The organism is Methylobacterium sp. WL19, assembly GCF_008040005.1.
GTDB lineage: Bacteria > Pseudomonadota > Alphaproteobacteria > Rhizobiales > Beijerinckiaceae > Methylobacterium > Methylobacterium bullatum.
Window position 1 is genome coordinate 1 of sequence record NZ_VRVC01000008.1, and the last position, 57,477, is coordinate 57,477.

At 67.6% G+C, this 57,477-nt stretch carries 49 protein-coding genes and 1 pseudogene (1 of these 50 only partly in view); 21 read left to right on the plus strand and 29 right to left on the minus strand.

The features are described from left to right. The 4 genes and pseudogenes from FV220_RS03160 to FV220_RS03175 all read left to right on the plus strand — a co-directional run. Positions 1-194: pseudogene (locus tag FV220_RS03160) on the plus strand (oxalate/formate MFS antiporter); the annotation flags it as partial. A gap of 3 nt (positions 195-197) precedes the next feature. Next, positions 198-974: a fumarylacetoacetate hydrolase family protein gene (locus FV220_RS03165; protein WP_018045824.1), complete on the plus strand. Its 777-nt coding sequence runs from the start codon at positions 198-200 to the stop codon at positions 972-974. Positions 975-1,022: 48 nt separating this feature from the next. Next, complete coding sequence (locus FV220_RS03170) at positions 1,023-2,033, plus strand: 2-dehydropantoate 2-reductase (protein WP_056160415.1); 1,011 nt, start codon at positions 1,023-1,025, stop codon at positions 2,031-2,033. 117 nt (positions 2,034-2,150) lie between these two features. Beyond that, entirely contained in the window at positions 2,151-3,686 is a 1,536-nt protein-coding gene (locus FV220_RS03175) for an acyl--CoA ligase (protein ID WP_018045826.1), read from the plus strand. 131 nt (positions 3,687-3,817) lie between these two features. On the opposite strand, the gene FV220_RS03180 is transcribed toward FV220_RS03175, so the two are convergent. Further along, on the minus strand, positions 3,818-4,966 hold the full coding sequence (locus FV220_RS03180) for a histidine kinase dimerization/phosphoacceptor domain -containing protein (protein WP_147829615.1): 1,149 nt from the start codon (positions 4,964-4,966) through the stop codon (positions 3,818-3,820). A 336-nt stretch (positions 4,967-5,302) separates the two neighbouring features. On the opposite strand from FV220_RS03180, the gene FV220_RS03185 reads away from it, so the two are divergent. Continuing rightward, entirely contained in the window at positions 5,303-5,611 is a 309-nt protein-coding gene (locus tag FV220_RS03185) for a hypothetical protein (RefSeq protein WP_147829617.1), read from the plus strand. Here the strand turns inward: FV220_RS03185 and FV220_RS03190 are convergent, their stop codons facing one another. The 5 genes from FV220_RS03190 to FV220_RS03210 form a co-directional block, all read right to left on the minus strand. Beyond that, a complete protein-coding gene (locus tag FV220_RS03190; protein ID WP_147829643.1) occupies positions 5,612-7,471 on the minus strand; it encodes a KUP/HAK/KT family potassium transporter in 1,860 nt (619 codons plus the stop codon). A 388-nt stretch (positions 7,472-7,859) separates the two neighbouring features. Next, complete coding sequence (bioD, locus tag FV220_RS03195; protein WP_147829619.1) at positions 7,860-8,543, minus strand: dethiobiotin synthase; 684 nt, start codon at positions 8,541-8,543, stop codon at positions 7,860-7,862. Then, a complete protein-coding gene (locus tag FV220_RS03200; protein WP_056148553.1) occupies positions 8,540-9,313 on the minus strand; it encodes a ferredoxin--NADP reductase in 774 nt (257 codons plus the stop codon). Before FV220_RS03200 ends, bioD begins: the two co-directional genes overlap by 4 nt. A 345-nt stretch (positions 9,314-9,658) precedes the next feature. After that, positions 9,659-11,344: a methyl-accepting chemotaxis protein gene (locus tag FV220_RS03205; protein ID WP_187273313.1), complete on the minus strand. Its 1,686-nt coding sequence runs from the start codon at positions 11,342-11,344 to the stop codon at positions 9,659-9,661. A gap of 559 nt (positions 11,345-11,903) precedes the next feature. Then, entirely contained in the window at positions 11,904-12,839 is a 936-nt protein-coding gene (locus FV220_RS03210) for a ring-cleaving dioxygenase (RefSeq protein ID WP_147829621.1), read from the minus strand. Positions 12,840-12,993: 154 nt separating this feature from the next. Here FV220_RS03210 and FV220_RS03215 point away from each other — a divergent pair, with 154 nt between their 5' ends. After that, positions 12,994-13,617 carry an NAD(P)H-dependent oxidoreductase gene (locus FV220_RS03215; RefSeq protein WP_056148566.1) on the plus strand — a complete coding sequence of 208 codons (624 nt, stop codon included), beginning with the start codon at positions 12,994-12,996 and terminating at the stop codon, positions 13,615-13,617. Between the two features lie 10 nt (positions 13,618-13,627). Here FV220_RS03215 and FV220_RS03220 read toward each other — a convergent pair whose 3' ends face one another. From FV220_RS03220 to secB, 4 genes are all read right to left on the minus strand, one after another. After that, positions 13,628-14,224 carry a HupE/UreJ family protein gene (locus FV220_RS03220; RefSeq protein ID WP_056148570.1) on the minus strand — a complete coding sequence of 199 codons (597 nt, stop codon included), beginning with the start codon at positions 14,222-14,224 and terminating at the stop codon, positions 13,628-13,630. Positions 14,225-14,511: 287 nt separating this feature from the next. Next, positions 14,512-16,050, minus strand: a complete 1,539-nt coding sequence (gene hisS, locus FV220_RS03225) for a histidine--tRNA ligase (RefSeq protein ID WP_056148573.1) — start codon at positions 16,048-16,050, stop codon at positions 14,512-14,514. A gap of 99 nt (positions 16,051-16,149) precedes the next feature. Next, entirely contained in the window at positions 16,150-16,635 is a 486-nt protein-coding gene (locus FV220_RS03230; RefSeq protein WP_147829623.1) for a DUF3429 domain-containing protein, read from the minus strand. A 200-nt stretch (positions 16,636-16,835) separates the two neighbouring features. After that, positions 16,836-17,345, minus strand: a complete 510-nt coding sequence (gene secB / locus FV220_RS03235; RefSeq protein WP_018045838.1) for a protein-export chaperone SecB — start codon at positions 17,343-17,345, stop codon at positions 16,836-16,838. 436 nt (positions 17,346-17,781) lie between these two features. Here secB and FV220_RS03240 point away from each other — a divergent pair, with 436 nt between their 5' ends. The 4 genes from FV220_RS03240 (at position 17,782) to rho (ending at position 21,990) form a co-directional block, all read left to right on the plus strand. Then, a complete protein-coding gene (locus tag FV220_RS03240; protein WP_147829625.1) occupies positions 17,782-18,507 on the plus strand; it encodes a Tim44/TimA family putative adaptor protein in 726 nt (241 codons plus the stop codon). Positions 18,508-18,559: 52 nt separating this feature from the next. After that, on the plus strand, positions 18,560-19,714 hold the full coding sequence (locus tag FV220_RS03245) for a murein transglycosylase A (RefSeq protein ID WP_246689373.1): 1,155 nt from the start codon (positions 18,560-18,562) through the stop codon (positions 19,712-19,714). Continuing rightward, positions 19,711-20,379 (plus strand): Smr/MutS family protein, encoded by a 669-nt coding sequence (locus FV220_RS03250; protein WP_147829627.1) that lies wholly within the window; start codon positions 19,711-19,713, stop codon positions 20,377-20,379. Before FV220_RS03245 ends, FV220_RS03250 begins: the two co-directional genes overlap by 4 nt. A 267-nt stretch (positions 20,380-20,646) precedes the next feature. Then, on the plus strand, positions 20,647-21,990 hold the full coding sequence (gene rho, locus FV220_RS03255) for a transcription termination factor Rho (protein ID WP_056148583.1): 1,344 nt from the start codon (positions 20,647-20,649) through the stop codon (positions 21,988-21,990). A 135-nt stretch (positions 21,991-22,125) separates the two neighbouring features. Here the strand turns inward: rho and FV220_RS25375 are convergent, their stop codons facing one another. Beyond that, on the minus strand, positions 22,126-22,308 hold the full coding sequence (locus FV220_RS25375) for a hypothetical protein (protein WP_187273316.1): 183 nt from the start codon (positions 22,306-22,308) through the stop codon (positions 22,126-22,128). Here FV220_RS25375 and mnmE point away from each other — a divergent pair. Further along, entirely contained in the window at positions 22,238-23,545 is a 1,308-nt protein-coding gene (gene mnmE / locus FV220_RS03260) for a tRNA uridine-5-carboxymethylaminomethyl(34) synthesis GTPase MnmE (protein ID WP_187273315.1), read from the plus strand. The genes FV220_RS25375 and mnmE overlap by 71 nt on opposite strands. A 103-nt stretch (positions 23,546-23,648) precedes the next feature. Here mnmE and FV220_RS03265 read toward each other — a convergent pair whose 3' ends face one another. The 7 genes from FV220_RS03265 to leuS form a co-directional block, all read right to left on the minus strand. Beyond that, the gene (locus FV220_RS03265) at positions 23,649-24,542 is read right to left on the minus strand and encodes a ParB/RepB/Spo0J family partition protein (RefSeq protein WP_018045844.1); all 894 of its coding nucleotides are present in this window, start codon (positions 24,540-24,542) and stop codon (positions 23,649-23,651) included. Positions 24,543-24,597: 55 nt separating this feature from the next. Then, a complete protein-coding gene (locus tag FV220_RS03270; RefSeq protein ID WP_018045845.1) occupies positions 24,598-25,440 on the minus strand; it encodes a ParA family protein in 843 nt (280 codons plus the stop codon). Continuing rightward, positions 25,437-26,078 (minus strand): 16S rRNA (guanine(527)-N(7))-methyltransferase RsmG, encoded by a 642-nt coding sequence (gene rsmG / locus FV220_RS03275; protein WP_147829631.1) that lies wholly within the window; start codon positions 26,076-26,078, stop codon positions 25,437-25,439. The genes FV220_RS03270 and rsmG overlap by 4 nt, the downstream gene beginning before the upstream one ends. Continuing rightward, the gene (mnmG, locus tag FV220_RS03280) at positions 26,068-27,957 is read right to left on the minus strand and encodes a tRNA uridine-5-carboxymethylaminomethyl(34) synthesis enzyme MnmG (protein WP_147829633.1); all 1,890 of its coding nucleotides are present in this window, start codon (positions 27,955-27,957) and stop codon (positions 26,068-26,070) included. The genes rsmG and mnmG overlap by 11 nt, the downstream gene beginning before the upstream one ends. A 160-nt stretch (positions 27,958-28,117) precedes the next feature. Beyond that, complete coding sequence (gene holA, locus FV220_RS03285) at positions 28,118-29,149, minus strand: DNA polymerase III subunit delta (RefSeq protein WP_056148595.1); 1,032 nt, start codon at positions 29,147-29,149, stop codon at positions 28,118-28,120. Continuing rightward, positions 29,146-29,697 (minus strand): LPS assembly lipoprotein LptE, encoded by a 552-nt coding sequence (gene lptE, locus FV220_RS03290; RefSeq protein ID WP_056148598.1) that lies wholly within the window; start codon positions 29,695-29,697, stop codon positions 29,146-29,148. Before lptE ends, holA begins: the two co-directional genes overlap by 4 nt. Before the next feature lie 205 nt (positions 29,698-29,902). Then, complete coding sequence (gene leuS, locus FV220_RS03295) at positions 29,903-32,494, minus strand: leucine--tRNA ligase (protein ID WP_147829634.1); 2,592 nt, start codon at positions 32,492-32,494, stop codon at positions 29,903-29,905. Between the two features lie 192 nt (positions 32,495-32,686). Between leuS and FV220_RS03300 the strand changes: the two genes are divergently transcribed. After that, positions 32,687-33,406, plus strand: coding sequence for a YggS family pyridoxal phosphate-dependent enzyme (locus tag FV220_RS03300; protein ID WP_056148602.1), 720 nt, complete (start codon positions 32,687-32,689; stop codon positions 33,404-33,406). 52 nt (positions 33,407-33,458) lie between these two features. Here the strand turns inward: FV220_RS03300 and FV220_RS03305 are convergent, their stop codons facing one another. Next, entirely contained in the window at positions 33,459-36,350 is a 2,892-nt protein-coding gene (locus FV220_RS03305; protein WP_147829635.1) for a phosphoenolpyruvate carboxylase, read from the minus strand. A 502-nt stretch (positions 36,351-36,852) separates the two neighbouring features. Here FV220_RS03305 and FV220_RS03310 point away from each other — a divergent pair. Further along, positions 36,853-37,521: a hypothetical protein gene (locus FV220_RS03310; protein WP_147829636.1), complete on the plus strand. Its 669-nt coding sequence runs from the start codon at positions 36,853-36,855 to the stop codon at positions 37,519-37,521. Positions 37,522-37,546: 25 nt separating this feature from the next. Next, positions 37,547-37,975 carry a cupin domain-containing protein gene (locus tag FV220_RS03315; RefSeq protein WP_018045854.1) on the plus strand — a complete coding sequence of 143 codons (429 nt, stop codon included), beginning with the start codon at positions 37,547-37,549 and terminating at the stop codon, positions 37,973-37,975. A gap of 137 nt (positions 37,976-38,112) precedes the next feature. Here the strand turns inward: FV220_RS03315 and FV220_RS03320 are convergent, their stop codons facing one another. From FV220_RS03320 to FV220_RS03330, 3 genes are all read right to left on the minus strand, one after another. Further along, positions 38,113-39,417 (minus strand): HlyC/CorC family transporter, encoded by a 1,305-nt coding sequence (locus tag FV220_RS03320; protein WP_056160451.1) that lies wholly within the window; start codon positions 39,415-39,417, stop codon positions 38,113-38,115. Positions 39,418-39,616: 199 nt separating this feature from the next. Next, positions 39,617-40,735 carry a 3-dehydroquinate synthase gene (gene aroB / locus FV220_RS03325; RefSeq protein WP_147829637.1) on the minus strand — a complete coding sequence of 373 codons (1,119 nt, stop codon included), beginning with the start codon at positions 40,733-40,735 and terminating at the stop codon, positions 39,617-39,619. After that, positions 40,732-41,355 (minus strand): shikimate kinase, encoded by a 624-nt coding sequence (locus FV220_RS03330; RefSeq protein ID WP_018045857.1) that lies wholly within the window; start codon positions 41,353-41,355, stop codon positions 40,732-40,734. The genes aroB and FV220_RS03330 overlap by 4 nt, the downstream gene beginning before the upstream one ends. Positions 41,356-41,676: 321 nt before the next feature. Here FV220_RS03330 and FV220_RS03335 point away from each other — a divergent pair, with 321 nt between their 5' ends. Then, positions 41,677-41,829: a hypothetical protein gene (locus FV220_RS03335; protein WP_018045858.1), complete on the plus strand. Its 153-nt coding sequence runs from the start codon at positions 41,677-41,679 to the stop codon at positions 41,827-41,829. Between the two features lie 35 nt (positions 41,830-41,864). After that, positions 41,865-42,821 (plus strand): site-specific tyrosine recombinase XerD, encoded by a 957-nt coding sequence (locus tag FV220_RS03340; protein ID WP_056148620.1) that lies wholly within the window; start codon positions 41,865-41,867, stop codon positions 42,819-42,821. Positions 42,822-42,850: 29 nt separating this feature from the next. Here the strand turns inward: FV220_RS03340 and FV220_RS03345 are convergent, their stop codons facing one another. The 3 genes from FV220_RS03345 to FV220_RS03355 all read right to left on the minus strand — a co-directional run bounded on the left by FV220_RS03345 (position 42,851) and on the right by FV220_RS03355 (position 46,045). Further along, complete coding sequence (locus FV220_RS03345) at positions 42,851-43,882, minus strand: helix-turn-helix transcriptional regulator (RefSeq protein WP_056148622.1); 1,032 nt, start codon at positions 43,880-43,882, stop codon at positions 42,851-42,853. A gap of 368 nt (positions 43,883-44,250) precedes the next feature. Then, on the minus strand, positions 44,251-45,417 hold the full coding sequence (locus FV220_RS03350; protein ID WP_147829638.1) for an AI-2E family transporter: 1,167 nt from the start codon (positions 45,415-45,417) through the stop codon (positions 44,251-44,253). A 136-nt stretch (positions 45,418-45,553) separates the two neighbouring features. Continuing rightward, positions 45,554-46,045, minus strand: coding sequence for a molybdenum cofactor biosynthesis protein MoaE (locus FV220_RS03355; RefSeq protein WP_018045862.1), 492 nt, complete (start codon positions 46,043-46,045; stop codon positions 45,554-45,556). Positions 46,046-46,269: 224 nt separating this feature from the next. Between FV220_RS03355 and FV220_RS03360 the strand changes: the two genes are divergently transcribed. Both FV220_RS03360 and FV220_RS03365 read left to right on the plus strand, forming a co-directional pair. Beyond that, positions 46,270-47,289, plus strand: a complete 1,020-nt coding sequence (locus FV220_RS03360) for a gamma carbonic anhydrase family protein (protein WP_056148632.1) — start codon at positions 46,270-46,272, stop codon at positions 47,287-47,289. Between the two features lie 124 nt (positions 47,290-47,413). After that, the gene (locus tag FV220_RS03365; RefSeq protein WP_147829639.1) at positions 47,414-48,286 is read left to right on the plus strand and encodes a DUF3108 domain-containing protein; all 873 of its coding nucleotides are present in this window, start codon (positions 47,414-47,416) and stop codon (positions 48,284-48,286) included. A gap of 10 nt (positions 48,287-48,296) precedes the next feature. Here the strand turns inward: FV220_RS03365 and FV220_RS03370 are convergent, their stop codons facing one another. Next, complete coding sequence (locus tag FV220_RS03370) at positions 48,297-48,854, minus strand: pyridoxamine 5'-phosphate oxidase family protein (RefSeq protein ID WP_147829640.1); 558 nt, start codon at positions 48,852-48,854, stop codon at positions 48,297-48,299. Between the two features lie 102 nt (positions 48,855-48,956). Next, the gene (locus FV220_RS03375) at positions 48,957-49,571 is read right to left on the minus strand and encodes a TetR-like C-terminal domain-containing protein (protein WP_056423157.1); all 615 of its coding nucleotides are present in this window, start codon (positions 49,569-49,571) and stop codon (positions 48,957-48,959) included. A gap of 184 nt (positions 49,572-49,755) precedes the next feature. Between FV220_RS03375 and FV220_RS03380 the strand changes: the two genes are divergently transcribed. Further along, entirely contained in the window at positions 49,756-53,181 is a 3,426-nt protein-coding gene (locus FV220_RS03380) for an acyl-[ACP]--phospholipid O-acyltransferase (protein WP_147829641.1), read from the plus strand. Here the strand turns inward: FV220_RS03380 and FV220_RS03385 are convergent. Together FV220_RS03385 and FV220_RS03390 are read right to left on the minus strand one after the other, a co-directional pair. Next, entirely contained in the window at positions 53,118-54,353 is a 1,236-nt protein-coding gene (locus FV220_RS03385) for an aminotransferase class I/II-fold pyridoxal phosphate-dependent enzyme (RefSeq protein ID WP_147829642.1), read from the minus strand. The two genes, FV220_RS03380 and FV220_RS03385, sit on opposite strands and share 64 nt — an antisense overlap. A 50-nt stretch (positions 54,354-54,403) precedes the next feature. After that, on the minus strand, positions 54,404-55,969 hold the full coding sequence (locus tag FV220_RS03390; RefSeq protein WP_238253837.1) for a hypothetical protein: 1,566 nt from the start codon (positions 55,967-55,969) through the stop codon (positions 54,404-54,406). Between the two features lie 145 nt (positions 55,970-56,114). Here FV220_RS03390 and FV220_RS03395 point away from each other — a divergent pair, with 145 nt between their 5' ends. Both FV220_RS03395 and FV220_RS03400 read left to right on the plus strand, forming a co-directional pair. After that, positions 56,115-57,383, plus strand: a complete 1,269-nt coding sequence (locus tag FV220_RS03395) for an adenosylmethionine--8-amino-7-oxononanoate transaminase (RefSeq protein WP_056148666.1) — start codon at positions 56,115-56,117, stop codon at positions 57,381-57,383. Positions 57,384-57,464: 81 nt separating this feature from the next. Beyond that, a protein-coding gene (locus tag FV220_RS03400; protein ID WP_056148853.1) for a response regulator crosses the window boundary here: on the plus strand, positions 57,465-57,477 show its beginning. 377 nt of this gene lie beyond the right edge of the window; the window shows 13 of its 390 coding nt (coding positions 1-13); the start codon lies at positions 57,465-57,467; the stop codon falls past the right edge of the window.

Below are 57,477 nucleotides of genomic sequence, written 5' to 3' on the forward strand. Positions count from 1 at the left end.
CCAATGCCGGCCTGCTCTACACCGCCAAGGGCACCGCCGCGCTTCTCGTGCCCGTGGCCAACTACCTCCAGCAGGCCACAAACAGCTGGGACGGCGTCTTCCTCGTCGCCGCAGGCGCCAACATCCTCGCTTCCCTCCTCGCCATCGTGCTGCTGAAGCCCTGGCGTGCCCGTATCGTTGCCCGGAGCATCTGAACCATGGCCCGCTGGATCGGATACACCCACGACGGACGCGCCGGTTTCGGCCGCCTCGACGGAGAGCAGGTCACTGTCCACGAGGGCGACCTGTTCGACGCGCCCCGGGCGACGGGAGAGATCCTGCCCCTCGCCGAGGTGGTCCTCGACCTGCCCTGCCGGCCGAGCAAGGTCATCGCGCTGTGGAACAACTTCTCCGCCATGGCCGAGAAGCAGGGGCTGACCCCGCCCGTCGCCCCGCTGTTCCTCTTGAAGCCGGCCAATACCTATCGCCCGAGCGGCGCCGAGATCGCGGTGCCGGATTGCGCCGGTCGTATCCTGTTCGAGGGCGAGCTCGGCATCGTCATCGGCAAGGTGGCGGGCCGGAGCGCGCGCGACCTCACACCGGACGAGGCGGCCGGCCACATCTTCGGTTACACCTGCGTCAACGACGTGACCGCGCTGGAGATCCTGAAGGCCGATCCGAGCTTCGCCCAATGGACGCGCTCCAAGGGACTGGACGGGTTCGGTCCCTTCGGCCCGGCCATCGCCACCGATCTCGACCCCGAGGCGCTCTCGGTGAAGGTGCGGGTGAACGGGCGCGAGCGCCAGACCTATCCCCTCTCGGACATGATCTTCCGCCCGCACGAGATCGTCGCCATGATCTCGCGGGGCATGACGCTGGAGCCCGGCGACGTCATCGCCTGCGGCACCTCCAACGGTTCCGGCCCGATCCCGAAGGGCGCCACCGTCGAGGTGGAGATCGAGGGGATCGGAATCCTGTCGAACCGCTTCTCCTGAGCCGTACAGACCAGACCGACACGACATCCGGACAATGAGGATACCAGCATGAGCATCGCGATCGTCGGCGCAGGCGCCATCGGCGGATTTCTGGGGGTTCGCCTCGCGAATATCGGCGAGGACGTCACCTTCATCGCACGCGGGGCCAATCTCGATGCCATCCGCTCCAACGGCATGCGCCTGATCGAGGAGAACGGCTCCGAGATCCACGTGAAGAACCTCACGGCCACCAAGTCCATGGAGGAGGCCGGCGTCCACGACGTGGTGCTTCTCACCGTGAAGGCGCATCAGGTCGGGCCGATCGCGGCCGACCTGCACCACCTCATCGGCCCCGACACCATCGTCGTGACCATGCAGAACGGCATCCCGTGGTGGTATTTTTCGGGTGGCCATGGCGGCGAACTCGCCGGGACGCACCTGGAAACCGCCGATCCGGGCCGGCTCATCGCGGAGTATCTGGACCCGAAGCATGTGATCGGCTCGGTGGTCTATCCGGCGGCCGTCCTCACCGAACCCGGCGTGGTCCAGGTGATCGAGGGCCACCGTTTCGGTCTCGGCGAACTCGACGGCTCCATGAGCCCGCGGGTCCAGGCCCTGGCGCAGCTCCTGATCAAGGCGGGCTTCCGCGCGCCCGTCACCAGCGACATCCGCGCGGAGATCTGGCTCAAGCTCTGGGGCAACCTCAGCTTCAACCCGATCTCGGCGCTCTCGCACGCCACCCTGGTGGATATCTGCCAGTTCCCGGAGACGCGGGCGCTCGCCACCGACATGATGCGCGAGGCGGAGACCATCGCGAACAAGCTCGGCATCACCTTCAAGCTCGGGATCGAGCGGCGCATCGCCGGGGCCGAGAAGGTCGGCGCGCACAAGACCTCGATGCTGCAAGACGTGGAGGCCGGGCGGCCGATCGAACTCGAAGCCCTCGTCGGCTCGATCATCGAACTCGGTCGCCTCACCGACACCCCGACCCCGCATATCGGCACCGTCTATGCTCTGATGCGGCTGCTGTCCCAGAGCCTCGAACGGGCGCAGGGGCGCCTGTCCATCGCGACGGCCTGACCACCGTTTCCCCGGCGGTCGCCCGCGACCGCCGGTCCGCATGAACATGTGCCGCTCCCCATGCGGCGGACCGCCTTCTCCTCCCCGAAGGCAACTGACGATGAGGACACAGCTACCATGGCCGAGACCGCAACCACCCTGCACGCCCTAATCCAGGCGGGCGCCGACGAGGCCACCGCCCTGTCGAGCCCCGGCGGCGTTCCCCTGACCTTCGGGGCCCTGCGGGCGCTCACGGAGAGCACCATCGCTTCCCTCAACGCGCAGGGCATCGGCCGTGGCGACCGGGTCGCCATCGTGCTCGACAACGGCCCGGAAATGGCCGCCGCCTTCATCGCCATCGCGGCGGGCACCACCTCGGCGCCGCTGAACCCCGCCTACAAGGCAGACGAGTTCGAGTTCTACCTGACCGATCTCAACGCCAAGCTGCTGGTGGCGGCGGAAGGCTCGCAGAGCCCGGCGGTGGCGGTGGCCGAGAAGCTCGGCGTGCCAGTGGTGCGCCTGACCCCGACGCCCGAGCAGGGCGCGGGCAGCTTCACCCTCGCCTTTTCCGCATCCGACGCCACGCCGGCAAGCCAGGGTGGCCCGGCTCATCCCGACGATATCGGCCTCGTTCTCCACACGTCGGGCACCACGTCGCGTCCGAAGATCGTCCCGCTGAAACAGTCGAACGTCTGCGCCTCGGCCCGCAACATCCGCACCACCCTCGCCTTCACGGCCGAGGATCGCGGCCTCAACATCATGCCGCTGTTCCACATCCACGGCCTGATCGCCGGCATCCTGGCGCCGCTCTCGGCGGGCGGGCAGGTCTGCTGCACGCCGGGCTTCAACGCCCTGAAGTTCTTCGGCTGGATGAGTGAGGTCCGCCCGACCTGGTACACGGCGGTGCCGACCATGCACCAGGCGATCCTGGGCCGCGCCGCCCGCAACAAGGAGGTCATCGCCGCCAACCCGCTGCGCTTCATCCGCTCGTCCTCCTCCTCCATGCCGCCGCAGGTGATGAAGGAGATCGAGGAGGTGTTCGGCGCGCCGCTGCTGGAAGCCTACGGCATGACCGAGGCCGCCCACCAGATGGCCTCGAACCCGCTGCCGCCCCGGCCGCATTACGCCGGCTCGGTGGGCCTCGCCGCCGGCCCCGAGATCGCCATCGTCGACCATGACGGCGAGCCCCTGCCCGCCGGCGAGACCGGTGAGATCGTGATCCGCGGCGACAACGTGATGACCGGCTACGAGAACAACGAGAAGGCCAATGCCGAAGCCTTCACCAAGCAGGGCTGGTTCCGCACCGGCGACCAGGGCACGCTGACCCCGGAGGGCTACCTTTCGATCACCGGGCGCCTGAAGGAGATCATCAACCGCGGCGGCGAGAAGATCTCCCCGCGCGAGGTGGACGAGATCCTGATGGATCACCCGGCCGTGTCCCAGTGCATCACCTTCGCGATGCCGCACGACAAACTCGGCGAGGACGTGGTGGCGGCCATCGTCCTGCGCGAGGGCCACGACGCCCTGTCGGAGAAGGAGCTGCGCGGCTTCGCCTCGGAGCGCCTCGCACCCTTCAAGGTGCCGGCCAAGATCATCTTCCTCGAGGAGATCCCGAAGGGCGCCACCGGCAAGCTCCAGCGCATCGGCCTCGCCCAGAAACTCGGCCTGGCGTGACAGCGGGGGCATTCGCGCCCGCACTGGGAAAGACGTCCTCGGAAGCAGATCCGGGGACGGCCTTGCCTCACATGGCCCGTTTCCATCGATCGTAACGGCGCTTCGAGTGGACGGGCGTCGTTCGCGTTCCGCTATGAGGGCAGGAGCATCCTCAGCGAGAAATGCGCGCCCTTCACGTCGGGCGCCACGGTGAGCGGGCCGCCGAGCTGGCGGCCGAGATTGTTGATGATGCGCATGCCGAGGCTTGTACTCCGGGCCTGGGTCGGGTCGAACCCGTCCGGCAGGCCTGCGCCATCGTCGGCGACGCCGATGACGAGGCCCCCCTCCTCATGCGGACAGGCGGTGACCCGGATTTCACCCTCGCCGTCGGGATAGGCGTATTTGATCGCGTTGGTGACGAGCTCGTTGACGAAGAGGCCGAGCGGAATCGCGAGATCGGCCGGAATGTCGAGACGGACCGCCTCGCAGCGAATGACGTTGCGCCGGGCGCTCTCCTGAAGTTTGCCGCAGAGCGCTTCCAGGAAGCCCGAGATATCGATGGCACCGAGGGTCGGCTGGCGCCAGAGCTGATCGTGGACCGCGGCCACGGCCTCGACGCGGGTGCGCGCATCGACCAGGGCCTCCCTCACCTTCTCGTCGTCAGAGCCGCGAGCCTGGAGGGCCAGGAACCCGGCGACCACCGCGAGGCTGTTCTTGACCCGGTGGCTCATCTCGCGGGAGAGGAGGTCCTGCCGTTCCAGCGCCGCCTTCAGCCGCGCCTCGCCGCGCTGACGCTCGATGGCGCCGCCGAGGAGATTGGCGAAGCCCTGCATGAAGGCAATGTCCGCCTCCTCGAACTTGCCCTCGCGGGTGTCGTCCACTTCGAGCACGCCGTAATGCCCGTCGCGGTTGGCGATGAGCACGTTGATGGCCCGCTTGATGCCGTGGTCGGCCATGATCTGCGGCGTGCGAAACCGGGTTTCCACCTGAAGGTGATTGGAGATCACCGGCTGGCCGGTCTTGAGGGCAAAGCCCGCCGGGGACGCGAGATCGGCCCCTATGATGGCCTTGCCGACGACATCGTCCTTCCAGCCCACACCGGCGCAGATCAGTAGGCAATCCTGCTCTCTGGAATATTCCAGCGCCTTGCAGAACTGAGCCTTCATTCCTTCCGCGCAGAGCTCGACGGCACGATGCAGCAGGGGCAGCAGCTCGGTGGCACGCAGGGCCTCGACGCCGAAATCCGAGAGCAGGGCCTGCTGACGCAGACGCAAGGCCAGGGCGGGTGAGACGTCGGTCATGGAAAATGGTCCTGCGACCGGCTGGATAGATGAGAAGGACGCCGTCTGCGTCTGTGCGGTGCCGGGAGGCCGGATGCAAGGGTGACGAGCGCAACGTGCCTGAGGACGGCGCGGGGCGGACCGGATCGGCGGCGACGCTCCAGCAACAGCCCACGCGGGAGGAGAATATCAGGGGCGGACGATAGATTACATAATAAGTACTTATAATGAAAAACGCTACAAAACGCGTCAGTGACTTGAGATTATTGCCTGAACGAGAAGATTTCACTATTCCCCGGAAAGCCGGTGTCGAAGGAACGGCGGATCAGCCGGCGTGATCGGGGGGGAGGATACGAGATGATCGACCAGAGAGCTGCCCGTGCCGTCCTCGTGGCGACGACGCTCCTGGCATCCGCCCCGGCACAGGCCCTGTCGATGAACGACCCGCTCACGGAATGGACCAAGGGCACGGCCATGGACCGCATGCAGATCGCCTCGCGTCTCGGCAAGTCGTTCAACAGCCTTAGCGAGAGTTTCACCGCCGGCTACTTCCTGAAATGCATCGATGACGTCGCCGCCTACGGCAACGCCAAGGCCGCCAGGATCGAGGACGCCATGCGCGAATGCGTGGCCGCGCGGATACCGCGCAGCCCGGACGCCGAATAGTCAGATCTCGATCTCGGTGCCGACCTCCACGAGCTGGCGAGTGGGGATGCAGAATTGCGCGCCGGTGGTCTCGGCGTTGCGTAGGAGGAAGGCGAAGATGGTCTCACGCCATGTCGCCATGCCCCGGTCGTCGCTCTTCGGGATGATGGTCTCGTGGCCGATGAAGATCGTCAGGTCGTCGAGGAACTCCTTCGGCAGGGTCCCGCATTCGACGGCGCATCGCAGTCCGTCGGGAATCGAGGCGTCCTCCATGAAGCCGTAATGCAGGACGAGGCGGAAGATGTCCGGGGTGATCTCGGTCACCTCGGCGCGCTCGGTCCGAGGCACGCTCGGCGCCTCCTCGTAGAGCGCGGTGACGAGCAGGATGCGCTTGTGCAGGGCACGGCTGCGCTCGACGAAACGCGACAGGTGGAGCGGAATGCCGCTCGTGGCCGAGGACAGGAAGGCCGCGTTGCCCGGCAGGGTGATCGGCGGCGCGCGGCGCAGTTGCTCGATGAACTCCGCCTCGGGCTGCCGCAACGACGCGCGGGCCTCCTCCACCAGGAGGTTGCCCTTGCGCCAGGTGAGCATCAGGAAGGCGACGAAGCCGGCCAGCACCAGGGGAAACCAGCCGCCCTCGAACAGCTTCACGCTGTTGGCGCCGAGGAAGACGAGATCGATGGCGAGGAAGAAGCCGTTGACCGCGAAGACCGCGACGGGGTTGTAGCCCCATTTCAACGCCACCAGGGCGGCGAGCAGGGTGGTGATCGCCATGAGCGACGACACGGCGATGCCATAGGCGCCGGCCAGCTTGTCGGAGGAACCGAAGGTGAGGACGGCCGTGAGAGTCGCGGCCGCCATCAGCCAGTTGATCACCGGCACGTAGATCTGCCCACGCTCCTCGCGCGCCGTGTGGATCACCCGCATGGGCGGCAGGAAGCCGAGCTGGATCGATTGCTGGGTGAGCGAGAACACGCCCGACACGATGGCCTGAGAGGCGATGACGGTGGCCAGCGTCGCGAGAGCGATCAGCGGGTAATAGGCCCAGTCCGGGCTGAGGCGGTAGAACGGGTTCTCGATCGCGTCGGGCTCCACCAGCAGCAGGCCGCCCTGGCCGAAATAGTGGATGACGAGGGCCGGCAGGACGAGGCCGAACCAGGCGAGGCGGATGGGTCTGTCGCCGAAATGGCCGAGATCGGCATACATCGCCTCGCCCCCGGTGACCGCGAGGAAGGCCGCGCCCAGCATGGCGAAGCTCACGTGCCAGCCGGCATGGACCAGGAAATCCACCGCGCGCCAGGGGTTGAGGGCACCCAGGATCTGAGGCGCGTGCCAGATGCCACCGAGGCCAAGGAGCGCCAGGACGACGAACCACACCACCATCACCGGGCCGAAGATGCGGCCGATGAAGGCGACACCCTTGCTCTGCACCAGAAACAGCCCGACCAGGATGGCGATGGTGATGGGCAGGACGGCATGGTCGAGGCCGGGGGCCGCCACCTTGAGCCCCTCCACCGCGCTCAAAACCGAGATCGCCGGGGTGATCGCGCCGTCGCCGTAGAGCAGGGCCGCGCCGACGAGGCCGACCACGAGGAGCGCGGCCTGACGCGTGCCGGGCCTGGCATGACGGGCGCCGAGCAGTGCCAGCATGGCGACGATGCCGCCCTCGCCCCTGTTGTCGGCACGCAGGATCAGCACCGCGTATTTCAGCGAGACGATGAGGATCAGGGCCCAGAAGATCAGCGACACCGCACCGACCACGGCGATGGCCTGGGGCGGGCCGCCGCCGGAGGCCGCCCGCACGGCTTCCTTGAAGGCGTAGAGCGGGCTGGTGCCGATATCGCCATAGACGATGCCGAGCGCCCCGAGGAGAAGAGGCAGGCCGGCGCGCGGAGGATCCGCGCGCTCCGCCGAAGCCCCATGGGCGGATACGAGTTGGGCCAAAGGGGCGTTTCCTTCCACGGGCAGCCCGGATGCGCTCGGGTCACCGCCTGACCGAACCTAGCGGTGGTGGCTCCACCGTCCAGGGAGGGATTTCATGAGTCACGGAGAGGTGAGGAAGCCTTGCCCCCTCGCATCGATGACGCCTGCCCGCTCGCCTGCCATATCGGCAACAGAGATCGGCAAAGGTGAGACCGAACTCCGTACGACGTCTTGGCGATGAACGCCTTGTTCGATCGTCACGATCGGCGGGAATTCCAGATTTTTAGGAGACGTCGATGGCCGGATTCGTCATCGAGGTTTCTCTCGCTGCGTCCTGTCGTAAGGCCTAGACCAGCCGCACCAAGGCCTCCGGGCATTCGCCGTCGCGGGCGATGCAGTGGACCGGAGCCGGCACATGACGGGCGATGGCGGCCGCGACCGTCTCTGGCGACGTCGGCGCGCCGAGGCTTTCGCAGACGACGACACCGAGCAGCGTCTGCCCGTGACAGCGCAGGGTCTCCGCCGCTGTGAGCGCGTGGCTGATCGCCCCGAGATAGCTGCCGGAGACGAGGATCGTCGGCAGGGCCAGGGCCCTGAGCCAGTCGAGACCGGTCGCTGCCGCCGTCACCGGGCTCATCAGGCCGCCGACGCCCTCGAAGACGAGGATCGTCTCCGGATCCGCATCCTGGATCCGGTCCTCGCACCAGCCGACGAGGTCGCAGAGGTGCAGGCTCCGCCCTTCGCGCGCGGCGGCGAGATCGGGGCCGAGCGGTGCGAGAAAGCGCCAGGGCGAGCAGGCCTCCACCGTCTCGGGCGTCACCGCCAATCCCTGGGCTTCCAGAAGGATCGCCGTGTCGCTCTCGCGAAACGACGGTTCGCCGAAAGGCGGCACACCGCTCGCCAGCGGCTTCAGGGTCGAAATGTCGTTCCCCCGGCGGCGCAGGGCGCGCGTCAGGGAAGCGGTGACGTAGGTCTTGCCGATCTCGGTCCCGGCGCCGGCGACGAAGACGGCGCGGGCACGCGTGCTCACTTCTCGACGAAGGCCTTCTCGATGACGTAGTGGCCGGCCTCGCCGTGATTACCCTCCTCGTAGCCCCCATCGGTGAGGAGCTGGCGGGTGTCGCGGATCATGTCCGGCGAGCCGCACAGCATGAAGCGGTCGTTCTCGACGGACATCGGCGGCAGACCGATATCCTCGAACAGCTTGCCGGAGGTCATCAGGTCGGTGATCCGGCCTCGGTTGCGGAAGGGCTCGCGGGTGACGGTGGGGTAATAGATCAGGCCGGCTGTGATGACCTCGCCGAGGAACTCGTGATTCGGCAGGTCCTGCGTGATCGTCTCGCCATAGGCGAGCTCGGAGACCTGGCGGCAGCCATGGACGAGGACGACCTTCTCGAAACGCTCGTAGGTCTCCGGGTCCTTGATGATCGACATGAACGGGGCCAGGCCCGTGCCGGTGCCGAGAAGGTAGAGGTTCTTGCCCGGCAGGAGGTTGTCGAGCACCAGAGTGCCGGTGGGCTTCTTGCCGACCATGATCGGATCGCCGACCTTGAGGTGCTGCAGCCGCGAGGTGAGCGGACCGTTCTCGACCTTGATCGAGAAGAACTCGAGTTCCTCCTCGTAATTGGCCGAGACCACGCTGTAGGCGCGAAGGAGGGGCCGGCCCTCGACTTCGATGCCCATCATCACGAACTCGCCGTTGCGGAAGCGGAACGCGGGATCGCGGGTCGTGCGGAAGGAGAACAGCGTGTCGGTCCAATGGTGGACGCTCAACACACGCTCCTCGTTGAACTTGCTCATCGACGGGTCCGTCTCAAACTTCGCTTGCGAATCTCGGCTTTCAGCCGGGTCTTCTCGCACCTGCGGCGCGCCCGTCAAGGCATAGCAGGCGCGCAGGCAGCGAAACCGCCAACTGTCTGGAATCGCTCTGACTTGAGGCATCGCCGCCACGGGGGATGCGACCTCGTGCCGATTCCGGCTCGTGACGATGCGACAAGACACGCAGGAAGTGGGGTTCGGCGCGCATTCCGGTGAGCGTCCGCCGGGATGGAACGGTCGGGGGCCGGACAGGGTGACGCCGCCCGCCTCAACGCGAGGCGGGCGGCGCTCATGGCTCCGGACGGGACAGGTGCGATGGGCTTCGGCTCAGGCGGCGCGGACCGTGTGGAGGAACTTCTGCACCTCCAAGCTCAGGCGTTCGGCCTGCCGTGCCAGTTCCGACGAGGCGGAGAACACCTGGCCGGCGCTGGCGCCGGTTTCCTGCGCCGCTCGGGCGACGCCGGTGATGTTGGCGCTGACCTCGCCGGTGCCGATGGAGGCTTGCGCCACCGAGCCCGCGATCTCCCGGGTCGCGGCACCCTGCTGCGAGACCGATGCGGAGATGACGGCGGCCGTCTCGTCGATCCCGTGGATCGTCGAGGAGATCCCGTCGATGGCGCTGGTCGCCTGGCGGGTCGAGGATTGGATCGCCGCGATCTTCGCGGAGATTTCCGTCGTCGCCTTGGCGGTCTGGTTGGCGAGTTCCTTCACCTCCGAGGCGACCACCGCGAAGCCCCGGCCCGCCTCTCCGGCCCGCGCCGCCTCGATCGTCGCATTGAGAGCGAGGAGGTTTGTCTGGCCGGCGAGGTTGGAGATGAGGTTCACGACGTCGCCGATGCTGGCGGCGACTTCACGGAGCTCCGCGACCGCAAGTGCGGTCTGCTCCGCCTCGCGGACGGCGGCGGCCGTCATCTCCGCCGAACGTGCGACCTGTCGGCCGATCTCCGCCACAGAGGCACCAAGCTCCTCGGCCGAACCGGCCACGGCGGTGACGTTGGCCGAGGCTTCCTCCGCGGCCGTCAGGACCGCGCTGGACTGCGCCGACGTCTCCTCGGCGGAGGCCGTCAGCTGCGAGGCCGTGGCCTGCATCTCGGTGGCCGCCGCGGACACCATGCTCACGATCCCACCGACCGCCGCCTCGAACTCGTCGGCCAGGGTATGCATGCCGACCTTGCGTTCCGTCTCCGCGGCGAGGCGCAGGCGCTCGGTTTCGATCTCGAGGGCGCGGTTGCGGATCATGCCGTCCTTGAACACCTGCACCGCGCCCGCCATGGCACCGAGTTCGTCCGTGCGTGTCCGGTCCGGGATCGAGACTTCGACATCGCCAGCGGCGAGCCGGTTCATAGCGTCCGTCATTCCGCGGATCGGACGGGCAACCGTCAGCATGGAGAAGAGGGCCGACCCGCCCTGAAGGAGGATCGCCACGGCTCCGATCACGAGGCCCAGCACGCTCGCGGTTTCCACGGCGCCCATCGACGACAGCCGAGCCTCGTCCGTGAAGCGCTGCGCATTGGACAGCGATTGTTCGATGGCGAGGAGCGCCTTCCTGCGGGCGCCATTCCGCTGTTCCCCCGCCACCGCCAGGGCCGCCTCGTCGATCCTCTTGCGACCCTGGTCGTACGTGATGGTGGCCGCCGACTTGAGGGCGAGTTCCGTGAACTGCGCCAGCCCGGCATCGATGTCCTTGAGGACGTCGGGCTTCAGGGCGATACGGATCGGTGCCTTGAGTCCCTCATGGGCTGAATCGAAGCTCGTTCGGATCCGGCCGACGGCCTCCTTGTAGGTCTCCTCCGCTTCGGACAGGCGCGCGTCGCGGACGGCGACCTGGATCTGGGACAAGGCGAGCTGCGCGTTCTTGATGCCGTCGAGGATCGTCTGCTCCCGACTGACGGCTTCGATCGATTGAGTGATCCTTTGGTTGCCCATCCACTGGTTGGCGACCAATCCAACCGCCAGTAGAATTCCGAGACCTGAGAACAATCCCAACTTCTTTGCGATCGATAACTTCGACATCGTTCAGCCTGGATTTCGATAGGACGGGAGGGTGTCGGGGGCCTGTTTACTGCTCTTGCCGACGGGAGGTTTCGCCTCCGTTGTCCATTATCACGAATACAAACTAAACATTCGTTAATTGGAGTCGATTTCGAATGAAAACTACATTCAACAGTGTAATCCGTAAGATTCAAGCTATATTATAGTCCAATTCTCTTCCTGTCCGAATCCCGGCTCCACCATCTTCAGAATCAGCCGCTATAGGGGAGTAAGATCGTATCGCTAGCATGGTGCAGTTGTCTGGGGGTGGGCACGATCACCGGCAGAGCCGGCCCGATCTACCTGCCAGGGGCTGCATGCAGACGAGGGGATCATCGCCCATCGGGGCGATGCTTTCCTTTGGAATGCAGCGGGCGCATCGAATGGCCCGTTCGCGGCTTCGTTCGAGCGACATCGCGCCGACGAGGCAGGTGATGGCGGCCCGAGCGCCCGCCTCCGGTTCCATCGGCCGCTCCGCCGCAGCCGATCCGGGTCGGCGCTCGTCATCTCGTGAAACTTGCCTGGTCCGGTGACCTTGCGATCACAGGGGCTTCAGACCCGCTTCGATCTCGGCGCGTCGACCTTCGAGGAAGGGCGGCAGGGACAAGCGCTCGCCCAAAGTCTCCAATGGCTCGTCGGCGGTGAAGCCGGGACCGTCGGTGGCGATCTCGAACAGGATGCCGTTGGGTTCGCGAAAATAGAGGCTGCGGAAGTAATAGCGGTCCACCGGCCCGCTGGAAGGCATGCGGCGCTGCTTCAGCCGGTCGGCCCAACTGCCGTAATCCGCATCGGGGATGCGGAAGGCGACGTGGTGGACCGCCCCCGCTCCCTGCCGCGCGGGCGGCAGGCCGGGTTCTTCCAAGAGGTGGAGCTCGGCCCCCGCGCCCCCCTCGCCCATCTGCCAGACGCGAACCTCGCCCTCCGGCATGTCATAGCTCCGGGCGTGGCTCATGCCGAGCACCTCGGCGAGCACGGCCTCCGTCGCCCCGATCCGCGCGAGGCTGAGGCGGATCGGTCCGAGGCCCCGGATCTGGCGCTCCACCGGCACCGGGCCGGCAGGCCAGGGATGGGCGTCGCCTGCGCCGCCGTCATCCACCAGCATCAGACGCTGGCCCTCCGCATCCTCGAAATCCAAGGTGAGGCGGCCGTCGCGCAGGATCGGCTCTTCGTGGGTCACCCCCTCGCGGGCGAGATGCTCGTGCCACCAGGCGATCGTCCCCTCGCCCGAGACGCGGAACGCCGTCCGGACGATACTGTCGGTGCCGCGGCGCTCGGGGGGCGCCGGCCAGTCGAAGAACGTCATGTCGGTGCCGGGCGCGGCGATGCCGTCGGCGTAGAACAGGTGGTAGGCCGAGACGTCGTCCTGGTTCACCGTCTTCTTCACGAGACGCAGCCCGAGAATCCGCGTGTAGAAGGCCGCGTTGTCGGCGGCGCGCGCGGTGATGGCGGTGAGGTGGTGAAGTCCGGTGAGGTGCATCGGCCTGTCCTGCGAATGACGATGTCCCGCTGACATGGGTCGTCCGTCCACGGAATGCGATGGCCCCACGCATCATCCGGGAAAGCGGCCCGCCCCTGGGCCGGAGCGGGATGCGCGATACATCCCTCCGCTCACCGCCATTGGAGCCCTGTGCATGCCCCATCTGCTCTACGTCGAAGCGTCACCGCGCAAGGAGCGCTCGGCGTCGATCGAAGTCGCCCGCGCCTTCCTGGATGCCTGGGGAGAGACACATCCGGAGGGCACGGTGGACGTACTCGACGTCTGGACCACACCGCTTCCGGATTTCGACGGGGAGGCGCTGGCCGGCAAATACGCGGCGCTGGCGGGTGACGTCCTGAGCCCGGCGCAGGAGGAGGCCTGGGTCGCCATCCGCGCCCTGGCGGCCAGGTTCCAGGCCGCCGACCTGATCCTGTTCGCGGTGCCGATGTGGAACTACACCATCCCCTACAAGCTCAAGCACCTGTTCGATCTGGTCTCCCAGAAGGACCTGCTCTTCACCTTCGACGAGCGCGGCCAGAACGGAATGCTCGAGGCGAAGGCGGTCGTCGTCAATGCGCGGGGCGTCGCCATCGGCGAGGATTTCCCCGCCGAGATCTACGATCACCAATCGACCTACATGGCGACCTGGCTGCGCATGGTCGGCATCACCGATGTCCACCAGATCGCGGTGGAGAAGGGTCTGATGGGAGCCGATCTCGACCGGGAATCCCGCGAGCAGGCCCGCGCCGAGGCCGGAGCCCTGGCGCGAACGCTGTAGGGCCCCGGCTTCAGAAAGCGCCGGCCAGGAGACCGAGGCCGGCGGCGGCGAAAGCGGCGCCGGCGACACGCAGGGCCGGACGCCCATTCCCCTCACCGAGACGCCCCATGCCGAGGCCGAGACCGAGGCCCGCGGCGTGAAGCAGGGCGGTGGCGGCCACGAAGCCGGCGCCATAGGCGAGACCGGAGGCCGCCTCCGGCATTTCGGCGCCGTGCGCATGGCCGTGGAACACCGCAAAGACACCCACGAGGGCCATGGCCGCCGCGACCGGCATCGTCAGCCGCAGGGCGACGGCGGCACCGAGCACGGCCACGGACAGGGCGATGGCGGTCTCCACATGCGGGAGCGCCACGCCGGCCGCGCCGAGAGCGCCGCCCACCATCATCATGCCGATGAACGACAGCGGGACGAGGACCATCGCCCGGCCGCCGACCTGCGCGGCGACGAGGCCCACCGCCACCATGGCGAGCATGTGGTCGAGACCGGTCAGGGGATGCAGGAACCCATGGGCGAGGCCCGACGCATCGCCCTGCCCGGTATGGGCGAGGGCAGGACCGGCCATGAGACCGAGCGCCAGACCCGGCAGAATTCGAACGCAGCGTCTCATTCCCACTCTCCCCGAAGCCCTAGAGGCCGTCACGCGCCCTGAATGCCGGACGTGACCGGTCCTGGCAACGGTCGTGCCGACGATGGCGAGGGCCTTCTTCCGCGGGTCCCGGCTCGCCTTCCGTTGTGGTCCAAGCGGCCAGGAAAGACAGAGGGCCGAGGGATGGCGAGCCCGGCACGGCCTGTCCCATCGCAGCGACGGGGCGGATGACCCCGCCCCTTTCCCGGCCACCTGCAGCGAAGCGGAAGGTCGCCGGGAACGAGCGCAAAGATCGGGCGGAGCCGTCCTCAGAAATGCCGCGCCAGCACCTCGCGGACGCGCTCGACCATCTCGTCTTCCTTCACCGAGAACTGGGCCGGGCGCGCCGCCTTCCATTCGGCGTTGCTGGCGATGGCACCCGCCGCCTTGGCGCCCTCGATCAGATCCTTGACCTGCACTTCGCCGGCCTCGCGCTCGTTGGAGCCCTGGATGATCGCGCAGGGGCTGCCGCGCCGGTCGGCGTATTTCATCTGCGCCTTCATGCCCGAGCCGCCGAGATAGAGTTCGGCGCGGATGCCGGCCTCACGCAGGCGCGCCACGAGGCGCTGGTAATCGGCGATGTTGTCGCGGTCGAGGACCAGCACCACCACCGGGCCGGGCTTCGCGGTGCCTTCGAGAAGCGGGCTTCCGGTGAGCTGTAGCGCCGAGAACAGCCGCGACACGCCGATGGAGAAGCCGGTGGCCGGCACGGGCTCGGCGCGGAAGCGCCCGACGAGGCCGTCATAGCGACCGCCGCCCGCCACCGATCCGAAGCGCACGGTCTGGCCGTCTTCGTTGGTGACCGGGAAGGTCAGCTCGGCCTCGTAGACCGGGCCGGTATAGTATTCGAGGCCGCGCACCACCGAGGGGTCGGCCCGGATGCGGTCGTGGCCATAGCCCGCCGCCGCACAGAGGCGCATGATGGCGTGCAGTTCGGCGATGCCTTCGCGGCCGGTCTCGGACGAGCCGACCACATCGCTCCAGGAGCCGAAGAACTGCTCCCAGAACGCCATCCGGTCGCCCTCTGCGTCGGGAGCGGCCTGGAACGAGACGTAGGCGAGGATTCGCTCGATGGCGTCGGGCGCGAGCCCTGCCCCCTTCGCGAAATCACCGCTCTCGTCCTTGCGCCCCTCGCCGAGGAGTTGGCGCACGCCCTCGACGCCCAGGCGGTCGAGCTTGTCGATGGCGCGCAATACGGTGAGGCGCTGCCCGGCCTTGTCCTCGCCCGAGAGGCCGATCGCCTCCATGACGCCGTCGAGCACCTTCCGGTTGTTGACCTTGATGACGTACCGGCCAGACAGGCCGAGTTTTTCGAGCGTGTCGGCCATCAGCATGCAGATCTCGGCATCCGCCGCGACGGAGCCCGCGCCGACGATGTCGGCATCGCATTGCATGAACTGGCGGAAGCGGCCCGGGCCCGGCTTCTCGTTGCGGAAGACGTAGCCGGCGCGGAAGCTGCGATAGGGTTTGGGGATCGCGTCGAAATGCTCGGCCACGTGGCGGGCGAGCGGCGCGGTGAGATCGTAGCGAAGGGACAGCCAGGATTCATCGTCGTCCTGGAACGAGAACACGCCCTCGTTGGGGCGGTCGAGATCGGGCAGGAACTTGCCGAGGGACTCGGTGTATTCGACGAAGGGGGTCTCCAGCGCCTCGAACCCGTAGAGCTCGAAGCTCTGGCGGATCGTCTCCAGCATCCGGTGCTGCGCGGCGATCTCGTCGGCGCGGCGGTCCACGAAGCCGCGCGGCAGGCGCGCCTTCAGCGTGTCGGCCTTCGTGGAATCGGCCTTCTTGGGATCGGCCTTGGCCATGGTGTCTTCGCTTTGCGTTCGGTCTGTCGGTGTCAGCCGGGCTCTATCCCGCGCGCTCCCGAGCGGCAAGCGCGTCGGGCGTGGCAAGGGATGTCGTCGTCAGAGCTTCAGGGCCAGCAGCGCACACAGGCTGAGGATGGCGACGGGGATCTGCGTCGGGCGCAGGCGTGCGAAGAAAAGCGGCGCCTCCCCGGTGCGGGCGGCGATGGGATCGAGGATCGCCACGGTGGTGAAGCCGGCAATCAGGAGGGCGATGGCCACCACCGTCAGGCCGAGGGAAGCGGAGACCAGGGCGACGAAGCCGAGGCCGAACAGTCCGAGCATGGTGGCGATCTGGATGAAGGTGGGGCCGCCCTCGGTGCGGAAGCTGACGCCGCGTCGCACGCCCGACAGGAACAGCAGGATGGCGCAGCCCCAGAGGATGGTGAGGTAGAGGATCGCATCCCCGAGATCGTCGCGCCGCCACCAAGCCAGTGCCGCGCCGATGGTAAAGGGCAGCATCGGGCCGTAACCGAAGACGATGCCGAGCCAGGGCACGGCACGGGGTTCGCTCACGGTGAACGTACGCTTGTCGTCCCGACCCATTCCGTCACCGCTTCTCGCTGTGCTTCGCCGGGCAACCCTCCCACCGGAGCGGGGTTCCGGCATGCACTGCGCATCGATCGGCGTCGGAGTCCAAGCGCGGCTGTTTTCACGTGCAACACGCAGCTCGCATCCCGAAACGGAAAACGCCCCGGCGCGCAGAGCGGCCGAGGCGTTTCCGGGATCGACGATGTCTCGCCGAATCAGGAAGCCAGCGGTCCGGTCTGCCCGGCCTGCTGGTTCTGGGCCTCGAAGGCCTTCTGGCGGTAGAGGCCGACGAAATCGATCGGGTCGATATACAGGGGCGGGAAGCCACCGTTGCGCACGGCCTCGGCGATGATCTGGCGCGCGAAGGGGAAGAGCAGGCGCGGGCACTCGATCATCACGGCCGGATGCAGCTGATCCTGCGGGATGTTGCGCATGCGGAAGATGCCGGCATAGTTCAACTCGAAGGCGAACAGCACTTCGTTGTTGATCTTGGCATCGCCTTCCAGGGTCAGCTCGACCTCGAAATCGGCCTCGGCCAACTGCTTGGCATTGACGTTGACCTGAATGTTGATCTGCGGGCCGCTTTCCTGCGGCTGGAGCGAGCGCGGCGCGTTCGGGTTCTCGAAGGAGAGATCCTTGGCGTATTGCGCCAGGGCGTTGATGGCGGGCGACTGGTCTTCGGCGGGAGCCGCGCCGTTGCCGTTCGGTGCCGGGGTGTCGGCCATGGCGTTCTCGTCCTCTTTCGCGGGGTCTTTCGGGGCACCTCGGCGATCCGCTGCGCGGCGTATCGTCTGATCGTCGCAGGGCCGGGTCCGAGCGACAGCGCGCTAACACGATGGGCCACCTCGGACAAGACGAGCGGCAGGAGCAGGCGAGGCGCGAGTGCCGGGAGTTCGGCCCGTGAAACGAAGCCGTCTCCGAACTCGGCGATCCGCACTTGACCCTGAACCCTCCGGCATGGCCACTCCTTGGCTGGATACGGCACGCGGCGAGTCCCATATGCGGGCTGAGATCGTGGGTCGCGTCCTCCTCATCCAGGGCGGGATCCTTGGATTCTCCGGCTCGATCCTTCCGCGGCGCTCCGATAAAGGGCGTAGCGGTGGGATTTTCGGGAGCTCCCTCGAACACACATATCGTGCGACGGCCACGATCGGATCGGTGATGCAGGATTCCTTCGATTTGACGACCCTGATCTTTTTGGCGCTCGCGGTGTTCGTCATCTGGCGGCTCCGGTCGGTGCTCGGGCAGAAGACCGGAACCGAGCGCTCGCCGTTCAAACCGGTGGACCGGAGCCGCAATCCGCCGCCGGCGCGGTCGGACGGCGACAACGTGGTGCGCCTGCCGGGCGCGGACCGCGGCCAGCCGCAGAGCGATTCGGCACCCGCCGCAATCGCCGAGGTCCGTGACTGGCGTGGCATCGCCGAGCCCGGCTCGGCCGTCGCCCATGGGCTCGAAGCCATCGTCCAGGCGGAGCCGAGCTTCGACCCCCGTGCCTTCGTGGAGGGCGCCAAGGGCGCCTATGAAGCCATCGTGATCGCCTTCGCCAAGGGCGACCGCAAGACCCTCCGTAGCCTGCTCTCGCGGGAGGTCTGCGAAGGGTTCGAGCGCGAGATCACCGCTCGCGAATCGCGCCGCGAGACGGTCGAGACCACCTTCGTCTCCCTCGACAAGGCGGAGATCGTCGCCGTGGACGTCCGCAACAAGGTGGCGCAGGTGACGGTGCGGTTCCTGTCACACCTCATCACCGCCACCCGCAACGCCGAAGGCCAGGTCATCGACGGCAACGCCGAGGCCGTGGCCGAAGTGCCGGACGTGTGGACCTTCGCCCGTACGCTGGGCAGCCGCGATCCGAACTGGCAGCTGGTGGCCACGGAAGCCGGCGCCTGAGGATCCAGGGTTTGTCGTGAGTGGGTTTTTCAATCGGGCGTCCGCCGTCGCCCTGGCTCTCGTCGCTGGCTGTCTCCCCGGCCCGGTCGCTGTCGCGGCCGGGCCGCTTCGCGTGGGAGAGGCGATTCTGGAGCCGGTGGACCTCGCGACGCTGCCGGGATTTCCCGGCCCCGACCCGGTCGCCTCCCTCGACGCGTTCCGCCGGACCTGCGCCGCCCCCCCGGTGGAAATCACCTCGACCGTCGCCGGCTCGGCGGAAGACCTCGCCGCCGCCTGCAGCCGTGCCGCGTTGGTCGAGCCTCAGGAGGCCGGGGCCTTCTTCACGCGGAATTTCGATGCCTATCGCATCGTCAGGCCGGGCGAGGCGGGTGGTCCGCCGCGCCGGACGGGCTTCCTCACCGGCTATTTCGAGCCTGAACTCACCGGCGCCCTCGTCGCCGGTCCCGGCTTCACCACCCCTGCCCTCGCCCGGCCGGACGATCTCGTGAGCCTCGCCCCCGGCGAGACGAAGCCCGGCCTCGACCCGGCCTTGCGGGCGGCACGGGCGACGGGGACCGGGTTCGAGCCCTATCCCGACCGGGCGTCCATCGAGGCGGGCGGGATCGGGGAGCGGGCCCGACCGCTCCTCTACCTGCGCGATCCGGTCGACCTCTTCGTGCTCCAGGTCCAGGGTTCGGGACGCGTGCGTCTTCCCGATGGGCGGGCCGTGCGCGTGCTCTATGACGGCCGCAACGGCCGTCCCTACACCTCGGTGGCCAAGCTCATCGTCCAGGCAGGACACCTGCCCCTCGAAGGCCTGACGCTGGCCCGCTGGACCGGCTGGCTCCGCGCCCATCCGGGCCTCGCCAAGCCGTTGATGCAGGCCAATGCCTCCTACATCTTCTTCCGCCTCGCCGAGGTGGAGGATGCCGGCCTCGGTCCTCCCGGAGCGGCCGGCGTACCGTTGACTCCGGGCCGCAGCCTCGCGGTCGATTCCACCCTGTGGCGCTATGGAACGCCGTTCTGGCTCGAAGGACGGATCGCGGGGGAGGATGCGCCGGGGCGTCTCGTGGTCGCCGCCGATACCGGCTCGGCCATCGTCGGTCCCGCGCGGGGCGACCTCTATCTCGGCACGGGCGAAGCGGCGGGGAGCGCCGCCGGCAACCTGCGCGATGCGGTCGGCTTCGTGGTCCTGCTGCCCAAGCCGCGTATGGCGCCCGTTCCATGAGGTTGCCGCGCAGACCCCGTGGCCTGTCGGGCGAGGATGCGTTCCTCTGGGGCGAGATCGCGCGGCTGATCACCCCGCTGCGCGGCCGTGCCGTGCCGATCGCCAAGACGCCGATTGCCAAGGCTCCGGCCACCGGGAATCCCCCTCCTCCGAGAAAAAAGCCGGAACCGCCGGGGCTCGCCGCCAAACCCGTGACGAAGCCGGTCACGGAGAGGCCAGCCTTGCCCGGCGGCGTGAAGGCCCCGGTGAAACGCATCGTGAAGCCGATCCCCGCGCCCTCCCCCGTCGCGGCCCCGGCGACCGTCGTCACGGCGCCGCCTCTGCCCGGTCTCGAACGCAAGGCGCGCCTCGCCCTGCGGCGCGGATCGCTCAAGGTCGAGGCGCGGATCGACCTTCACGGAATGTATCAGGCCGAGGCTCACGGCGCCCTGGTCGGCTTCCTCATGCGCTGCCGCTCGGCGGGCCACGCCCATGTCCTCGTCGTCACCGGCAAGGGGGGCGGATCGGGCTTTGACGAGGCGTTCTCGGAGCGCGGCGTCCTGCGCCGTCAGGTTCCCCACTGGCTGCGCTCGCCGGAACTGCGCAGCATCGTCATCGGCTTCGAGGAGGCGGCACGCCACCACGGCGGCGCGGGCGCGCTCTATGTGCGTCTGAGGCGTCGCTGAGGCGTCTGTCCCCACCGCGTCCCGCCAAGGCCACGGCCGGCTCGCCCTGCGCTCGCGCGAGTGGGACTTGAGCCGGATGCGAAAACGCGATATGCGGAAAGTCCCTCCTTTTACGCCGTGTTGCATCCGAGAGCTACAGGCTCCCTCAAGACGATGCGCGGAGCCGGTCTTTACCGACGCTTCGACATAGGTGCCGACAAGGCATCCGGCGCTTTTCCGACTGTCCCGCCCGATCAACCCTCGTCCATCGTCGGTTCTCATTCTCCCATGACGTCACAGAACGACTCCCTCATTCCCGTTGATCCGCCGGCCGAAGTCGGGTTGGTCGCGGCCGATCTCAGTCAGCATCGCGAGGTCAAGCTTCAGGATCTGAAGTCGAAGACCCCCACCGACCTGATCGCCTTCGCGGAGGAGGTCGAGGTCGAGAACGCCTCCACCATGCGCAAGCAGGAGTTGATGTTCTCCATCCTGAAGCAGCTCGCTGCCAAGGAGGTCGAGATCATCGGCGCCGGCACGGTGGAAGTGCTGCAGGATGGGTTCGGCTTCCTTCGCTCTTCGGAATCGAACTACCTGCCGGGCCCCGACGACATCTATATTTCACCCACTCAGATCCGCCGTTTCGGCCTGCGGACCGGCGATACCGTCGAGGGACCGATCCGCGGTCCCAAGGACGGTGAACGCTACTTCGCCCTGCTCAAGGTGAACACGATCAACTTCGAGAACCCGGAGAAGATCAAGCACAAGGTCCATTTCGACAATCTGACGCCGCTGTTTCCGACCCAGCGCTTCAAGCTCGAACTCGATGCGCCGCCGAAGAAGGACTTCAGCCCGCGCATCATCGACATCGTGGCCCCCATCGGTAAGGGCCAGCGCGCCCTGATCGTGGCGCCGCCGCGCACCGGCAAGACCGTGCTGATGCAGAACATCGCGCAGTCCATCACCATCAACCATCCGGAATGCTACCTCATCGTGCTGCTCATCGACGAGCGCCCCGAGGAAGTCACCGACATGATTCGCTCGGTGAAGGGCGAGGTCATCGCCTCTACCTTCGACGAGCCCGCCACCCGCCACGTTCAGGTCGCCGAAATGGTGATCGAGAAGGCCAAGCGCCTCGTGGAGCATGGCCGCGACGTGGTCATCCTGCTCGATTCGATCACCCGCCTCGGCCGCGCCTACAACACCGTGGTGCCGTCTTCCGGCAAGGTGCTCACCGGCGGTGTCGACGCCAACGCGCTCCAGCGCCCCAAGCGCTTCTTCGGCGCGGCGCGCAACATCGAGGAAGGCGGTTCGCTCTCGATCATCGCCACCGCCCTCATCGACACCGGCTCGCGCATGGACGAGGTGATCTTCGAGGAGTTCAAGGGCACCGGCAACTCCGAGATCATTCTCGACCGCAAGGTCTCGGACAAGCGGATCTTCCCGGCCATCGACATCACCCGCTCGGGCACCCGCAAGGAAGAGCTTCTGGTCCCGCCGGATTCGCTCAAGAAGACCTACGTGCTGCGCCGCATCCTCAACCCGATGGGCGTCACCGACGCCATCGAGTTCCTCATGGACAAGCTGCGCCAGACCAAGAGCAACAACGACTTCTTCGATTCCATGAACACCTGAGAACGGTCTTCCCTCCAGCTCGAACGCCCGTCGATAGACGACGGGTGTTTCCTGGCGAGGGAGGATGCTTGTTCTAGACCTCGTGTCATCTCCTGCCGGGAGCGTGGAGAGAGGTCCATCGCGGAAAATACAACATCACGGGCGGCGAATGATGCTTTCCGCCGGAAAGCACTCGATTTGCCGGCTAATGTAGTCGTCGAGTGGGGACATTCGCCCCGCTTCATCGAGACTTGGCAGCATGTCGGCCATGAGCGACGGCACCACTATCTTCGCGCCGGCAAGCGGCTTCGGCAGGGCTGCTGTTGCCGTGATCCGCATCAGTGGTCCGGCTTCCCCGTTTCTCCTTGGGGCGATGGCCGGGCGCCTGCCGCCGCCCCGACGGTTGTCGCTCCGCACGCTGCGCGACCCTGCAAGCGGTGACGTACTCGACTCCGCCCTCATCGTTTGGATGCCAGGACCCGCCACGTTCACCGGCGAGGACATGGCCGAACTCCACCTCCATGGCGGACTCGCCGTTCGGTCCGCCGTCATGGCCGTCCTCGCCGCACAGGCCGGATGCCGTCTCGCCGAACCGGGGGCCTTCAGCCGCCGTGCAGTGGAGAACGGGCGGATGGATCTCACCGCCGCCGAGGGCGCAGCAGACCTGATCGACGCGGAAACCGATTCCCAACGGCGCCAGGCCCTGCGCCAACTCGACGGCGTCCTTGGTCGCAAGGTCGCCGATTGGCGGGACCGACTGATCGATCTCCTGGCCGGAGCCGAGGCCGCTCTCGATTTCTCCGATGAAGGCGATGTCGATGAAGCGGCGCTCGACGCTGCGCTGCATGTGAAGGCCCGCGCGATCCGCGACGAGATCGACGTGACTCTTGCCGATGCCCGGCGGGGAGAGCGCCTGAGGGAAGGTTTTGTGGTGGTGCTGTCCGGCCCGCCGAATGCCGGCAAATCGACCCTGCTCAACGCCCTGAGCCGACGCGATGCCGCGATCGTCTCGGCGATTCCCGGCACGACGCGCGATCTCATCGAAATCCGCTGCGATCTCGGCGGATTGCCGGTCATCATCGTCGATACGGCGGGACTGCGTGACACCGCCGATCCCGTGGAATCCGAAGGCATTCGCCGCACCCGCAAGCGGATGGAGCAGGCCGACCTCGTCCTCGCTCTCCGCGCCGGCGACTATTCGACCGATGAAGCGCTCCCCCTACCCGATCGCTGCATTCTCGTGAGCACGAAAGCGGATCTCGGAAGCGATGGGGGCGGCGACATAGCAGTCTCGGCGCTGACCGGCCAGGGTATCGAGCGCCTGCTCGACTTCATCGAGGCACGGGCGGAGGCTGCCCTCGGCGGTGGCGATGCCCTCGTCACCCGCGAACGCCACCGCGACGGGCTGACCCGCTGCCGCGATCACCTAGACAGGGTATTGTCGGGCCCTGCCCTTCCGGAACTTCTGGCCGAGGATCTACGCCTCGCCGTTCGCGCCCTGGGCGAGGTTACCGGCCGGGTTGGCGTCGAGGACATGCTCGACCGTCTGTTCTCAGGATTCTGTATCGGCAAATAAGGATGCAGACAGACCGAGCCGGGATTCCTTTCCCGTCCGAAATCGCCTTGCGCCGATGCGTCAAGCGTTCCGCGAAGGTGTGGATGACGGTGCCGAACGAGCTTCACGCTCCATCGGATACCTCGAACCGCTTGCATAGAGCATCGAGTTCCTCCGCCGTCTCATAGCGGATTCGGATCTCGCCACTGGCCTGACCCTTGGCCTTCAGGGAGACCGAGACGCCGAGCGCGCGAGCCATGGCCTGTTCGAGGCTGCGCACCTGAATATCGCGCTCGGGCTTGCGAGGGCGTCCTGGGCGGGGTGCGTCGCCCTCCGGCACTTCCGCCGAGGCGAGGGCCTCGACCTCACGCACGGACAGGCCCTCTGTGACGATGCGCCGGGCGACCCCTTCCGGGTCCCTCACCGCGAGCAAGGCGCGGGCATGACCGGCCGTGATCTCGCCCGCGACGACCCGGTCCTGGATCGCGCTGGATAATTGCAATAGCCGCAGGGTGTTGGCGAGATGGCTGCGGCTCTTGCCGATGATCTCGGCGAGCTCCGTCTGGCTATAGCGGAATTCGCTCATCAGCCGCTCGTAACCGGCCGCCTCTTCGATGGCGTTGAGGTCGCTGCGCTGGACGTTCTCGAGAATGGCGTATTCGAGGGACGTCCGGTCGTCGATTTCGACGACGACGATGGGGGCTTCGTGCAAACCGGCGCGCTGCGCCGCGCGCCAGCGGCGCTCACCAGCGACGATCTCGAAAGTATCCGGAACGCCCGCAAGCGCCCGCACGACGATGGGTTGGATGATGCCGCGCAGCTTGATGGACGCGGCGAGTTCGTCCAGTTCGGCGTCATGGAAGCGTCGGCGCGGGTTGCGTGGGTTGGGACGGAGAAACTCGACGGCGACCTTACGCTGTGCCTGCGGCTTACCCGCATCGCCGTTGTCGTCGCCGAAGTCACCGATCAGGGCCGCCAGCCCACGCCCGAGCCGGGGCCGCGCCACATCATCCGCCATCGCCACCTGCTTCCAACTCCGACACGCTACGCATTTACAGGAAAGAACGAGAGACCTAGGCCGCGACCGGCAGCCGGCCTTCGCGCTGGATCACCTCCGAAGCCAGGCGCAGATAGGCCTGCGAGCCGGCGCATTTCAGGTCGTAGAGCAATACCGGCTTGCCATGCGACGGGGCCTCCGACACACGCACGTTCCGGGGAATCGTGGTCTCGTAGACCTTATCGCCAAGAAAGCTCCGCACGTCGGCGGCGACCTGGTTCGAAAGGTTGTTGCGCGGATCCACCATGGTCAGCACCACACCCTGGATCGTCAGCCGGGGGTTCAACGCCGTACGTACCTGCTCCACGGTACGCAGAAGCTGGCTCAACCCTTCGAGGGCGAAGAACTCGCATTGCATCGGCACGAGCACCGCATCGGCGGCCGCGAGGGCATTGATCGTCAGCAAGTTCAGCGACGGCGGGCAATCGATCAGGACATAGGTGACGCCCTCCGTCGCACCGGCCTTGCCGATATCGCTCATGGCGTTGCGGAGGCGATGGGCGCGGTCCGATGAGCTCGCCATCTCGAGTTCGAGGCCTAGCAGATCCATCGTGGAGGGGGCGAGCAGCAGGCGAGGCACGGCGGTGGGCACCACGGCCTGAGCCAGGGACGAGTCCCCTGCGAGCACATGATAGGTCGAAACCTTGCGCGAGCGACGATCGATGCCGAGTCCTGTGGAGGCGTTGCCCTGCGGATCGAGGTCGATCACCAGCACGCGTTCGCCAATGGCAGCGAGGGCGGTACCAAGGTTGATGGCCGTCGTCGTCTTGCCGACGCCGCCCTTCTGGTTGGCCAAGGCGAGGATGCGTAGCGGCCGCTCGGGCACTGCCCTGGAGGCGGAAGAGGGTTCGATGGTCATGAATCCACGCGGGAGAGGGCGGTGACGCGGACGATCCGCGCTTCCGACTCAGTACGGCTCGTCACCAGATCGTAAACGAATCTCCACCGTTGCGCTGCAGCGGTCAATTCCGCTTGTGCATCACGGCCCTTCGGAAACAGGGCGGTGGTGCCGGTTGTCAACAGCGGTTCGGTCCAGTCGAGCAGCTGGTGAAGCGGGGCCAGGGCGCGGGCGCAGACGACATCGATTCCGACGTGGTCGGCAACCGCGTCTTCGATGCGAAGGTTGCGTACCCGCGCCGGGGCTTTCGTGAGGCGCGCAGCCTCAGTGAGGAAGGCACATTTGCGCGCATTGCTCTCGATCAGATCCACCTGAAAGCCAGGCCGTTCGCGCCCCGCGATGGCGAGGATGAGGCCGGGAATGCCCGCCCCCGAACCGAGATCGAGCCATGTGGTGGCGGTCGGAGCCAGATCGAGGAGTTGTAGTGCATCGGCGATATGTCGTGTCCAGACCTCCGCGAGAGTAGCCGGTCCGACGAGATTCTTGACGTTCTGCCACCGGCGCAATTGCTCGACATAGATGTCCAACGCCGCGGCTGTTTCACGTGAAACATTTGCCTGGGCGAGCACCCGAGCCCGGTCGTCCTGCTTAACGGCCATGGACGACGGCCAGGCCGGAGCGGTCGGCACGGCGAGCATGCGCCGCGAGGAGAGTGAGGGCAGCGGGGGTCACGCCCTCGATCCGCGCCGCCTGACCGAGCGTGCCGGGACGGACCGCTTCGAGCTTGGCCTGCATCTCATTGGACAGACCGGGAATCGCCCCATAGTCGAGCTTGATCGGCAAGGCCACGGCCTCGTCCCGTCGAAAGGCAGCGATATCGGCACTCTGCCGGTCGAGATAGACGGCATAGGTCGCGTCCGTTCGCAGGCGGTCCGCCACTCGGGGGGACACGCTCAGAAGTTCGGGCCAGACCTCGGTGAGACGGTCCCAACCGATCTCGGGATAGGACAGCAATTGGTAGGCACTGCGGCGGATGCCGTCCTGATTGAGGGCGATGCCGTGCCGAGCCGCTGCCGCCGGTGTCAGACTGAGGCCGTCGAGCCGTGCTCTCGCCGCTTCGAGTTCGCCCTGGGAGCGGGCAAAATGCTCGGCCCTCACCGAGCCGACACAGCCGAGGGCAGCGCCGCGTGGGGTCAGGCGCTCGTCGGCATTGTCCACGCGGAGAGACAACCGATATTCCGAGCGCGACGTGAACATGCGGTAGGGCTCACTGACCCCATGGGTCACGAGATCGTCGATCATCACGCCGAGATACGATTCCGCCCGGTCGAAACTGGCGAGAGGCGATCCACCCGCCAGACGGGCCGCATTGATCCCGGCCACCAGCCCCTGCCCTGCCGCTTCTTCGTAACCGGTGGTGCCGTTGATCTGCCCCGCGAGAAAAAGGCCGGGCAGGCGCTTGGCTTGAAGGCCGGTGTCGAGTTCGCGCGGGTCGACGTAATCGTATTCGATGGCGTAGCCCGGACGCACGATCGTTGCATGTTCGAGGCCGGGAATCAGGGCGATCAAATCGCGCTGCACGCTCTCCGGCAAGGCGGTCGAAATCCCGTTGGGATACACCGTCGGGTCGTCGAGCCCCTCCGGCTCCAGGAAGATCTGGTGCCCCTCACGATCTCCGAAACGCACCACCTTGTCCTCGATGGAGGGACAATAGCGCGGGCCACGGCTGCTGATCCCACCGGAATACATCGGGGAGCGGTGGAGATTGGCGCGGATGAGATCGTGCACGGCACGGGTGGTGCGGGTGATTCCGCATTGGATCTGGGGCGTGGTGATCCGGTCCGTAAGTGTCGAGAACGGCACAGGATCATCATCCGCCGACTGCATCTCGAGCCCGGACCAGTCGATGGTGCGGCCATCGAGGCGGGCAGGTGTACCGGTCTTGAGCCGCCCGAGGGCAAAACCCAGGCGGTCCAGGGTCTGAGCAAGCCCGACGGACGGCCCCTCCCCTACACGCCCGGCGGGGATCTGCACCTCGCCCATATGGATCAGTCCGCGCAAGAACGTGCCGGTGGTCAATACGACCGCCGGGCAGGCCAGGATTCCGCCGTCTGCCAGGATCACGCCTGCCACTCGTGTGGCGTCGACGAGGATATCCGCGACCTCCCCCTCCACCACCACGAGATTGGCGGTCTCGGCCACCGCCTCCTGCATCGCCCGAGCGTAGAGCTTACGGTCGGCCTGTGTGCGGGGGCCTCGCACGGCGGGACCCTTGCGCCGGTTGAGCAGACGAAACTGGATACCGGCCGCATCGGCGACCCGGCCCATCAATCCGTCGAGGGCGTCGACCTCACGGACGAGATGTCCCTTACCAAGACCGCCGATGGCCGGATTGCACGACATCGCGCCGATCGTGGAGGCCGAGTGAGTGACCAGGGCGGTGCGGGCTCCGGTGCGGGCGGCGGCGGCGGCCGCTTCCACGCCGGCATGGCCGCCGCCGACCACGACCACGTCGAAAGAAGAGCTCGTCTGGGACATAGGGTGATTAGGCGCGACCGGAGCGAGTCGTCAACGAGGAGAGCGACGACCATCGACGTTCCATCGCATCCGATTTTCGCGATGGACCTCCCGAAACTCGGATCCGCCTCTGACGAGCGATGGGACATGGGCGGGCAAGCGCGCGCAGGATGGCAGATTATCAGCCGCGCCGACGGGCGGCCTCCGTGGCGATGCGCAGAAGCGTCGCCGAAGCATGAGCATGGGCGAGGTCGGGCTGGGCGCGGCGGCAGGCGAGCACGGCCTCCTGGAGCAGCTGAACCGCATGGCGGAGGGCGACGGGAGACCAGCGCCCTAGCTGGGCCTCGACGATGGCCTTGCGGCGGAAGTGCAGGCCGCGCCAATTGCCCACCATCATGCTCGGACTTTGCCCCTCCCCCGTGATCCGCGTGGAGAGGAGTGTCAGGGCGTGGCGCAGGGCCGAGCCGAGCATCATCGACGGGTCCATACCCTCGTGGCGGAAGCGGCGATAATCCCGCTCGACCTCTTCACCGCGGCCGACGAAGGCGGCATCGATCAGCGTATTGAGGACGCTGCCAGCGACGTCGCTGATCACGGCCTCCACATCGTCCAGGGTGATTTCGGTCTGGCCCCTGGCATAGAGCGCCAGTTTCTCGATCTCGGACAGGCTCGCTCGCCGGTCGCCGCCCAGACTCATCGCCAGGATATCGCGCGCCTCACGGGCGATGCGCTGGCCATTCTCCTGGAGGGTGCGGTCGATGAGCTCGGCCAAGGCCCGTTCGTCATCGGCGTAGCAGGGCAGGGCAAGCGCCCGAGTCGACTTTTCGCAGAGCGTCCGTAGGGGCGCGCTCTTGGCGAGGTCTCCCGCCTCCACCACGATGCGTGCACCGGCGATCTCGGCCTTAAGCGCCGCGTCCACGGCCGGAGCGTAGTTGCGGCTTCCTGGCCTTACCCAAATGCTGCGCTGGCCGCCGAACAGGCCAACCGTGCCGGCTTCGTCCACGAGGCGTCCCGCATCGGACGCGAGGACATCGCCGTCGATCTTGACCAGGGCGAAGGGGTCGGACGGGTCAGTGACGAAACTCTCGGCCAGACGCTTGGCTCGTTCGAAAACGAGGCCGGTATCCGGCCCGTAGACGAGGATGACCGCGATCTGCGACGCCGGTCCGCGCCGCAGCAGCGCCTCGATATCGCCAGCCTTGACGGCGGTCAGGGCTTGGTCACCAGAACGGAAGCGATCCGCGTCTTGATCTGATCGGCCAGGGTCTTGGCCAGACGGATCTCCGCATCGCGGGCCGCACGCAGGGAGGCGAAGCGCTGGATCGAGCGATCGTAGGTGGTCGTGGCCACCGCCACACCCTCGGTGATGATCTTCGCTCCGTCCAGGGATTCGAGGGAGAAGCGGATGGTCCCCACCAGGGTGCCTGCTTCGGCACGTCCGGTCTGAGATGACACGATGGGGGTCTTCACCGACTCGCTGCCCTGCATCTTCAGGCGGTAGCGTTTCGGAGACGGCTGGCCCGAACCGTCGAGATCGAAGATGAGTTCACTGCGCAGGTAATGGCCGAGCCGCTCCTGGCCCGCGGCCGTGGAGACGTCGTCCACCTGTACCGAGGCAAGGAGGGCGGCCATGGGCTCGCCGGACGCGGTCGGTCCGTAGAGCGGACGAAAGCAGGCCGACAGGTTGACGGCCATGAGGGAGACCAACGCGACCTTCACCGCGCGGGACCGTACCGCCTGTCTCAGCCCATGCATCATCATCGCAGCAATGCTCTCCGTCCGGTCTCGCTCTTTACGGCGATCCCGCCCCTTGCGTCACCTGTATAAGCAGCAAGCTTTACGATTCCTCTGCGGCGGGACGATGGTCGTCGCTCCTCCTCCTACCATTCCCCCGCATCCTGAAATGCGGGGGCCGATGGGCCTCCTGACGATGGAACGCGGGGCCGGCAAGAGAGGCTCGATGCTCTCACACCACGAGATTCACGATTCGCCCGGGCACCACGATGACCTTGCGGGGGAGACGGCCTTCGAGTGCCTTCTGCACCGCCTCATCGGCGAGGACGAGAGCTTCCACTGTCGCGGTATCGGCCGTGCGCGGCACCGTGACATCCGCACGCTTCTTGCCGTTGAGCTGAACGGGGAGGGTGATCTCGTCCTCCACCAGTAGCGCACGATCGACCACCGGCCACGCGGCCTGAGCGACCAATCCCTGCCGTCCGAGGGCCGACCAGCATTCTTCGGCCAGATGCGGCATCATCGGCGCAACGAGCTGCGTGAGGATGCCCGCCGCTTCCGTCGCCGCGTCGCGCGATACGGTGGCCGTGCGGATCGCCTCATCGAGAGCGTTCGACAGCGTGTAGATATGGGCGACGCAACGGTTGAAGCGGAGGCGCTCCACATCCTCTTCCACCGCGGCGAGAGCCTTGTGGGCGGCCTTGCGAAGCGCAGCGTCCGACGCTCCGCTCGCTGCCGGCACGCCCACAGCGAGAGAGACCAGGCGCCAGACCCGCTGAACGAAGCGGGCCGCGCCCTGGACGCCATCCTCCGTCCAGATCACGTCACGCTCGGGCGGCGAATCGGACAGCATGAACCAGCGAGCCGTATCGGCGCCGTAGCTCGCGATGATGTCGTCCGGGTCCACCACGTTCTTCTTGGACTTCGACATCTTTTCGATGGAGCCGATCGAGATCGGTGCATCTGTTTTCACGTGAAACGCCTGACGCCCGCCGCCCTCGGCGGCGATGCGGATATCGGCGGGCTGAACCCATGCACCCGCTGCGTCCTTGTAGGTCTCGTGGACCACCATCCCCTGCGTGAAGAGCCCGGCAAAAGGCTCGGAAACCCCGGACCAGCCCGTCGCCTGCATCGCTCGCGTGAAGAAGCGGGCATAGAGCAGGTGCAGGATCGCGTGTTCGATACCGCCGATATACTGGTCCACGGCCAGCCAGTGATCCACCGCCGAACGGTCGGTCGGCGCGTCCTGCAGCCAGGGAGCGGTGAAGCGGGCGTAGTACCAGGACGAATCCACGAAGGTGTCCATCGTGTCGGTCTCACGCCGGGCCGCAGCGCCGCAACGCGGGCAGGGCACGTTGCGCCAGGCATGATCACGCTCCAGCGGATTGCCGGGGGTATCGAAGGAGACCTCGTCGGGCAGCTTCACCGGAAGGTCGGCGACCGGGACGGAGACCGGCCCGCAGGCATCGCAATGGATGATCGGGATCGGACAACCCCAGTAGCGCTGGCGCGAGACGCCCCAGTCTCGCAGGCGGAACTGGACCTTGCGCGCCGCCACCGCCTCCCCGTCCAGGATCTCGGCCTCGAGCCGGTTCGCCACGGCGTGGAAGGCCTCGTCCGTCGTCATGTCGTCGAGGAAGCGCGAATTGATCATGCGGCCATCGCCGTCATAGGCGGTGTCGGTGACGACGAAGCTCGCCGCGTCCTGCCCTTCCGGACAGACGACGGGCGTATTGCCGAGGCCGTACTTGTTGGAGAAGTCGAGGTCGCGCTGGTCGTGGGCGGGGCAGCCGAACACGGCGCCCGTGCCGTAATCCATCAGGACGAAATTCGCCACGTAGACGGGCAGCAGCCAGGACGGGTCGAGGGGGTGGCGCACCCGCAACCCCGTGTCGAAGCCGAGCTTCTCCGCCGTGTCGATCGCGGCCTGCGCCGTGCCGGTGCGACGGCATTCCTCGATGAAGGTCTGGAGTTCGGGACGCGTGACGGCCACGGACGCCGCGACCGGGTGGTCGGCCGCAATGGCCAGGAACTTCGCGCCGAACAGGGTGTCGGGACGGGTCGTGTAGACCTTGATCTCGCCGTCACGCGAATCGAAGGCGAAGCGGACCTCAAGCCCTTCCGAGCGGCCGATCCAGTTCTTCTGCATGACCCTGACCTTCTCCGGCCAACGCTCCAGGCCGTCGAGTGCGTCGTAGAGATCCTGCGCGAAATCGGTGATCTTGAAGAACCACTGGGTCAGCTCGCGCTGCTCCACCAGCGCGCCCGAGCGCCAGCCGCGCCCGTCGATGACCTGCTCGTTGGCCAGCACGGTATGGTCCACCGGGTCCCAGTTCACCTTGGCCGTGCGGCGGGTGACGAGTCCCTTGTCGAGGAAGTCGAGGAACATACGCTGCTGGTGCTTGTAGTAGTCGGGATCGCAGGTTGCGATCTCCCGGCTCCAGTCCAGTGACAGGCCCATGCTCTGCAACTGGCCGCGCATGGTGGCGATGTTGGCGTAGGTCCAGTCGCGCGGGTTGACCTTGCGCTCCATCGCCGCGTTCTCGGCCGGCAGGCCGAAGGCGTCCCAGCCCATAGGGTGCAGCACCGCGAAGCCCTTGGCGCGCTTGTAGCGGGCCACCACGTCGCCCATGGCGTAGTTGCGGACGTGGCCCATATGAATGCGCCCCGACGGGTAGGGGAACATCTCGAGCACGTAGTATTTCGGGCGCGGGTCGTCGTTCTTCGTGGCGTAGATACCCTGGGCGGCCCAGGCCTCCTGCCAGCGCGGCTCGGCATCCTTGGCGTTGTAGCGCTCTGGAACGGGCATGGGGGAGGAAGTCATGGTGCGGGCTCTGACTACGGCCAGGACGGCCTGGCGAGGCGCCTCACGCGGCGCCGGAACGGTTGGATGCCGGACTAACACGGCTTGTTTGCCGGTCAACAGAGCCGTCACCGGTGGAGCCCGGCGCTTGCGGCCGGCGTTGCGGATGATAGGTCAGGCGTAACCCGCCCCCTCCTTCGCCCGCGAGACATCATGCCCGACTCCACCACGCCGAGATACGCCCATCCTGACGCCGCCGCCGTCGTCGCCGGGCTTGAAGCCGTGCGCGATAAGATCGTCCAGGCGGCTCAGGATTCCGAGCGGGACCCGGCCACGATCTCGCTGGTGGCGGTCTCGAAGCTCATCGATGCGGACGGCATCGTCCCGGCTCTTGAGGCAGGGCATAGGGTTTTCGGCGAGAACTACGTTCAGGAATCGAAGGCGAAGTGGCCGGCTTTGCGCGAGCGCTTTCCCGATGTCGAGCTTCATCTCGTCGGGCCGCTCCAATCGAACAAGGCCCGCGAGGCGGTGGAATTGTTCGATGTGATCCATGCCCTCGACCGGCTGTCACTGGCGGCGGCCCTGGCCAAGGAGATCGAGCGCACGGGGCGCACGCCGAAGCTGCTCGTCCAGGTCAATACCGGTGACGAGCCGCAGAAGGCCGGGGTCTCGCCCTCGCAGGTGGACGTCCTCCTCAGCGAGTGTCGTGAGACCCATGGTCTGGCGATCAACGGGCTCATGTGCATCCCGCCGGCCGAAGCCCCGCCATCGGCGCATTTCGCCCTCCTGGCCCGCATCGCCGAGCGCCACAACCTGCCCATCCTTTCCATGGGCATGAGCGCGGATTACCCGGCGGCGATCCAGATGGGCGCCACCCATATCCGCGTCGGCACAGCGATCTTCGGGGAGCGCCCCCGCGCCGCAGGGGCCTGAGCGGCACCGCTCGTCCCGGGGCCGCGCAGCGGAACCCGGGATCCACGGTGCCCTACCCGAACGCTCCCACCTCGTGCTGGATCATGCCCGACAGCTCGCGGACGCGGGCGAAGGACTGGCGGATCGGGCCGAAGATCGTCTTGTGCTCCGATTCGTAGGTGCCGACATCGCGCGGTCCGGCGGGCTCGCCGAAATTGAGGCCGAGGGTCGGGTCCGGCGTGATCGGGAAGATCTCGTCGAGCATGGCGAGGCAGCCGTCGATGTCGAGGCGGAGGAAGCGCTCGATCAGCTGCTCGCGGGTGATGCCCGATTGCGGGCGGAAGCCGGGAATGTGCACGGCCAGGAACCAGATCCGGTGGATCAGGGCGAGGCGCAGGGCGTGGAGCATCGTCAGCCTCACCGACATCTTGCCGAGGTCCGGGGCGGCGGATTGCAAACTCAGCCAGTCGCTGGTGAGGCGACCGAACAGGCGGCGCAGGTCGGGGGCGAGGCGCAGACGGTCGAGGGCGGTGGCGATGACGAGAAGTTCGTCGCGCCGGTCGTCGCGCTGCGTGCGCCGTGCCCGTTCCAGCCACATGGCCGGGTCGAGCGTATCGATATAGGCGCGCAGCACATCGAGGTCGCCCACCGCCGAGGCATGCTGGGCGAGGCGGAACGCGCGGGAGAACCGGACCGAATCGCGGCGCATGTCGCGGAACAGATCCGGTGCGCGGCTCGCCGCCCGGCCGAGGCCGTGGAGCGAATTCGCGAGGTACCCCAGTTGGTGCAGGATCGCGTTGTTGGGAATCGCCCGCATCTGGCGGGGATGGGTGATCATGCTGGGGCCGCCGCTATCGGTCTGGCGGGCCACCGGACGCGAGCCGGTGCGGTCGAGGAGGCTAGGGCCGAACGTGCCCAGCAATGCGGCGTAGCCAGGGTCGTCCACCAGGGCTTCCATGTCCTGGCGGGCGACGGTGAAGAACTCGGCGGCGAAATCCGCCTCGCCATAGATCGGGTCGTCGGTCTCGTCGGCGCCCGGCGCGTCGGAAAGGACATAGTCGGCGAAGGAATCGTCGTCGGCGATGTCGAAGGCGAAGAGGTGCTCGGCGATCCGCTCCACCGTGGCGCGGGCGAGCGCTTGCGTGCCGAACATCAGGTAACCGTCCGAGCCCTGGAAGCTGGATTCCAGCCGCACCTTGATGCCGGCCTTGCGGTTCCGGTGCCGTGAATCCTCCGGCGCGAGATAGGCGAGGCGGTCCCGCAGGGAGGTCGGATGGGCGCCGCGGCCGATCGATTCGCCATGGGTATCGAAGATCGCGAGTTCGATGCCGGACAGGCCGTTCTGCGTCATCAGGTCGGTGATGCGCAGGCGCAGGCGCTCGATCCAGAAACTCGCGGCGAGCTGGCCGACATAGCGGCCCGAATCCGAGTAGCCGAACTGCACCGTCAGCCGGCCGATGCGCTTGAGATAGGCGCGCCAATGCGGGTTGCGCAGGGCATCGTCGAGGACGCGGATGCCCTGTTCCAGGGCACTCGCCGTCTCGAACAGCGGCGTGATCTCGACCTTGTCGCTGATCCCGTAATGCCGGGCGAGCCAGAGGGCGGCGAGAAGGGTGTAGCCGGTCTCCGTCTCGGCGATGAGGAAGCGCACCGGATGGGTGCCGTCCACGTGCTTCAGGATCTGCGCGATGGTCATCATCAGGCGCGCGGCCGAGGCACGCTCGGCGGCGAGCGCGCCGAAATCCACGGCCACCGGATGCACGTCGTTGAGGAGGGCGTGGATGGTCGAGAGGTGCGAGCGCCGCTGCGCCGCGTCCGTCGGCTCCCCTTCGAGGTCGATGACCCGGCGCACGGCGTTGTGGATCTGGCTGGCGTTGAGCCGGAAATGCGGCAGGGCGTTCGACAGGCCGTGTGTCGCGATGCCGGAGCGCAGGAGAGCGATGGCGCGCTTGTCCTCGTCGCTCTCGACGCCGCCCAGGGCTCCGGCGAGGCCCGCCAGGAGCGGCCCGGAATCGGTCTGGGCGCGCTCCCGCTCGATGATGAGCGCCAGAGCGAAGCGGTGCACCGCCTCCAGGGTAGGCTTGGTCCCGAGGCGCGGGGCGACGGCGAGTTGCCGGTTGACGGCCGCCAGCGCGCCCTGCGTCAGGTCCCGCACCACGTTGGTGGCCGGCACGTTCGGCAGGTGGCGCATCACCCGGTCGAGCTGCATGCGCTTCGATTCCAGGCGGTAGCGCAGGGTGTCCCACCAGCCGATATCGGTGCGCCCGTCCGTGTCGCAGCCAACCCAGGAGGCGAGGGCGAAGGGCTTGAGCACCAGTTCCGTCCAGCGGTCGGGCCAGCGCGAGCGGGCCGCATCGAGCAGGGCTGCGTTGAAGCTGTCCAGGGCCGCGCGGCCGTGATTGGCCGCGAGGCAGGCCTGTTCGAACTCGTCGTCCAGGCTGATCTTCGCATCCGGCCGGGTCGAGAGGGCGGCGGCCTTCTCCATCAGGGGCCGGCGCGCCGCCTCGCTGTCCTGGGACGCGGCCTCGGCGATGAGGGCCGCCACGGCCTTCGGCATGCCGAAGGTCGGGTGGGCGGTGAACACCACGGCGAATCCGGTACGGCCCACGAGATCGCGGAAGGTCTCGAAATCCCCTGTGCCTTTCGGGATCGCCGCCAAGAGGCGCGCCGGCATCGTGCTGTCTGCCGATGCCTGCGCGTCCCGGTCCAGCCCGACATAGCCGCGCAGGCGCTCGGCCCGGGCTACCAGGGATTGTGTGCGTAACCGGGTGAACAGGCCGTCGAGGTCGTCCTCGTCGATCTCGTCGCGGTCTAAGCGGCGGGTGATCGCGAGCGTCACCGCCAGGACGGGATTACGGAACGGATCCTCGCTCGACCGTTCGCGAGAATCCTCGATGAGGGCGATGAGATCCTGTTCCAGCTTGCCGGGATCGGGCACCGTATTGGCTGGGCTGCGGTCAAGCATGCGCATCGATCGACCTTGTCTGGACAGAAGAAAGAGGACGGCCCCGAAGCCGAGTCGCCTTAGAACAGGTTGGGCGTCGCGCCGGCGACAATGCGTGCATGACGACCCGTCATCCACCGATGGATCGCTTTGCGAACCGGCGCCACCACCGTGCAAGGCCAATCCGTCCGCATGGTTTCGGCTCCGCGTTCCCTCGGCGCAAGGGGCCGAAACGAGACGCAAGGACCGTTCCGGCCAGGGCGACCCGGGCGGCAATGCCTGCCTCTGTGCGAAAGCACTCCTGTGGCGCGCCACAAGTGGATGCAAGCCGGCCCTCGCTGGGGTAACCCTCTCAGCCATGCAGATCTCTTCGATCCCGTCCTGTCCTTCCGGCAACCCGAACTCCGCGTTTCGGCCTTGGAGGATGCGGACTGGGAGTCGCCTGGCGCTGGTCTCCTGCGTTGCTCTTTTATGCGTGATGCTGGGAGTCTCCCCCGGTTTCACACAAGAGGACGCCGCGCCATTGGGCGAGGCCGAGGCTCCGGCCCCCAAGCCTAAGCCGAAACCAAAGCCCAAGCCCAAACCGAAACCCGTCGCCAAGCCAGCCGAGGCGTCCGATGCTCCTCAGGCCGCGCCCCTGCCGACGCCGGCGGCCAATCTCGCTCCCGTGAAACTGCCCGAGCTCATCGTGGTCTGCGACAACGGCCAGGGTGCGTTCTACGAGGGCCAAGGCGCCGTCTCGCTCTGGGTGACGCGGAGCGGCACGATCACCGTCGACAACCCGCTTCGCCCCCTGACGCCGGAGGCTACCCGCGTGCTGCAGGTCGTCCTCGGCAACAAGGCCGCCACCGCCTTCGGCCCCGATCTCCTGGCCCTGCGCCGGGGCGGCAGCCCCGCAGCCCTGGAGGCGACGATAGGCGGCCCGGTCCGCTGGGACGAGCAGCTGACGGTGCTGCCGGATTTCCTCAACATCGTCTCGGAGGCCGGCGAGGCTCTGGCACGCCTCGATTACCGCCGCTGCGGCGATGCCCCGGAGGTGAAGGCGGCGCCCGTCGCCAAGGCGAAGCCCAAGCCCGTCGCCAAATCACCGCGCCCGCCCAAGGCCTCCGCCGCCGAGGGAGCTGGGCGAGGGGAGGGCGCGGCTCCTCGCGGCCTTCAATTGCCTCAAGGCGCCATTCCGGCCGGCCAATAACGATCGCGAGACGAGGGAGGACGACATGAAGGCCGCCGAGGTGATCGCCAAGCTGGGGCTTCAACCCCACCCGGAGGGCGGCCATTATCGCGAAACGTTTCGCGATCCGACGGAGGTCGATGGCCGTTCGGTGGGCAGCGCGATCTACTACCTGCTCGATCTCGGCGAGACCTCGGAATGGCATCGGGTCGATGCCTCCGAGATCTGGTTCTGGCATGCCGGCGCACCGATGGTGATCACCACGAGTCCGAACGGTCACGATGCGACCGCCACCTATCTCGGTCCCGACCTAGCCCATGGCCAGCAGCCGCAGATCGTGGTGCCGGCGGGGCATTGGCAGACCGCCACGAGCCTCGGATCGTGGACATTGGTGAGTTGCACCGTCTCCCCGGCCTTCCGGTTCGAAGGGTTCGAGATGGCGCCTCCGGGCTGGCGGCCGGTGCCGCGCGGCTGAGAGAGGCGTGTTTCTCCGTTCGCCTTGCCGGGGGCCTAGAGCTGCGCCCGACCACGTTGGGTCGGGGCACATCTCCAGGCCTTTGTTGTGCCGCGCTCTTTTTCGCCGAACCGGCATCCACTTCGGCGGAGAGCGCTCTAGCCCTCGATCTCGTCCTTCTTCGCGATCATCGGCACGAGCGGGGTGATCCGCAGGGCGGTGATGCGGTTCTTCGCCTTGCGCAGGACCTGAAACCGGAAGCCGTGGAAGTTGAAGGCGGTGCCGGTATCGGGGATCGCGCGCGCCTCGTGGATGACGAGGCCGGCGATGGTCGTCGCCTCTTCGTCGGGCAGGTTCCAGTCCATGGCGCGGTTGAGATCGCGGATGGCGACGGAGCCGTCGGCATTCACCGAGCCGTCCCCCTGGGGACGCACCCCGGAGACCGCGACGTCGTGCTCGTCGGCGATGTCGCCGACGATCTCCTCCAGGATGTCCTCCAGGGTCACGAGCCCCATGACCTCGCCGTACTCGTCGACGACGAGGGCGAAATGGGTCTTCTTGGTGAGGAAGGCCTTGAGCTGGTCGCGCAGGCTGGTCGTGTCGGGCACGAACCAGGTCTCGAGGGCCAGGGCCTCGACCTTGAGACCGGAGGCGTCGCCTCCGGCGGCGTCGAGCGCGCGCAACAGGTCCTTGGCGTGGAGCACGCCGATGATGTTCTCGGAGGTGCCGCGCCAGAGCGGCATGCGGGTGTAGGGCGAGGACAGCACCTCCCGCACGATCTCCTCCGAGGGGAGATCGGCATTGATGGTGCGCATCTTTGTGCGGTGCACCATGACCTCGGAGACGGACAACTCGTGAAGGTCGAGCAGGCCGCCGAGCATGTCGCGCTCGGCCTTGGCGACGCCGCCCTCGCGGTGGAGCAGGGCGACCTGTCCGCGAATTTCCTCGGTGGGCGAGAGGATCGACTGGTGCTGCCCGATGCTGATGCCGAAGGGGCGCAGCATCAGTCGCACCACCTTCTCGATGGCGATGGCCGCCGGGCCGAGGAGCGCCACCGCGAAGGCGACGGGCCGCGCCATCACCAGGGCGGCCTGGTCCGGCTTGTTGATGGCGAGGGTTTTGGGCAGCACCTCGGCGAAGACGATGACGAGGACCGACATCACGCCGGTGGCGTAGAGCACCCCGCTCTTGCCGAAGATCGTGGTCAGCACGCTGGTGGTGAAGGCGGAGGCGCCGATGGCGACGATGTTGTAGCCGATCAGCATGGCGCCGATGAACCGCTCGCGCGAGGCGAGGATGCGGTTGACGACGCGTGCCCGCAGGTCGCCGCTATCTTCCAGGGAGAGCATCCGCGCCCGCGACGCCGCGGTGAAGGCGGTCTCGGCGCCTGCGAAGAAGGCCGAGAGCAGCAGCGACATCACCACGATGCTCGCGGCGAGCCAGAGGTCGGTATGCGTGTCCATCAGGCCGTCGTCGCATCAAGCCGTGCCACACCGGCACGGTGCCGGTCTTGGCGAGCCCCTCTCATATACCAACCCGCGACCGAAGCGATGCCGTGGCACCGGATCTGAGCCGAGAGGTCGGCATGGCCGCTCCCGATCCCAGCCGCCCGGAGACAGGTGGTGTCCCCGAAGCGAGGTCAGGGCAAGGGAGGCGATCCAGTCACGCCCCGCGTAACTCGTCTTGGAGAAAAGCCTTCACCTCGGCGCGGTCGATGCCCGGTGCGATGAAGCTCTGGCCGATCCCGCGGGCGAGGATGAAGGTCAGCGCGCCGTCGCGGACCTTCTTGTCCTGGGCCATGGCGTCGAGGATGGCGTCGGCGCCCCCGCATCCGCCGGGGACGGCCTGGAGCCGGGTGGGCAGGCCGGCGAGCGCCAGATGGTTGGCCACGCGGCCGGCATCCTGACCGGGGCAGAGGCCGAGGCGGGCCGAGAAGCGGAAGGCCAGCGCCAGGCCGATGGCGACGCCCTCGCCATGGACGAGGCGGGCGGATTCGTAGCCGGTGAGCCGTTCCAGGGCATGGCCGAAGGTGTGGCCTAGGTTGAGCAGGGCGCGCTCGCCATCCTCGCGCTCGTCGCGCACCACGACGCCGGCCTTGGCCCGGCAGCAGATCGCCACCGCCTCGTCACGCTCCGGACCACCGGAGAAGATGCCGGCCCAGTTGGCCTCGCACCAGTCGAAGAAGCCGGAATCGGCGATGAGGCCGTATTTCGCCACCTCGGCGTAGCCGGCGCGCATCTCGCGCTCGGACAGGGTGTCGAGGGTGGCGGTGTCGGCCAGGACCAGGCGCGGCTGATGGAAGGCGCCGATCAGGTTCTTGCCGAGGGCTGAGTTGATGCCGGTCTTGCCGCCCACCGACGAATCGACTTGGGAGAGCAGGGTCGTGGGCGCCTGGACGAAGCGGACACCACGCCGGAGCGTCGCCGCCGCGAAGCCCGCGAGATCGCCGACCACGCCGCCGCCGAGGGCCACCACGAGGTCGTTGCGCTCGATCCGGTGGGCGAGGAGCCCGTCGCAGACCTGGGCGTAGACCGCATAGCTCTTCGAGGCCTCGCCCGGCGCGACGGTGACGAGGCCGGAGCGCAGGCCCGCCGCCTCCAGGCTCTCGCGCAGGCGTTCGCCATAGAGCGCCGACACCGTATCGTCGGTGACGATGGCGGCGGCTTTGGCGCCGAGGGCGGCCACGCGGACGCCTGCCTCGGCGAGGAGGCCGCGGCCGATATGGATGTCGTAGTCCCGGCCCTGGTCGAGGGGGACGTGGACCGTCTGTCCGTCACTCACTGCGCGGCGACGCCTTGGTTCGAGGGGCCGTTGAGATAGGCATCGAGAGCTTCCATCACGTCCTCCACCACGCGGTCGTGCGAGACGTCGCGCGAGGGGATCATCACGTCGGCACTGCCATAGACGGGATGCCGGATCTCCATCAATTGCCGCATCGTCTCCTCCGGGTCGTCGGTCTGGAGCAGGGGGCGATTGCCGCGCTTGCGGACGCGGCGCATCAGCACGTCGAGCTCCGCCTTCAGCCAGACCGAGACGCCGCCTTGCGCGATCCGCGCCCGGGTCGCCTCGCGCATGAAGGCGCCTCCGCCGGTGGCCAGCACCAGCGGCCCTTCGCGGATGAGCCGGGCGATGACGCGCTCCTCTCCCTCACGAAAGCTCGGCTCGCCGTAGATGGCGAAGATGTCCGGGATCGTAAGATGGGCCGCCGCTTCGATCTCGTTGTCGGCATCCTTGAACATCAGCCCGAGGCGCGTCGCCAAGCGCCGCCCCACCGTGCTCTTGCCGGCGCCCATGAGACCGACGAGCACGATCGAGCGCGCGCCGAGGGCACGGCGGAGCCTGACTTCGATGGGATCGGCGGCGATGTCGCCTCCCGATGGCTCGGTCTCGGTCTCGGTCATTGTTAAAATCTTGATACACGTCTTCACGCGATCCTAGCGCGTTTCATCCGCCGGGCGAAGCGAGGCCGTAAGGCGCGACGCGATTCTTCCCGGGTCGGGTTTCTTTCGGGCAGGTTTCCTCCTCCCGCGAAGCCTCCCGGACCGGTGAGGCCGATCGCCGCTCGGCGGCCATCAATCCCTTGCGGCGCTCCGTGTGGCTCCGAAGTCCTTGCCATCGCGCGCCCGGCATGGTGCAAACCCTTGGCTTGGCTGCTCAATGATCTGCTGGCCGACCGACGCCGTTCATTTTCGCAGAGTTCCCTCCGACCGAGGTTCGTCCGAGTGCCGACCCTGTTTCGTTTTCTCGCCACGCTCGCCATCCTCGGTGGACTGGTCTTCGCGGGCATGTTCTCGCTCGCCACCTTCGTTCAGCCCACGCCCCGGGAAATGAGCGTCAGCATTCCCTCTGCGAAGCTGCAGCCGCCCGGCCGGTGACGGGGTCGGAGAAGGCTGACGAGGTGACTGGTGACGTGGCGGGCGCCGAAGGTCCGGACCTCATCGTTGCCTATCTCGAAATGCTGTCAGCCGAGCGTGGCGCTGCCGCCAACACGCTCGCCGCCTATCGCCGCGACCTCGACCATTACCTCGCGGCCCTGTCCGCCTCGGGACGTGATCCGCTCGATACCGATGCGGGCGAGGTCCGCGCCTATCTGGCGGATCTCGAGACCCAGGGACTGAAGGCCTCGTCCGCCGCGCGCCGGCTGTCCTGCATTCGCGGCTTCCACAAGTTCCTGTACGCCGAAGGCCTCGCCGAGACCGATCCGAGCGCGCCGGTGGGCGGCCCGCGCAGGGGGCGCACCCTGCCCAAGGTGCTGTCGGTGACCGAGGTCGACGACCTTTTGCGCACCGCCCGCGAGCGGGCCGTGGCGACGCCGGCCGAGGAGACGCCGGGCGAGCGGCGACGCGCGGTCCGGATGCTGTGCCTGCTGGAAACCCTCTACGCCACCGGCCTGCGCGTCTCGGAACTCGTCGCCCTGCCGCGCGCGGCCGCCACCACGAAGCAGCGCTACCTCGTGGTGAAGGGCAAGGGCGGGCGCGAACGGCTGGTGCCGCTCACCGATCTGGCGCGCGCCGCCATGCGCGAGCACCTCACTCATCTCACCGGCGACGGTCCCTTCCTGTTCCCCTCCGACAGCGAGAGCGGTCACCTGACCCGGCAGGCTTTCGCCCGCGACCTCAAGATTGCGGCGGCGGCGGCCGGGATCCGCGAGGACCGCGTGAGTCCGCACGTGTTGCGCCACGCTTTCGCCAGCCATCTCCTGCAGAACGGGGCCGATCTCAGGATCGTGCAGGAACTCCTGGGCCATGCCGACATCTCGACGACCCAGATCTACACGCATGTCCTCGACGAGCGCCTGAAGAGCATGGTCCGCGATCTCCACCCCCTCATGGACGACCCGGCCGAATCCGGTACAGCGCCCGCCTGAACGGGCCACCGCGCCGTTCCGGCCATGTTTCATCCGGCGATCTGCCTCCCCTTGCTGACCGCGATCGTCGCCCCATCCATGAGCGAGAACACGATACCTGCGCTGCGCAGGGCGCCGATCACCTGATTGCGGTTGGCGACCGAGACGGAGGCAATGGAGCCTTCGAGCCGCCGGATCGTCGAAAGCGACACTCCCGAAGCTCCGCTCAGATCCGCCATCGACCAGTCGAGCAATGCGCGCGCCGCACGGACATGACCGGATTCGAGGTGCTGTTCGAGGCCGAGCCGAAGGCGTCCGGAGGGTCTGATCCGCAGCTGGATCGGACCGATCAGTTGAGTCCAGCTTTCGATATGCCCCGCATCGTTCAGCACGGGAACCAAGAGAAGGCGGTATCTCACGGTGTCGCCGTTCGCCAACCTGAGGTCCGGCAGGAGGTATGAGGCGTGATTGGACGCGTACATCCCCCCGATACGCGCCGACCATGGCACGCCCTCGGCCTTTACGAACGGTCGTGTGGGGTCCTGCAGGAGCTCGCTCTCGGGAAGGCCGACGAGGTCGAGCCATTTCTGCGAGAATTTTATGAATGGAAATGTGTACGCGGTCGACGTGAAGGCCCGGACGGAATCGAAGATCGCCTGGTCTCGCTGCCGCTGTGCTGCCTCGGCGCGGGCCAGCATGGCAGGATCGCTGATGTCGGCGAGGATGCCATGCGCGCTCAAGGGCCGGCCATTGGGCGTGGTCGTTACCTCCACGCGGCTCATGACAGTACAGATTCCGGAATCCGGCCGGACGATGCGGAAGATCGAGGGCGGTACCGTTTCCGATTGCCTGACCAGGTCGGGTTCCATGGTCGGAGGGCAATCGTCCGGATGAATGAGCCGGAACAGAAGCGTGTAATCGGGCCTGATGAGGCCATTGGGAAGCCCTAGGATCGGATAGAGTCCGGGCGACCAGAAATGAGTGTTGTCGACGAAATCCCAGTGCCAATGACCGACGTTGCCAAAATGTTTGATCTGGCTTGGAACGTCATACCAAAGGTTTCTCGGTATCCCACCATTCATTGTTAAACCGCGAGCTCACGACAATCGTCGGAGCTACGGCCCAGCCGAGGGGAACGACGACCTGAAACAACAGATATCTAACTTTTGATATGATCGCAATATTTCTCGAAGAACCATCCTCACCGCAACGTGAGATTGTAGGATGATCGTCGGTGTTATTGATCGGTGTTTCCAAGCCTCCCGGTGGAGACGCCTCGATCTCGATCACGGATCTCCGGCGCTGCTTTACGATTATTGAACGAGGGCGATCTTTTGAATGACGATGGCCATTTAAGGCAGCAATGCGAATGCCATGGCGGACCGTTGTTCCATCCGCCCCGCGTCGACGTCTCGGCTGTTGTCGTCAGGCCGTTCCGACAGCGTCGCGCTTACACATCCGCCTCCTCGTCGAGCGTGTCCTCGATATAGACCTGTTCCAGCAAGACCTTGATCACCGCCATCAGCGGCAGCGCGAGGGCGATGCCCCAAAGGCCGAACAGCACACCGAGCACGAGCTGGCCGGCGAAGATGGTGGCCGGCGGGATGTCCAGAGCCCGCTTCTGGATGAAGGGCGTCAGCCCGTAGCTCTCCAGGCATTGCACCACGAGGTAGACACCGAAGGCGCCGAGCGCCGCATTGGTGCCGGAGGCGAGGCCCGCCAGCACGATGATGACACCGGCGATCAGCGGGCCGATGGTGGGGATGAAGGCGAGGAGCCCCGCCTGCAGGCCGAGGATGAGGGCGCCGCCGATACCGAGGAAGCTCAAGCCCGCCCAGATGCAGACGAAGATCACCGCCATGGTGATGAGCTGGCCGAACAGCCAATGCCGCAGGGTCTCGCCCATGCCGTCGAGGAGAGCGGTGGCGCGCGGGCGGTAGCGAGGCGGCACGAACCGGACGGCACCGTCGCGGTAGCTGGCGGGATCGGCCGCGCAGGCGAGGCCGAGGAACACGATCACCAGGACGTTGCCCAGCGCGCTGAACAGCCCGGTGACGACGGCGGCCGCCGGTCCCAGCATGCTGCCGGCATCCGAGAGGAGGGAACCGGGGCTTTTGATCGCCCCCGAGGCGAGGCCGCCGAGGCCCCCGGCCTTCTTGTCCTTGTCGGTCTCGTTGTCATTGGCTTTGTCGGGGCCCTGGTCGCTCGACGTCGGCTCCGGTGCCGAGAAGGCCGGCAGATCGATCCCGTATTCCTTCAGGCGGTCACGGACAGACCCCGCCTGTTTCGTGACGGTCTGGCCGAGCTCCCTGCCCTGCTGCACCACCGTCGCGCCACCGAAGGCGAGAAAGCCGAGGGTGAGCCCGCCGAGGACGAGGCTGACGATGGTGAGCCGGAGCCCGCGACCGAGCCCGATCACCTGGCCGAGCAGGCGCGTCAGCCCATCGAGGAAGACCCCGAGCAGGATTCCCCCGAAGATCAGGAGCAGGGTCGAGGCGGCGGTCCAGGCGACGATCAGCAGGGCGATGAACGCCACCACCGCGATTCCCGAGGCCGCCGGCGACCAGTTGGCGGGGTGCGGACCCGGCTCGTCCTTGATCGGCGTACCCTGCTGCATCTGCCCGTCCCCTCGCGCGGTCTACCGAAGCGCGGTGCGAACGGGCGCGCGAAACCCGTCACAGGCAAGGGGCGCACGGGCTGGGGCGCGCCCTCCTCTGTGGACGGACCGGAGGCGAATCGCCGCCGGTCCGCCCTCACGCCCAGCGTGACGCGGCCTCGTCGTCGGCGCCCGTGGCTTCGACCCAGCCCCCCATGGTGCCGTCGGCCAGATGCTCGCGCTTCCAGAACGGAGCCTTCGTCTTGAGGTAGTCCATGAGGAAGCTCGCCGCCTCGAAAGCGGCCACGCGGTGGCTTGCCGCCGTCACCACGAGGACGATGCCGTCGCCCGGCGCGACGAGGCCGTGCCGGTGGATCACCCGCACCGCCTGGAGCGGCCAGCGGTCCTGCGCCGCCTCCACCACCCGGCCGATCTCCGCCTCGGCCATGCCGGGATAGTGTTCGAGTTCGAGTCCGGTCAGGCGCCCGCCCTCGTCGCGGCACAGGCCGGTGAAGGTGACGATCGCCCCGGTCCTGCCTTGAAGCGTACCGCTCAGCGCGGCCATCTCCGCAGCCACGTCGAAGGGCGCGCTCTGGATGCTGATCGCGGCTGCGCCCCGATCGTTCGCCGTCGTCTCGCCTGCTGACATCCGTCGATTCCTTGACGCATCGGCGCGAAAGCCCTCGCGACCGGGTTTGATCCCCCTTAAGGGATGCGCGACATTGCAAAGTCCGCGCGGTGGTTTCACGCTGTTGCGCGTCGTTCAGGCAACAACATTCCGGCGTCCGGCCTTATCACTCGACCGGCATGGGTTCCATGCCCCGCCGGTCCCATGGCCGGTCCACGCCATCGTCTTCGAAGGAACCCCCTCGCGTGACGCCTGAGTTGATCCTGCCCCATGACGGCGTCCTGCCGGTCTTCTCGGCCCGTCCGGTCTGGTGCGGGCGCGGAAGCACGGTCATCGGCGCCGCGACGATCGGTGCCCAGGCCTGGCTCGGCGACGACAGCGTGATCCGTGCCGACGGCGAGGCGGTGACCGTCGGTGAGCGCTTCTGGCTCGGCCATCGCTCGACGCTCCACATCGCCACCGATTCGCACCCCACCCTCGTCGGTGACCGGGTGACGGTGGGCCGCAACGCCGTGGTCCATGCCTGCACGGTGGGGTCCGACGTAGTGATAGAGGACGACGTCATCGTCCTCGACGGCGCCACCGTGGAGGACGGAGTGCTCATCGAGGCCGGGGCCACCGTCTTCCCGCGCTCGCACCTCGCCGCGGGCTTCGCCTATGCCGGCAGCCCGGCGAAACCCCAGCGTCCCATCACCGCGGCCGAGATCGCCGAGCGGGCCGAGCGCGTGCGCGAGGCCACGGGGGATACCCCGTCGCCCGTCGCCGGCGACGAGATCGACGTCGATCCGAGTGTCTACGTCGCCAGCACCGCGCGCCTGCGCGGCCGCATCGCCCTCGGCGCTGGGTCGAGCGTATTGTTCTCCTGCGACCTGCATGCGGAGGTCGGCCCCATCCTCGTCGGCGCCGACACCAACATCCAGGACAACACCGTCATCCGCGCGCGGGCCGAGGGCGTCGTCATCGGTCGCGACACCACGATCGCGCACAACGTGCGGATGGCCGATTGCCGGATCGGCGCGCGCAGCCTCATCGGCATCGGCTGCGTGCTCGCCCCCGGCACCGTGGTGGCCGACGACGTGCTGCTCGCCGGCGGCTCCACCACCGATCCGGGCCAGCTCCTCGAGAGCGGCCATCTCTGGGGCGGCCGCCCCGCCCGCATCCTCGGCCCCCTCGACGCGGACAAGCGCGCGATGATGACCCGCATCGTCGCCGGCTATTGCGAGCATGGGCGGGTGTATCGGCAGATGGAGACAGGTGAGAACTGAAGGGAAGCGCAAAGCGCGCCTGCCGTCCGGTTCTCGAATGCGACGATCACCCGGCAGGTGCCGGTCCGCACCAGCACACGTGGCGGCATCTCTTAAGGGATGACGGCATGCAGGAGGGCAGCGCATGGTCGCCTCGTCCAATGATGCTTGGGAGACACGCTCCATTGCGGTGATCGGCGCAGCGCTTCTGGCCCTCGCCGTGCCGGCCCCCGCTTCGGCCGCCCCCGAGCCTCAACGCTTCTCCATCACCTATCGCCTGTCGTTCCTCGACCTTCCCGTCGGCGAGGCCACCCTCGCCGTCGATCAGGCGGGTGGGCGCTATGCCTACGATCTGAAGGCGGGCCTGCGCGGCCTTGTCGGTGTCTTCTTCGAGGGATCGGGGACCGCGTCCGCATCGGGGGAGCGGTCGCGGAGCGGAGCGCTCACCGGCACGTTCCGATCCGAGAGTCTCTATGGACGAAAGCCGGTCCGGGTCTCCATGGTTCTGTCGGGCGGACGCGCGCATGACGAGAGCGTGGAGCCGCCTCCGACTCCGACGCCCGACCGGATCCCGGTGGCGCCGCAGGACAAGGTGGGTGTCGTCGATCCCCTGACCATGCTGGCGATCCCCCTCGGCGCGGCGCCCCTCGACGTCGCCCTCTGCGAGCGCCGCATCCCGGTCTTCAACGGGGTGGCCCGGGCGGATATCGTCCTCTCGCGCGGGGTGCTGGTGACGGTCCAGGAAGGCCCCTATCGCGGACCGGCACTCGATTGCCGGGCGCGCTGGGTGCCGATTTCGGGCCACCGCCCCAATGGCAGCAGCGTGCGCCGCATGGCCGAGAACGACGACATCCGCGTACGGCTCGCCCCCGTTCCGGGCGGCGCGATGCTGTTGCCGCTCACGATCTCCCTGGCCACCGGCTGGGGGCAGGCGGGGATCGAGGCGACGCAATGGGGTGCGCCGCTCAAGGCCGGCGGACGCGGCGCGGTGAAGGTCCACCTGCCCAACGCACGGTAGGGCGTCCGCCCTATTCCTCCGCGAACAATCCCGTGGGCAGCCCGTCCATACTGCGCGCGTTCTTCTGGCGGCGATAGGCGTCGAGTTCGGCCTCCGTCTTGGCCTGGGCCCAGCGGTCGAGGGTGGGACGCTCCTCACGGTAATCGAACACGGGCACGCCGTAGCCGCAGGAGGTCTGCACGAGATCGATCGTGAGGCGCACCATCTGGCGCGCTCCGAGCGGCTCCTGCCCGTCGTACACTTCCGCCAGCAGGCCGGCATAGGCCTCGCCGCCCCGCGCCAGCACCTCCCCGCGCCCGTAGAGCCGCAGGATCGTCGGGGCGCCCTCGAAGGCGCAGAACATCACCGTCAGCCGTCCGTCCGCACGCAGATGAGCGGCGGTCTCGTTGCCGCTTCCGGTGCGGTCGAGATAGATCACGGTGTTCGGGTCGATGACCCGGAACGTATCGGTGCCGCGCGGTGACAGGTTGATCCGCGTGCCCTCCGCCGCCGATGCGGTGAAGACGATATGCTGCCGGGCGATGAAATCGAGGTGGCGCTCGTCGAGGGCCGGAAACTGCTTGGCCATGGGGCTTTCGGACGACAGGGGCGGGCTTTGAAACCTACAGCATCGTGCCGGATCTCGCATCCACGGCGATGCTGACGAACGCTTCCGAGAAGGAATGGCGGATCAGCGCAGGAACCGCCCGACCAGAAGTCGCGCCAGGTCGCGCGGCGGCTCGGGGGTGAGGACGGCGAGCTTGTTGGAGGTGGACAGGGAGGCGAGCCCGTGAAGGCCGGCCCAGAGGGTCGCCACGGCCTGTCGTCTCTCGCTCGCATCCGGGATCAGAGGTTCGAGCACCCCGTCGACGAGGTCGGTCGCCTGGGCGAGGGCGGCGGCGTACCAGTCGGGAAAGGTCGAGTCCGGTGCCAGGGAATGTTCGAAGACGAGGCTCCAGACCTGAGGGTCCGAGGCCACGAAGGCGAGATAGGCATCGGCGAGGGCAAGGGCGTTGTCGCGCGGACCGGCGTCGGGACGGATCGCGCCGGTGAGGGCCGCGTGCAGGCGCTCCAGGGTCCGGGCGTTGACCCGCATCACCACGGCGTCGAGATCGCCGACACCGTTGTAGATCGAGTTCGGGGCGTAGCCGATCACCGAGGCGAGCCGGCGCATGCCGAGGCCGCGCAGGCCCTCCCTGCGGACCAACCCCTCTGCCGCCTTGGTCACCAGGGCTTCGAATTCCTCGCGGTTATGCTCGCCTCGTGGGCCGGTGCCCCGCCGTGCCGGTTTCGTTGCCTTCGCCACGCCATCCCCGCCATCGCGTGCCGCCCGGCACCTCGCCGACGCATAGATTGCACGCCGTACAAAATCAACGTTGCCGCCTTCGCGAACGGCAGTTATTTTGCACAACGTTCAAAAATCGCGGCCGTGCCGGATTTGACGGTTCGTTACAGGGTGGGCAGTCATGGTCCGCCCCGAGGAGACCCTGATGTTTCGTACCTTGATGACGACCCGCCGGTTCGCGCCCCTGTTCTGGTGCCAATTCTTCTCGGCATTCAACGACAATTTCCTGAAGAACGCTCTGGTCTTCCTGATCCTGTTCAAGGTCGCGGGCGCCGGGGGAGAGGCCGCCCATCCGGGCATCCTGGTGACCCTGGCCGGCGCCGTCTTCATCGGCCCGTTCTTTATCCTGTCGGGTCTCGGGGGCGAACTCGCCGACCGCTACGACAAGGCACTCATCGCAAAACGCCTCAAATTCGCGGAGATCTTCGCCGCCGCCGCCGCCGCGATCGGCTTCTTCCTCCACTCGGTGCCGATCCTGTTCGTGGCGCTCGGCCTGTTCGGCACGGTGGCGGCCCTGTTCGGCCCGATCAAGTACGGCATCCTGCCCGACCACCTGAAGCGCAACGAGCTGACGGCGGGCAACGCGCTGGTCGAGGCGGCGACCTTCCTCGCCATCCTGCTCGGGACCATCGTGGCCGGCTTCGCCAGCGCGCTCGGCGGCGATGCCCTGGCCTTCAGCGCCCTGATCATGGTGTTCGCGATCCTGTGCTGGCTTTCGGCCCGACAGATCCCCTCCACCGGCGAGGCAGCGCCGACGCTCAGAATCGATCCCAACGTCGCCCGCTCCACCGTGGCCCTGCTGCGTGACCTCTATGCCGATACCCGGCTGTGGCGCGGCTCGCTCATCGTCAGCTGGTTCTGGCTGGTGGGTGCCGTGGTGCTCGCCCTACTGCCGGTGCTGGTGCGCGAGAGCCTGAACGGCTCGGAGACGGTGGTCACCCTGCTGCTCGCGATCTTCTCGGTGGGCATCGCCGTCGGTTCGGCCCTGGCCTCCTGGCTCGCCAGCGGACGCATCGTCCTGCTGCCGACGCCGATCGGCGCGCTGTTCATGGGTTTGTTCGCCCTCGACCTCGCCTGGACCGTCTCGCACCTGCCGCCGGTCTCCGGCGAGGTGATGGGGGCCGGCGCCTTCCTCTCCACCGGGACGGGCCTTCGCGTGGCGGCGTCCTTCGCCGGCCTCGCCATCGCGGGCGGCCTCTACATCGTGCCGTCCTTCGCAGCCGTGCAGGCCTGGACCGACAAGGACAAGCGCGCCCGCGTCATCGGCGCGGTGAATGTCCTCACCGCCGCCTTCATGGTCACCGGGGCGCTGGGGCTAGCCGCTCTGCAGGGCGCGGGCTGGTCGATGGCCTCGCTCCTCACCCTCATCGGCGTCGCCAACCTCGCCGCCGGCGTGATCGTGCTGAAGGTGATGCCCACGAGCGCCTTCCGCGACTTCCTCTCGATCTTGTTCCGCGCCTTCTACCGGCTCGAAGTGCGGGGTCTCGAGAATGTCGAGAAGGCCGGCCCCAACGCCATCATCGCCCTCAACCACGTCTCGTTTCTGGATGCACCGCTGGCCCTCTCGCTCCTCGACAAGGAGCCGGTCTTCGCCGTCGACCACGGCATCGCGCAGCGCTGGTGGGTGAAGCCCTTCCTGCGGGTGACCAAGGCGATGCCGCTGGACCCGACCCGGCCGCTGGCCACCCGCACGCTCATCAATGCCGTCAAGAACGGCGAAACGCTGATCATCTTCCCCGAAGGCCGCCTCACCGTCACGGGAAGCCTGATGAAGGTCTATGACGGCGCCGGCCTCATCGCCGAGAAATCCGGGGCCAAGGTGGTTCCGGTGAAGATCGAGGGGCTGGAGAAGACCGCCTTCTCGCGCCTCTCCCGCAATCAGGTCCGCCGCCGCTGGTGGCCGAAGGTCATCGTCACGGTGATGTCGCCGGTGGCGCTTACCGTCGACCCCGCGCTGAAGGGCAAGAACCGGCGGCGCGCGGCAGGAGCGGCGCTGTACGACATCATGTCCGATCTCGTCTTCGACACCGCCTTCATCGACCGCAGCGTGATGAGTGCCCTGATCCAGGCGGGCACCGACCATGGCTGGCGCCGCACCGCGCTGGAGGATCCGGTCACGGGCACGCTCAGCTATTCGCGCCTCGTCATGGGCGCCAACATCCTGGGCCGGAAGCTGATGCCGCTCGCCGCCGAGGGCAAGGCCATCGGGCTGATGCTGCCCAATGCCAACGGCGCGGCGGTGACGTTCTTCGCCCTGGCCAGCGCCGGGCGCGTGCCGGCGATGATCAACTTCTCGGCCGGCCCCGCCAATGTCCTCTCGGCCTGCACCGCGGCAGAGGTGGACACCATCCTCACCTCCCGCGCCTTCATCGAGAAGGGCCGCCTCGGCGGCCTGATCGAGGCCATCCAGGGCAAAGTGAAGCTCGTCTATCTGGAGGACGTGCGCGCCAGCGTCACCACCGGCGACAAGATCCGGGGCTTCCTCAGCCCCCGCAAACCCCTCGTGGCGCGACGAGGCGACGATCCGGCGGCGATCCTGTTCACCTCGGGCTCGGAGGGCACGCCCAAGGGCGTGGTGCTCGCCCATCGCTGCATGCTCGCCAACACCGCCCAGGTCGCGGCCCGCATCGATTTCGGGCCGAGCGACAAGGTGTTCAACGTCCTGCCGGTGTTCCACGCCTTCGGACTGACGGCGGGCCTGATCCTGCCCCTGGTCTCCGGCGTGCCGGTCTACCTCTACCCGTCGCCGCTGCATTACCGGATCGTGCCGGAACTCATCTACGGCTCGAACGCCACCGTCCTGTTCGGCACCGACACGTTCCTCTCCGGCTACGCCAAGACGGCCCATTCCTACGACCTGCGCTCGCTCCGCTACGTGGTGGCCGGCGCCGAGGCGGTGAAGCAGGCGACCCGCAAGACCTGGAGCGAGAAATTCGGCCTGCGCATCCTCGAAGGCTACGGCGTCACCGAATGCGGGCCGGTGGTCGCCCTCAACACGCCGATGTTCAACCGCTTCGGCACGGTCGGCCGGCTCCTGCCGGGGATCGAGTCCCGGCTCGAACCGGTACCCGGCATCGAGGAGGGCGGCCGTCTCTCGGTGAAGGGTCCGAACGTGATGCTCGGCTATCTCAGGGCGGAGAAGCCCGGCGTGCTCGAGGCACCGCCCGACGGCTGGCACGATACCGGCGACATCGTCGCCATCGACGCGGAAGGGTTCGTCACGATCAAGGGCCGCGCCAAGCGCTTCGCCAAGATCGCCGGCGAGATGGTGTCGCTGGCCGGCATCGAGGCCATCGCGGGCGAACTCTGGCCGGATACGCCGAGTGCGGTGGCGGCGGTGCCGGATGCGCGCAAGGGCGAGCGGCTGATCCTGTTCACGGAGCGCAAGGACGCCACCCGCCCCGCCTATCAGGCCTTCGCCAAGGCCAAGGGCGCCACCGAGATCGCCATCCCGGCCGAAGTGGTGGTCTTGGACAAGCTGCCGATGCTGGGCACAGGCAAGGTGGATCAGGTCGGCGTGGTCAAGCTGGCGCACGAGCGGGCCGGCGGCGAGTCGACCGCGGCGGCGTAGGTCTCGCGAACCCTCTCCCGCAAAGGGGGGAGGGTTCGTGGCCATTGTCCCATCACCGCCTCGGCCAACCCCTCCACCTGCGCCTCCGTATGCGCGGCGGAGAACGCCACACGCAGCCGCGCCGTCCCGGCCGGGACCGTGGGCGGGCGGATGGCGACCACGAGATAGCCCTGCTCCTCCAGAGCGGCCGAAAGGCCGAGCGCGGCGTCCGCTTCGCCCACGAGGATGGGGACGATGGGGCTCTGTGCCTCGGGGAGGCCGAGTTGCGCGGTGAAGCGGCGGGCGAGGGCGAGCGGACGCGCTGCGAAATCCGGCTCGGCCTCGACGATGTCGAGGGCGGCCAGGGCGGCCGCCGCCGAGGCCGGGGGAAGCCCGGTGGTGTAGACGAAGCTGCGGGCGCGGCTCGTCATCAGATCGACCACGGCGCGAGAGGCGCAGAGATAGCCGCCATAGGAGCCGAGCGTTTTCGACAGAGTGCCCATTTCGAGGGGCGCCCGCGCGTCCTTCCCGATGACGCCGAGGCCGTGGGCGTCGTCCACCAGGGTCCAGGCATCGTGCGCGTCGGCGAGATGCAGGATGTCGGCGATCGGCCCCCGGTCGCCGTCCATGCTGTAGACGCGTTCCGTGAGGATCAGCGCATGCTGGTGGCGGGAGCGGTGCTTGGTCAGGAGCGCTTCGAGATCACCGAGGTCGTTATGGGCGAACCGCAGCACCTTCGCGCCGGAGAGCCGCGCCCCGGCCCAGAGGCAGGAATGGCCGAGCGCGTCCACGAGGATCAGGTCGCGCGGGCCGGCGAGCCCGGAGACGATGCCGAGATTGGCGAGATAGCCGCTGCCGAAGACCAGGGCCGCTTCCGTCCCCTTATGGGTGGCGAGGCGCTCTTCCAGGGCGGCGAGGGGCGGGTGGCTGCCGGTGACGAGACGGGAGGCACCGGCCCCCGTCCCGTAAAGGGCGGTCGCGGCCTGAGCCGCCGCGATGACGCGCGGATCCTGCGACAGGCCGAGATAATCGTTGCAGGAGAACGAGACGAGGCTGCGCCCCTGTCGCGTCGCCGCCGCCTGCGGGCCGCGCATGGTGGGAACGAGGTGCCGGCGCAGGGAGGTCTCGTCGAGGCGGGCGAGATGGTCGCGGGCGAACGCTTCGAGGCTGGTGGTGCGGTCGGGGTCGGACATGGGAGCGGGAAGGAAGCCCGCGCCATCGCGATGTCAAGCACGCGCGATGGTCACTCGCCCGGCCGGCGCCTCTCGATGCGGTAGAGCGCGAAGCGCGCGGATGCCGCCAGGGGCACGAGCAGGCCCGGCATCGGGTTCGGAGCCGAGGGGCCGACGACGTAGAGGTAGTCGAAATCCTCGGTCCAGGTGCGGGTATAGCCCGGCGCGTCCGCGTTGGGCCGGCCCTCGGCGATGTCGCGCAGGATCACCATCGCCGTCGGGCCGCCATAGGGGACGGCCAGACGGCGGTAGCCATCGATCACTGTCACCGGCTGCTTGCCGATGGAGGTGAACAGCGTCGGCACGAACGCATCCGCATAGGCGACGGCCAGCGTCGCCGCGTTGTAGATCGGATAATCGGAGAGGTCGCCGAGGGGGGCGTCCTCTCCGCTGCCGCTATGGCCCACGAGCACGCGGGAACCCGGCTTCAACTGCCCGAAGGACGCGACGAGCGCCGCATACTCGCCCCGGTAGATCGCCGCGACAGTGAGGGCGGAGGCGAGGTTCACCAGGGTCACGCCCAGGACGGCCACAGCGGCAAGTCGTCCCCAGGCCCGGCTCGGTGGCGACACCACGATGAAGCCGGGAACGATGAGAAGTGCTGCCACCGTCACCCGGAGATCGACGAAGGACGTGTCGAACAGGCGCGTGGGCAGGACGACGAAGAGCGCCGCGAGGCCGGCCGCCAGCCAGCACCCGGATTGAATCGGCCGGACCGCGCCTCGCATCGCGGCGGACCCGATGAGGCCGACGAGGATCACCGTGCCGCCGGTGGAAAGCCAAAGATCGTAGCCGTTCAGGGTGGCGAACACCATCAAGAGCTTGGTCTGACCGTTCCAGGCGGTCCCCTCCTGGCCGACGGCGCCTCCGGTCGCCTTCATGACCCCGAAGGCGACGAGTGCCGGCAGGGCGAGGGTGAGGAAGCGCGCCATCGTCGTCGGCAGGGCGGGCTTTCGGGTCCGGGCACGCCAGAGCTCGTGAATGCCGAGGGTGAAACCGTAAAGGCCGAGCGCGAACAGATGGGCGCCGAACAGCAGGGTCACGAAGAGGGTGTGAAGCGCGAGCCGGAGCGGCCAGGCCCGGTCCTGCAGGACGATCCAGCAGGCGATCCCCCACAGCGCGATGCCGAGGGCGAACTGGAAGTTCACGAAACCCCAGGCGAAGGGAACGCTGTAGAGCACCAGCAACGCGAGGAACCCACTCACCTGAAAGCGGCGCTTCACGGCGAGCTCGATGGCGATGGCCCCTGTGATCGTGAGGATCTGGCTCGCCAGCAGGAACAGCCGGGTCGCGAGTTCGACGCTCGTGATCCGCGCGACGAGCGGGACGACGAGATCCATGGCGAGGTTGGGATAAAGCGCCCAGGTCACTCGGTAGAAGGGGTGCGCCTGTGGGGTTCCGTCCCGCACGAGGATGTACATGCGGGCGAGGTGGTTGGGATAATCCACCATCGCCGGGATCGGCATCGTCAGCACCGGGAGCAAGGCGATGACGAACAGGAGAGCGAACAGCGCCACGGTCGGCGGCGACGTGCCCCAAAGCCGGCCGGGGATGAGTTCGGGTCTCTCGGCAGGCACAGGACAGTCCCGGACAACGAGATCCCTCCGGAGGGCCGGTCGATGGCCTGGAGGGCAGGGTCGCAGACCATGCCTCCGACGGCTTTAAGATCGGGTTGCAGTTCGCTCCCTTGACCGTTCGGCCGCGCACGCTCATCCCGCACGAATGCCTACGGATGCGAAAAACTCTCTCTGGCGGCCCTATACGCAGATGCGGACCGCGGCGCCGCCCCTCGAGGCCGTGCGCACCTCGGGCTCGCGGATCCTGCTCGCCGACGGGCGCGAACTCATCGACGGCATCGCCTCGTGGTGGACCGCGGTCCATGGCTACAACCATCCGCATATCCGTGCGGCGGTGGCGGCTCAGCTCGAGGCCATGCCCCATGTGATGTTCGGGGGGCTCACCCATGCGCCGGCCGAGCGCCTGGCGTCCCGCCTCGCCGCCCTGGCGCCGGGCGACCTCGACCACGTGTTCTTCACCGATTCCGGATCGGTGGCGGTGGAAGTGGCGCTCAAGATGGCCGCGCAGATGTGGCTCAACCGGGGCATCGCCGGACGCAGCCGGTTCCTCGCGTTCCGCGGCGGCTACCATGGCGACACGATGGGAGCGATGTCGGTCTGCGACCCGGAGGAGGGCATGCATCGGCGCTTCGGCGCCTACTTGCCGACTCAAGTCTTCTGCGATCTTCCGCGCGACGACGCCACTGCCGACGCCCTCGACCGTGCCTTGGCCGAGCATGGCGATACCCTCGCGGCGATCATCGTCGAACCCCTGGTCCAGGGGGCGGGAGGCATGGTGATGCACGCCCCCGAGACCCTGGCACGGGTGGCGCGGGCGGCCGAGCGGCACGGCCTGCCCCTCATCGCCGACGAGATCTTCACCGGTTTCGGCCGAACCGGCACCCTGTTCGCCTGCGAGCAGGCCGGAATCGTGCCCGACATCCTCTGCCTGTCGAAGGCACTCACCGGCGGCACCATGGCGCTGGCCGCGACGATCGCGCGGCGTCCGGTCTTCGAGGCCTTCTTGTCCGACGATCCCTCGGCGGCGCTGATGCACGGCCCGACTTTCATGGCCAATCCCCTCGCCTGCGCTGCCGCCAATGCCAGCCTCGACCTGTTCGAGACCGAGCCGCGTCTGGAACAGGCACGGGCCATCGAGATCCGCTTGGCAGAGGGACTCTCCGGCCTGCGCGGTCTCCCCGGCATCGCCGACATCCGCGTTCTGGGCGCCATCGGCGTCGTGCAGTTCGCGCGCGCACCCGATCTCGCTGCGCTCAAGGCGTGCTTCGTGGAGCAGGGGGTCTGGGTCCGCCCCTTCGGCGACATCGTCTACCTGACGCCGGCCCTGACCATCGCGCCGGACGATCTCGACCGTTTATGCGAAGCCGTGGCCCACGTGGTTCGGACATCGGCCGACACCGAGGCAGGGCCCTGAAATCTGTCCGCTCCCGCCCTGCAACCTGAACGGATGTTTATCGTTGGATCAAGTTGGGTCAAACGGTGAAGGGTGGGCATCGTGGTGAATGAGA

Excerpts from the sequence above, each read along its gene's own strand:
- FV220_RS03165 (WP_018045824.1), top strand. The coding sequence starts at position 198 with ATGGCCCGCTGGATCGGATACACCCACGACGGACGCGCCGGTTTCGGC.
- FV220_RS03170 (WP_056160415.1), top strand. The coding sequence starts at position 1,023 with ATGAGCATCGCGATCGTCGGCGCAGGCGCCATCGGCGGATTTCTGGGG.
- FV220_RS03175 (WP_018045826.1), top strand. The coding sequence starts at position 2,151 with ATGGCCGAGACCGCAACCACCCTGCACGCCCTAATCCAGGCGGGCGCC.
- FV220_RS03180 (WP_147829615.1), bottom strand. The coding sequence starts at position 4,966 with ATGACCGACGTCTCACCCGCCCTGGCCTTGCGTCTGCGTCAGCAGGCC.
- FV220_RS03185 (WP_147829617.1), top strand. The coding sequence starts at position 5,303 with ATGATCGACCAGAGAGCTGCCCGTGCCGTCCTCGTGGCGACGACGCTC.
- FV220_RS03200 (WP_056148553.1), bottom strand. The coding sequence starts at position 9,313 with ATGAGCAAGTTCAACGAGGAGCGTGTGTTGAGCGTCCACCATTGGACC.
- FV220_RS03205 (WP_187273313.1), bottom strand. The coding sequence starts at position 11,344 with ATGTCGAAGTTATCGATCGCAAAGAAGTTGGGATTGTTCTCAGGTCTC.
- FV220_RS03210 (WP_147829621.1), bottom strand. The coding sequence starts at position 12,839 with ATGCACCTCACCGGACTTCACCACCTCACCGCCATCACCGCGCGCGCC.
- FV220_RS03215 (WP_056148566.1), top strand. The coding sequence starts at position 12,994 with ATGCCCCATCTGCTCTACGTCGAAGCGTCACCGCGCAAGGAGCGCTCG.
- FV220_RS03220 (WP_056148570.1), bottom strand. The coding sequence starts at position 14,224 with ATGAGACGCTGCGTTCGAATTCTGCCGGGTCTGGCGCTCGGTCTCATG.
- hisS (WP_056148573.1), bottom strand. The coding sequence starts at position 16,050 with ATGGCCAAGGCCGATCCCAAGAAGGCCGATTCCACGAAGGCCGACACG.
- FV220_RS03230 (WP_147829623.1), bottom strand. The coding sequence starts at position 16,635 with ATGGGTCGGGACGACAAGCGTACGTTCACCGTGAGCGAACCCCGTGCC.
- secB (WP_018045838.1), bottom strand. The coding sequence starts at position 17,345 with ATGGCCGACACCCCGGCACCGAACGGCAACGGCGCGGCTCCCGCCGAA.
- FV220_RS03240 (WP_147829625.1), top strand. The coding sequence starts at position 17,782 with ATGCAGGATTCCTTCGATTTGACGACCCTGATCTTTTTGGCGCTCGCG.
- FV220_RS03250 (WP_147829627.1), top strand. The coding sequence starts at position 19,711 with ATGAGGTTGCCGCGCAGACCCCGTGGCCTGTCGGGCGAGGATGCGTTC.
- rho (WP_056148583.1), top strand. The coding sequence starts at position 20,647 with ATGACGTCACAGAACGACTCCCTCATTCCCGTTGATCCGCCGGCCGAA.
- mnmE (WP_187273315.1), top strand. The coding sequence starts at position 22,238 with ATGAGCGACGGCACCACTATCTTCGCGCCGGCAAGCGGCTTCGGCAGG.
- FV220_RS25375 (WP_187273316.1), bottom strand. The coding sequence starts at position 22,308 with ATGCGGATCACGGCAACAGCAGCCCTGCCGAAGCCGCTTGCCGGCGCG.
- FV220_RS03265 (WP_018045844.1), bottom strand. The coding sequence starts at position 24,542 with ATGGCGGATGATGTGGCGCGGCCCCGGCTCGGGCGTGGGCTGGCGGCC.
- FV220_RS03270 (WP_018045845.1), bottom strand. The coding sequence starts at position 25,440 with ATGACCATCGAACCCTCTTCCGCCTCCAGGGCAGTGCCCGAGCGGCCG.
- rsmG (WP_147829631.1), bottom strand. The coding sequence starts at position 26,078 with ATGGCCGTTAAGCAGGACGACCGGGCTCGGGTGCTCGCCCAGGCAAAT.
- mnmG (WP_147829633.1), bottom strand. The coding sequence starts at position 27,957 with ATGTCCCAGACGAGCTCTTCTTTCGACGTGGTCGTGGTCGGCGGCGGC.
- lptE (WP_056148598.1), bottom strand. The coding sequence starts at position 29,697 with ATGATGATGCATGGGCTGAGACAGGCGGTACGGTCCCGCGCGGTGAAG.
- leuS (WP_147829634.1), bottom strand. The coding sequence starts at position 32,494 with ATGACTTCCTCCCCCATGCCCGTTCCAGAGCGCTACAACGCCAAGGAT.
- FV220_RS03300 (WP_056148602.1), top strand. The coding sequence starts at position 32,687 with ATGCCCGACTCCACCACGCCGAGATACGCCCATCCTGACGCCGCCGCC.
- FV220_RS03305 (WP_147829635.1), bottom strand. The coding sequence starts at position 36,350 with ATGCTTGACCGCAGCCCAGCCAATACGGTGCCCGATCCCGGCAAGCTG.
- FV220_RS03315 (WP_018045854.1), top strand. The coding sequence starts at position 37,547 with ATGAAGGCCGCCGAGGTGATCGCCAAGCTGGGGCTTCAACCCCACCCG.
- FV220_RS03320 (WP_056160451.1), bottom strand. The coding sequence starts at position 39,417 with ATGGACACGCATACCGACCTCTGGCTCGCCGCGAGCATCGTGGTGATG.
- FV220_RS03330 (WP_018045857.1), bottom strand. The coding sequence starts at position 41,355 with ATGACCGAGACCGAGACCGAGCCATCGGGAGGCGACATCGCCGCCGAT.
- FV220_RS03345 (WP_056148622.1), bottom strand. The coding sequence starts at position 43,882 with ATGAATGGTGGGATACCGAGAAACCTTTGGTATGACGTTCCAAGCCAG.
- FV220_RS03350 (WP_147829638.1), bottom strand. The coding sequence starts at position 45,417 with ATGCAGCAGGGTACGCCGATCAAGGACGAGCCGGGTCCGCACCCCGCC.
- FV220_RS03355 (WP_018045862.1), bottom strand. The coding sequence starts at position 46,045 with ATGTCAGCAGGCGAGACGACGGCGAACGATCGGGGCGCAGCCGCGATC.
- FV220_RS03365 (WP_147829639.1), top strand. The coding sequence starts at position 47,414 with ATGGTCGCCTCGTCCAATGATGCTTGGGAGACACGCTCCATTGCGGTG.
- FV220_RS03370 (WP_147829640.1), bottom strand. The coding sequence starts at position 48,854 with ATGGCCAAGCAGTTTCCGGCCCTCGACGAGCGCCACCTCGATTTCATC.
- FV220_RS03380 (WP_147829641.1), top strand. The coding sequence starts at position 49,756 with ATGTTTCGTACCTTGATGACGACCCGCCGGTTCGCGCCCCTGTTCTGG.
- FV220_RS03385 (WP_147829642.1), bottom strand. The coding sequence starts at position 54,353 with ATGTCCGACCCCGACCGCACCACCAGCCTCGAAGCGTTCGCCCGCGAC.
- FV220_RS03395 (WP_056148666.1), top strand. The coding sequence starts at position 56,115 with ATGCCTACGGATGCGAAAAACTCTCTCTGGCGGCCCTATACGCAGATG.